We start from the raw sequence: 57,671 nt of genomic DNA on the forward strand, positions 1-57,671 counted from the left end.
CAAGCTTATCAAATGATAGTGCTTCGGTTAGTATTCCTCAGTTATGTGACGGAGGAACGGCTACGGTAACCTGGACCATTACAGATCTTTGTGAAACAATTAATACTATTACTGCGGACTTTAATTTAACAGCACCTGCTGCTGTTACTTATAACAATCCTGCAGATGAAGATGTAGAGTCTTGTGATTTTGTTGATCAGGATGCGGTTGATACAGCCTTTACTAACTGGGTTAATGCACAGTCAACTGCCATTGCTCAAGCTGGTGGATGTACTCCAAGCTTATCAAATGATAGTGCTTCGGTTAGTATTCCTCAGTTATGTGACGGAGGAACGGCTACAGTTACCTGGACCATTACAGATCTTTGTGAAACAATTAATACTATTACTGCGGACTTTAATTTAACAGCACCTGCTGCTGTTACTTATAACAATCCTGCAGATGAAGATGTAGAGTCTTGTGATTTTGTTGATCAGGATGCGGTTGATACAGCCTTTACTAACTGGGTTAATGCACAGTCAACTGCCATTGCTCAGGCTGGTGGATGTACTCCAAGCTTATCGAATGATAGTGCTTCGGTTAGTATTCCTCAGTTATGTGACGGAGGAACGGCTACGGTAACCTGGACCATTACAGATCTTTGTGAAACAATTAATACTATTACTGCGGACTTTAATTTAACAGCACCTGCTGCCGTTACTTATAACAATCCTGCAGATAGTTCGACTGTAGCTGCTGATTTTGACGATCCGGATGCTACTATAGCGCAAGCTAATCTTGATGCGGATATTGCTGCTTGGGTGACTGCTCAAACTGAAGCTATTAATAATAGCATCACCGGAGGGTGTGCTCCTCAAGTAACTCATGATTTTGTTGACCAATCTATTACTTTTTGTAATTCTGGTAGTATAACAATTACTTGGACTGTTCAAGATTTATGTGGTACTACAACACCTACAGCAACATATAGCTTTACACAACCTGATGGAATAAACTTTAATGCACCTTCAGGAAAAGTGTCTAACTCTTGTGATTTTAATGATAATGATATTTCTATAGCGCAAGCTAATCTTGATGCGGATATTGCTACATGGGTGACTGCTCAAACTAATATCATCAACAATAGCCTTACTGGTGGATCTCCTTCTGTAAGTCATGATTTTACGAATCAGTCTATCGATTTATGTGCTGGTGGTAGTTTAACTATTACATGGACTATTGATGATATTTGTGAAACGATAAATGAGTCTGCAACATATACTTTAACGGCTCCAGCCGCGATTACTTATAACAATCCTGCGGATGAAGATGTAGAGTCTTGTGATTTTGTTGATCAGGATGCGGTTGATACAGCCTTTACTAACTGGGTTAATGCACAGTCAACTGCCATTGCTCAAGCTGGTGGATGTACTCCAAGCTTATCAAATGATAGTGCTTCGGTTAGTATTCCTCAGTTATGTGACGGAGGAACGGCTACAGTTACCTGGACCATTACAGATCTTTGTGAAACAATTAATACTATTACTGCGGACTTTAATTTAACAGCACCTGCTGCTGTTACTTATAACAATCCTGCAGATGAAGATGTAGAGTCTTGTGATTTTGATAACACGGATGCAACATTGGCTCAAACAGAGTTAAATACTGATATTGCTACATGGGTTACAACCCAAACAACAGCCATTAATAATAGTATTGCTGGAGGATGTTCGCCTGTGGTTACAAACGATTTTGTTGCTCAGTCTATTGATTTTTGTACAGGTGGTTCAATTACAATTACCTGGTCCATACAGAACTTATGTGAAACAATTAATTTAACGGCAACATATACATTTACTCAGCCAACTCCTGCTGTATTTGATCAAACTACATTACCAACAAATATAGATGTTGAATGTGACTCTGTTCCTGATGCTGAAATACTTACAGCTTCAAATACCTGCGGAAATATAAATGTTGTTTTCACAGAAGACAGAACAGATGGAAACTGTATAAATAGTTATTCACTTTTGCGTACTTGGACAGCTATTAATATTTGTGGAGTATCTACTGTACACACACAAACCATTACTGTTAGCGATAATACACCTCCAGTGCTTACATTACCTGCTAATGTAACTGCTGAATGTAGTGATGATTTATCACCGATAGCTTTTGGATCAGCAACAGCAACAGATAATTGTGACCCGAATCCTGTTATAACATTTGTAGATGTTAGAACAGATGGTGCTTGTTCTGGTACATATACCATAACACGTACATGGACTGCTACCGATGTTTGTGGAAACTCAGCTTCTGCAAATCAAATTATATCAACATCAGATACAACAGCCCCGGAATTTGTACAAACAACACTTCCAGCTGATGTTATTGTTGAATGTGATGCCATTCCTGCTGCTGAAATTTTAACAGCAACAGACAACTGTGGCTCTGCTACAGTTACTGTGGCAGATGTAAGAACAGATGGGAATTGCCCTAGCAATTATGTGATTACACGTACCTATACGGCAACAGATGAATGTGGTTTAACCAACACTCATGTTCAAACAATTACGGTACAAGATACAATAGCTCCGGAATTTGTAGAAACACTTCCACCGGCTAACCTAGTTGTTGAATGTGATGCTGTTCCGGTTGCAGAAACATTAACAGCAACAGACATTTGTGGTACAGCAACAGTGTCGGTAAGCGATGCCAGAACTGATGGGAATTGCCCTAATACTTATACCTTAACACGTACTTGGGTAGCTACAGACGAATGCGGTTTGACAACAAGTCACATTCAAATTATTACAGTTCAGGATACTAAGGCTCCGGAGTTTGTGGAAACATTACCTAGAGATATTACAGTTGAATGTGATGCAGTTCCAGATCCTTTAACCATAACTGCAACAGATAACTGCGGTGATGCCGTTGTAACAGTTAATGATGTAAGGACTGATGGCGATTGTCCATCAAGTTATATCATTGTAAGAACATATACTGCTACTGATGCTTGTAACTTAACAACCACTCATACACAAATCATAACGGTTCAAGATACAACAGCTCCAGTGCCAACAACTACTTTTGAGGAAACCATTGATGTTAGTTGTATAGATATCCCTGATGCTCCGGTATTAGATTTTACAGACAACTGCACAGCACAATCTAATATAATTGTAGTATACAACGAAACTAGTACCTATGATGAAAGTACTTTTGCAGATTATCAAATTACAAGAACATGGACCGTAAGGGACGAATGTGATAACGAAGAGGTTTATACTCAAACACTGAACGTTGCATTAGATGAAATATTTACTGAGATCAATGCTGAAGACAGATGTTATGATGAAGGAGTTATAGATTTAAACAGCTTCTTATCTGATGATGTTTCCGGAGGTTTCTGGGAGATAATTGAAGGGAATACAGTGGCAACTATAAATGGAAATATTTTTGATCCAACCCACTTAGATGAAGTCTTTGACGAAGATTTCAACCCGAGAACAGAAGGTATACAATACCTATTGAGATATACAGGCTTTGAAAGTGGTTGTATGAATGTTACAGAAGTCACCATGATTATAGATGCTAAATGTGTTGTTTTACCTTGTGGAGAGAACGATTTAACAATTTCAAAAGCCGTTACACCAAATGGTGATGGTTTCAATGAAACTTTTGATATTGCTGGAATTGATCTATGTGGCTTTGTTGCCGAGGTAAAAATATTTAACCGTTGGGGAGCATTAGTCTATGAGTCTAATAATTATACTCTAGGTAGTATAGAAACCTCAGGAGCTAAAGGAGATTGGGATGGTTCTTCTCCAAAATCATCTATTGGTAATGCTGGAAAATTACCTAATGGTACATACTATTATATTATAAATTTAAAAAACAGTGGATTAAGTCCGTTGACTGGTCCTGTTTACATCGGAACCAAATAAAACCTTAACCTATGAAACTTATAAAATATAACATAATCGCTATTGCGTTGTTTAGCTGTACGATTGGAGTTGCGCAACAATTACCGCAATTTACACAGTACATGTACAACACAGTCTCAATTAACCCAGCTTATGCAGGGAGCAGAGAAGCATTAAGTATTGTTGGATTACATAGAAGTCAATGGGTTGGTTTCAAAGGAGGGCCTATTACCCAAACACTTTCAATTCATACACCATTAAGAAATGACAGAATTGGTCTGGGGCTTTCCTTTATTGAAGATGATTTAGGGCCTCAAAACTTCACATACCTGTATGCAGATTTCTCATATGCTATTCCTACAGGAAAAGATGGGAAATTAGCCTTTGGTTTAAAAGGCGGATTCACTCAGTTTAGTTTTGATACAGATTTCCGTTTTGACCCAGGTAATATAGATGACCCTACAATTTATGGAACCGAAGACAGATGGACTCCCAATATAGGAGCCGGTGTATATTGGAGTACAAATAGGTTTTATGCGGGATTATCAGCTCCAAGAATTCTAAATAATGACTTAAATAATGAGGAGGATTATGAAGCCTTAGAACGTATAAGTTATTATTTTACCTTAGGAGGGGTATTTGATATAAATAAAACCATCAAGTTCAAACCGGCCGGTTTAATAAAAGCTACAAACGGAGCTCCAGTTTCGATTGATTTAACTGCCAATTTTTTGTTTAACGAAAAGTTTTGGTTAGGTGGGTCATATAGAATTAATGAGGAAGCTGCTGCTATTGGAGGTATTGTTGATTTTCAGGTATCAAAACAATTACGTATAGGCTATGCTTATGAAAAACCCATCTCAGATATAGCCAGATATACTACCGGAACTCATGAAATTTTATTGATGTATGAATTCAAATTCATAAGTTCAAAATTAAAATCTCCTAGATATTTCTAATACAAATGTTCTATGAATACTAAGAATTACATATTAGTTTGTATCACGTTAATGCTAACCTTTTCTGTATTTTCTCAACAGGGAAAACAAAAAAGAGCAGATACTTTATTCAATAAATTCTCTTTTGTAAAAGCAGCTAAAGTTTACAGAGAGCTAATTGAAAATAACTACAATAAAGATTATGCCATTAGAAAACTAGCGGATTGCTATGCGTTTTTAAGAGACCCCAGGAATGCATCAAGGTATTATAAAACTGTTGTAAAACAGGAAAACGTCCCGGTTGATTATTATTATAAATATGCACAATCATTACGTGGTGTTAAAAAATACAAAGAATCTCAAGTTTGGTTACAACGCTATAAAGATTCTGGCGGTGTGGTAAACGCTAATGATTTTTCTAAAGATGTCAATTTTATCACCAGCGTATTTGGAGCAAAACAACAGTATTTTCTGGATAGAGTTCGTATCAATTCGAAATATAGCGATTTTGGTGCATTTGAACATAACGGTAAAGTTTATTTTGCTTCGTCACGCGATGAAGGCGTTTCGGTAAAACGCTTATATGGCTGGAATGAGCAACCTTTTTTAGATGTTTATGTTGCAGATGTAGATTCTAAAAGAAATGTTGATCATACAGCAAAACTCCCGGGAGATGTTAATTCTATTTATCATGACGGTCCTGTTACTATAACTAAAGATGGTAACACTATGTATTTTTCAAGAAATAACTTCACAGAAGATATTGAAATAAAAGATAGAAAAGGCATGACCAATATGAAAATATACAGAGCCTCGTTGGTTGATGGTGCTTGGACCAATATTGAAGACTTACCTATAAATGGGGATAGTTTTTCAACACAACATGCAGCTCTGAATATTGACGACTCTAAATTATACTTTACATCAGATAGACCGGGAGGATACGGAGGATCTGATATTTATGTTGTAGATATTTCTCCCGACGGCATACTAGGAACACCCAAAAACATAGGAGGTGTTGTAAATACCGAAAGTGCTGAAGGTTTTCCATTTATCAATAATGAAGGTGTTTTATTCTTTTCTTCTGATGGACATACCGGACTAGGATTACTGGATGTTTTTGCAACCATAAAAGGAGATGATAATGAAAGCATAGAAGACGTTATTAATTTGGGAATTCCAGTTAATTCAAGTAGTGATGATTTTGCTTTTACCATGAATGCTAATGGTATCACAGGGTACTTTGCATCAAACAGAAAAGGTGGACGTGGTAGTGATGACATATATGCTTTTCACAGAGAGCCTGTTCTCCATGTGGAGGGTATGGTTACTGATGCCATTAACACCAATCCTATTCAGAATGCCAAAATAACGTTATTTGATGAAAATGATAAGCAAATTGCTTATATGGAAACCGATGAAAACGGATATTATCAAATCAATATAGACAGAAATAAGGACTACAAAATTGTGGCCAGTCAAGATAAATATATTGATGACTATCGCAATTTTACATCTAAAAATATTCAAACGGAACTTATAACAATAAATGCAAACTTGTTGTTAAACCCTGTTCCTAATGTTGTGAAGCTAGCCGAGTTAAATACCATCTATTTTGATTTTGATAAACACAATATCAGACCTGATGCAGCTTTAGAATTGGATAAAATTGTGGATTTAATGCAAAACGATTACCCGGAAATGGTTATTAGAATTGAATCCCATACAGATTCCAGAGGTAAGCTAAGCTATAATGACAAACTATCCATTGACAGAGCTAATGCCACCTATGAACATCTGGTTTCCAAGGGAATAGATTCTGCCAGAATTACAGAACATCAAGGCTTTGGTGAGCGAAGACTAACTAACGGCTGTGAAGACGGAATCAATTGTGAAGAGGCAGATCATCAATTAAATAGGCGTACACAATTTATTGTTGTAAAAATGGAATAATTAAAGTAAATAAATCTACAGTTGATTTTAATTTTCTTATAAAGGACAGGATTTTTTAATTAAATAAAGACCCCATGAAATTAAAAAACTACATAATAGCATGCTTTTCATTACTTATAAGTATTACTATTTATTCGCAAAATGGCAGGCAAAAAAGAGCTGATAACCTATTTAATAAATTTGCTTTTGTTAATGCGGCAGAGGCTTATCAAGAGCTTATAGATAAAGATTATAATACTGATTATGCCATAAGACAATTAGCAGATAGTTATGCCTATATGAGAAATCCTGATAGTGCAGTAGTTTATTACAAACAAGCTGTTCAACAAGGTAATGTACCAGTTGAATACTATTATAATTATGCACAAGCTTTACGTGGTATAAAAGATTATGCTGCATCCCGTAAATGGATGAAACGTTTTAAAGATGCCGGGGGGAAAATTGAGAATTCAAAAATTCAAAAAGATTCGGATTTTATAACCTCTATATTTAACGCCAAGCAACAATATTTTTTAAAGGATATTAAGTTCAACTCTAAGTATAGTGACTTTGGCGCTTACGAATATAATGGCAGTATTTACTTTGCTTCTTCAAGGGATGAAGGCGTTTCAACTAGGCACAGATACGGATGGAATGGGGAACCTTTCTTAGATATTTACGTCACAGATAAAAATACCAATGATAGTATTGTAGACCACAAGTCTAAATTAAAAGGAGATGTTAATTCCATTTACCATGAAGGTCCTATCTCAATTTCAAAAGATGGTAAAACCATGTACTTTTCCAGAACCGGGTTTATAAAGAATACCTTAAGCAGAAATAATGATGGCATATCAACTCTTAAAATCTACAAAGCATTGTTAATTGGTGATAAATGGACCAATATTGAAGAGCTCCCTTTTAACAGTAATGAATTTTCCAATGGTCACCCAGCCTTAAATGAAGATGGTAGTAAACTATATTTTTCTTCAGATATGCCGGGAGGTTTGGGAGGTACTGATATTTATTATGTGGATATTAAATCAGATGGTGCATATGGCAAACCTAAAAACTTAGGGGCTATTGTTAATACCAATAAAAATGAACGGTTTCCTTTTATAAATAGTGAGGGTGTATTGTTCTTTTCATCTGACGGACACCCCGGATTAGGCTTGTTGGATATTTTTGGAACGGTTTCTGACAAGAACAATAACCTTATTAGTGTTTTGAATCTTGGTGTTCCTATAAATTCCAGTAAAGATGATTTTTCATTCTTTATGAATGCTGATGGCTTATCCGGCTATTTTGCCTCTAATAGAGATGGTGGTGTTGGTAGTGATGACATCTATGGTTTTGATAGAATTCCACAGTTGAAAATTGAAGGTACAGTATATGATGGCACAGCTAATACACCAATACCCCATGCGATAGTTAGTATTATGGATCCAGCCGGTAAAGAAATTGCTCGTTTAAAAACTGACAAAGACGGGGTATATGATATAAATATTGATAGAGATACAGATTATCATATTAGTGTTAAAAAAGATGATTATATAGACAATTATAAGACTGTTACTTCAAAAGGGATAGAAAGAAGTATTACTTCTATTACTACTGATTTCTCAATGAATCCGGTTCCTCCTGTGGTTGAAGAGATAACTGATCTTGGACCTATCCATTTTGAATTCGACAGTTCTAATATTAGAAATGAAGATACAACCGAACTGGATAGAATTGTAGATTTAATGCAAAATACTTATCCGGATATGACCATTAAAATTGAATCTCACTCAGATTCCAGAGGACCTGCAGCATATAACAAAATATTATCCAATCAGAGAGCTACGGCTACTTATAACTACCTAATATCTAAAGGAGTAAATGCTGATAGGATTATTGAATACAAAGGCTACGGTGAAGAACAATTGGTTAATGGTTGTAATGGCACTATGAATTGTACAGAGGAACAACATCAACTTAACAGGCGTACTAATTTTGTAGTAATAAAAGTAAAATAAAAGCTTCTAATTAAGAAAACAGATATACTGAACCACTGAAAACATTGTTTTTAGTGGTTTTTTTATCTAATATAACACACACCATTAAAAATTATTTTTCATAAGCATAGAGCTCTAAAAAACACTGATCTCGTTGAATTATTGTAACTCTGAAGAAAGCATTAAGTAGATGTTAATTAAAAATTCACCCATATATAATAAAATGGTACCACAAATACTACATATAACCGCATTGATTTTAGCAATAGAGCGGGAAATAAGGTTTAGTATTTAATTAAAAATCCTCTCAAAATGAGAGGATTTTATACCTAAAGCTAAATTTAATAACAAAATAGTTATTAATAAATAACCTGTTAAATTTTAAAGCTATTAATCAGTAAAATCAAATAGGTTATATGATTATTGCTACATTAATAAAAAAGCGCAATATTATTTTTTTATGAAGATATTGGTAAAATACCATCTCCCGTCTTCATTTTTTTCTGCGGAAATATCAAAATTTGTAAAGTCCCCTTCCAAGTTGGCCTTATGGCTTTCACTTTTAATCCAGGCTTTTACAACCCCTTGTGCTGTACTATAGCCATATGCCACATTTTCAGATACTTTTTTAGCCCCGGCATTAGTCTTTAAGTAATTGCTACGCGTATAAAAATTGTCATGTGAAATCTGATCATTATCAACCATGTAATCGGTATGACTAAAAGCAACAGACTTTACAATGTTCATTCCTTTCAAGGCATTCAATCCATTAGATAATCTATGATCATTAATCAGATCAAGTATTTCAATTTCTATAGCTTTAGTTTGTGTTGATATCAAGCTTAATTCCAGAGCTTCAGCTTTATCATCTAAGCTATCAGTAGAACAGGAAGAAAACGTCAACATGGTAAACAATGCCAATACAGGCAGTCTCATTAACAACTTCATAAGTAGGTAAATTTAGATTTGGTTCTGTAAAATTAACAGCCTATTTTGAAGCAATTGTTAATGAAATGTTAAAATCGATTAAAAACATGTATTTTATCGATTTTTTATGTTTTTAATCGATGAATTACAATTTCAATATCAACAATAATGTATTTCAGCGATGTTTTAAGGAGATAATCGATCTATTTGCCAACTATAGTCATCTTGAAGTTGATAACGGATTCTATCATGAAGTCTATTAGGTCTACCCTGCCAAAACTCCATTTCAACAGGCTTTACAATATACCCTCCCCAATGCAATGGCCTGGGTATGTCTTTACCTTGATACACTATTTCCAGTGCAGTCAATTTATTTTCTAAAGCCTGCCTATCTTCTACTACTTCGCTCTGGCTAGAAACCAAGGCTCCTAATTGGCTTCCTCGTGGTCGGGATTCAAAATACCCATCACTTAAATTATCTGCAATTTTTTCTGCCTTGCCTTTGATGATGATTTGCCTTTCAGCTCCATGCCAAAAAAAAGATAAGCATACGTTCGGGTTAGCTTTAATAGCTTTTCCTTTTTCACTATTATAGTTGGTATAAAAGATGAAACCTTCATAGGTGTACTTTTTAAGAAGCACTACCCTATTCTTAGGGTAACCGTCTAAACCAATTGTAGAAATGGTCATGGCATTGGTCTCATCTTCTGAGAAATGCTTATCAACCTCATAAAACCATTTTTGAAATAATTCTATTGGATTTTCAGGTACCTCTTTTAAAAGAAGCTCACTTTTTTCGTATGACTTTCTATAATTGCTTAAGTCTTTTTCCATATAATACAAAATAACAAAATTTTATGCTTTAATACCTATAAATATGTCACTAAACATTGTAATTTTGCACCGCTTTATTCATGACTGATATGACATTTGAAAATTCAACATATAGTAAAACCTATAACTTTTATAAACTTGAAATGCCTTTTGGCAATTTTTTTTTCTGTGATAAGTTTATAATTTCTGAAATTAATGCGGAAGTACATTTTGATTGGAATAAAATTGAATTGGTACTAAAAGAAGCCATCAAATTTTATGGGTTGAATGCAAAATTAGGATATATATCCAACAGAGTTAACTCCTACTCTGTTGATCCACAAGATTGGGCAAAAATTGCTATACAAAGTAATATGATGGCGGGGAGCTCAATAGTATACTATAACTATATGATGTATTTAAATGCTACTTTAGAAAAACGTTTTTCAGTAGTTAAAATGCATCCTTGCTTATCTTTAGATGAAGCCATTGAGTGGATTAGTAACTTAGATGAGTTAAATTAAAATTTAAAAGTTTTACCATCTTCTGATAGCTGTACCTCTTCAAAAACCTCCTGAGCTTCTTTTTTAAAGAGTTTTAAATCATCATATCTCGTTGAATAATGTCCCAATAACAATTTACCTGCATTTGCTTTTTTTGCAATTTTAGCAGCTTCTTTTGCTGTAGAGTGCTTTGTCTTTGCTGCTAAATGTGCGTGCTTTTCCAAAAAGGTAGACTCATGATATAGTACATCAACATCCTTTATGATTGGTATTATATCCTCCTTATACATAGTATCACTACAAAATGCATAACTTTTTGGAGTCGATCCAGTTGTGGTTACAGTCTCATTCTTTATGATTTTACCTTCCTCATTTTCAACATCAAAGCCTTGTGTTAGTTTTCTATAGTAGGCCTTATCTATATTTGCTGCTTCAGCAGCATCAACATCTAACTTTCTAAGTCCTGGCTTTTCTTTAAATAAAAAACCATTGGTATAAACTCTGTGATTTAAAGGGATAGTACGTACTTCAACCTTATCATCTTCAAATATCAATTCTGATTTTTTAGAAGTCAGCTCATGAAAATATAGTTTATAGTTGGTCCAGGAATCTGCCAGTTTCATTTGAAGTGTCACCACTTCCTTAATACCTTTAGGCCCATAAATATGTAAATCTGTCTCTCTTGTAAGCAATCTAAACGTAGAAATTAAACCTACCAGGCCAAAAAAATGATCACCGTGTAAATGTGATATAAAGACATGTTTTATTCTATTAAACTTAACTTTATGCTTTCGTAACTGCACTTGGGTTCCTTCGCCACAATCAATTAAAAACATATGATTATTTATCTCCAGTACCTGAGATGTCGTATTATTTAAAGCTCTGGGGGTTGCACTATAACAGCCTAATATGGTTAATTTCATTATTGGAGTAAGTCCTATGTGGTTGATATTATTTAACTACAAACAAAATCATTGGTTTAGAAGCCTAAATCACGCTCCATATCTTCCATTTCAATAATATCATAAGCCTCTTGAAGTGTAGGAACAACAACAATATCATCTGAAATACTATTCAGATCAACTTTATCTGATACCAAAACAAAAGAATTTTTTGCTCTTCTATGCATGTTCGACAATTCTAAAAACTCATCAATGTCATTTTTACCATAAGCTTCTAAAGCACTTAAGGATACAATAATATTGTTATTTTTAAATTTAGGATATAAAGCTTGCATTTTTTTAACCAGCTCTATAACTGTAACCTTTTCTTGAGTAATTATGGATGTGTTACCATTTTGATCTAAAATCATAATCTACTGTTTTATTTTTGATGCTAGTAAATAAATAACGGCCATTCTTATAGCTACACCATTTTGAACCTGGTCCAGTATAATGGATTGTTTTGAATCTGCTACATCACTGGTAATCTCAACACCCCTGTTTATTGGGCCGGGATGCATAATGGTAATCTCTTTATCTAAGGAATCCAGCAAATCTTTATTAACACCAAACTGTTGTGTATACTCTCTGGTGGAGGGAAAATAACTAATACTCATACGTTCATTTTGCACTCGAAGCATGTTTGCTACATCACACCAATTCAATGCTTTACGTAAATTTGTTTCAACTTTTACTCCAAGCTCATTGATATACTTTGGAATTAATGTTTTTGGACCGCAAACCATCACTTGAGCCCCCTGGAGCTGTAAAGCAAAAATATTTGAAAGTGCTACTCTGCTATGCAAAATGTCTCCAACAATAACCACTTTTTTTCCATTAACATCTCCCAACTTTTCCCGTATTGAATAAGAATCCAACAAAGCTTGTGTTGGGTGTTCATGGGCCCCGTCTCCGGCATTTACAATACTGGCATTTACATGTTTTGATAAAAACACGCCTGCACCGGGATTTGGATGACGCATTACTACCATATCTACTTTCATAGATAGAATATTGTTTACCGTATCAATTAAGGTCTCTCCTTTTTTTACAGACGATTGCGCAGATGAAAAGTTAATAACGTCAGCAGATAAGCGCTTTTCTGCCAGTTCAAATGATAATTTTGTTCGGGTTGAATTTTCAAAAAATAGATTGGCTATGGTAATATCTCTAAGGGAAGGCACTTTTTTTATAGGTCTGTTAATCACTTCTTTAAAATGATCAGCAGTTTCAAAAATAAGTTGGATATCCTTTTTGCTAAGATATTTTATTCCTAATAAGTGATTGACACTTAATTCGCTCATTTATTTCAGTATTCAGTCGCAGTTAGCGGTTAAACTTTATATTAAATTTTACTCAGGCTTCACAGCTTCAAACTCTCCCCTATTTTTCAATTAGATAGACAGAATCTTCATCATCAAACTCTTTCCAGTTTACCTTTACTTTTTCATTATTTATAACATCAACCTGTCTTCCTCTATAATCCGGCTGAATTGGTAAATGCCTGCTAAAACGTCTATCTATTAAGGTTAATAGCTCTATTTCATTTGGTCTTCCAAAAGACTGAATTGCTGTTAGAGCTGCTCTAATACTTCTTCCTGTATATAGTACATCATCAACAAACACAATGTTCTTATCTTCAACCAGAAAGTCTATTTTAGTAGTATTTGCTTCTAAGGGCTTTCCGCTTCTTCTAAAATCATCTCTAAAAAAAGTGATATCTAAGTGTCCTAATTGAATGTTCTTAACACCATAATCTTCTCTCAAAATTTTAGCTAACCTATTTGCTAAAAAAACACCTCGTGGCTGTAAACCAATAAGTACTGTATTAGAAAAATTGTTGTGTTTTTCAATGAGTTGACAAGCCAATCGATGAAGAATGATGTTTACCTCTTTTTCGTTAAGTAAAACTTTTTGACTCATATACTATCCAAACGTATTTGGATTACAAAGGTAATGCAAAAATTTAGAAGTAAAAACCATTACTACCAATCTTTATCTCAACACACCTTTATCTAACCTGGTCATGCATTATGCCTACTCAATATAGATTTCTTCTATTCAAAAATAGAATTGATATATGTCCTAATCTCAGGAGATCTCATCATCCCGGTAAAATCATGAGCTATACCTTCAACCGTAATGAGTTCGTGGTTATTATCAGGTACCTTAAACTGCATATATTGATAAGCTTTAGTAGACTTATCTAAACTTGTAGACCCCAAATAATCAGCCTCACAACTTGGATCTGTTATATTAAAATCCCGTGTTCCAACACAGTATGTAAGGTTTCTATATGGAAATGTTTCATTGATATACTCTGCAGTAATATCCGGTCTGTATTCGTTTAATTCAATATTATTCAACCCATAATTCCAAGTATTGTAATCCGGGCATGTGCTTAAATCCGGTGGAATAATAAACGAATTGATCTCTTCATTCCACCGTTCAGGTCCAATATATAACAGGGATGCCGGATTCATAGGAAGATAATTTACATCTCTTGATATCAATTCCGGTAAATCCGTTAAGACAGCATACCTAAATACGGCTTGAGCTCCTGCCGAATGCCCGGTTAAAATAATATTTTCTATGGATGGGTATTTTGAGATGATTTGACTTATTAAAGCATCAAATACAGCATAAGAACTCACTTTTGGCACACCATTGTATGATTCTCTACCATCTTTCCAGTTATATTTACCCCAGCGGTAATTCCTGCTAATATTTTCTGTCCGAAACTGGGGAGCAACTACAATGGTATTTCCCAATTTATTTGCTAGTCTCACGCCATCTAATGCTATTTTATAATGCCGTTCTCCGTCCAGTGCGCCTCCATGTGAAACAAACAGTAAATTCTTATAATGTGTTAAACCTTCCGGGTTATCAAGATTTGCATTACAGAAAACGTTAAATCCAAGTTCACTTTCGGGGTAAACAGTTATACGCTGATAAACCGATGGATCGTTTTCTAACGAGTCACTACAGCTTAAGGCACATAATACAAGTGATAGTGCAAATATAAATTGATATTGAACTGTGTTTTTCATTATTCCCGGCAATTAAGTTCTAGGGCAAAGTATAACTTCCTAAATTATCATAATAACTCTTTTCTCTTACAATCCATTCTGAATTTAAAGCATCTGTTCCTGCTGACATATCCCAATCTGTATTGGGATCTTTAGTAGCCCACTTCCTAAGTAAAACATGATCTCTTGAACCCTCCCTGACATCAGCAACATCCCAAGCGTCTCCGGGATCATTTGCAGCATCATATGGTTCTCCGTATTGATCAATAACAACAAAGCTTCCACTTACATTTTTAACCAAACCAATGGCATCATCCCCATTAGCTGTTAAAGCTTCCCATGTAAAATCAGATGCAACGATTATGCCTGGATCTGTGTTTTCTCTAACTATTATAATCACTTCTCCATGATTTAGGTTACCTGAAAAAGTTAACTGAGAGGATTCATCCCATACCCCTGAATTACCATTAGAGGCATATTGTAGGCCGTAATTTGAGAGATCTACGGCCACTCCTGTACCGTTATAAACTTCTACATAAGTATTCCTAAAACCGCCTTCTTCTGATACACTGGTTACACGGACTTCTGAAATAATCAAATCTGTGGTTTCTGGCGGACCGTCTCCACCGGGGTCTTCCGGTATAAAATCATCATCATCTGTTGTGAATATGCCTAAATTATCAAAATAGCTATTTTCTTTTACAATCCATTCTGAGTTTAGAACTGTTGTTCCTGCTCCAATAAGCCAATTGGTGTTAGGGTTTTCTACGCCTCTTTTTCTCAGTAGCACAAAATCTTTTGAAGCATCAGTAATTCCGGCAATATCCCAGGCTCCACCCGGATCATTGGTGTCATAGGGCTCACCATATTGGTCAATAACAACAAAATCTCCTGCGATATTCTTTACAAGCCCAATGGCATCATCTCCATTAGCTTTTAAATCAGACCAAATATAATCGGGAGAAACAATAATGTCCGGGTCTGTACCTTCTCTTGCAATAACAATCACCTCACCATGATCTAAAATACCATCAAATGTTAACTGCGAAGCTTCATCCCAAACACCTCCATTCCCGTTAGAAGCATATTGAACACCATAAGCAGAAAGGTCTACAGCTTCTCCTGTACCGTTATAAATCTCAACATATGTATTTCTAAAATCACCGTCTTCTGCTCTACTGGTAACTCTAACCTCAGAAATAATAAGATCATTGGTTATTGGTGGAATAGACTCTATATCCTCTGGTGCAAACGGTACTTCATCCCTGGTATAGGTTCCTAAATTTGAATAGTCATCAAAATCCTTAACAATCCATTCAGAATTTATATCTGTTGTTCCTGCACCCATAGGCCAGTTTGTATTTGGCGAATCAACCAATCGCTTTCTTAGCACCACATAATCTTTAGAAGCATTGGTGATTCCGGCTATATCCCAGGCCCCTCCAGCTGGTGGATTGATATAAGGTTCACCAAATTGATCAATAACCCTAAATGTACCACTTATGTTTTTAACAAGACCTATTGCATCATCCCCATTAGCTTTTAAATCTTCCCATACATAATCCGGATTAAAAATGATATCCGGATCAGTTCCTTCTCGGGCAATGATTATTACTGCTCCCGGTTCTAATTCACCTGAAAAAGTAATTTGAGTGGATTCCCGCCATTCCCCATTATTTCCATTGGAGGCGTACTGCAAACCATAATTAGACAAGTCAACGGTGTTTGGTGTGCCGTTGTAAACTTCCACATACGTGTTTCTATAATCACCATCTTCAGACCTACTTGTTATTCTTACTTCTGAAATGATTAGATCATTGGTCTCTGGTGGCACTCCAATGTCTTCGCCTGGACCTACTAACTTAGTTTCACAACTCCAGAACAGGGTTATAATTAACAACAAGACTATATGTAACACTTTCATCTTCTAGAAATTTAATTGGGTCATTAATATCAATTGATAACCATCAATGGTTTCATTTTCTACCAGATCTTTTCTATTAAAGTACGCTCCTTCAAATTGTATCTTAAACTGCTTGTTCTTACTAAATCTAGAAACAGCCAGAGAACTTTTATGCTGTTCTTGTAAAATTGAAGTAGCTTCTTTAAACTCTGGCTGAACGAATGTTGAACGTATATCAACGGATATATTATTCTTAAAAAAATACCCAAGTTGTAAGTTTATAGCTTCTCCCAAAGCATAATAATTGAAAATATTCTCAGGGCTAATGAGTTCCCTATCTTCATTAGTTAATTGAACATTAGCATGCGCTCGGGTTGATGCATATTCTGTCAGAAAAGATAGCCCTCTCCATTTAAACAATACGTCCAGATAAAGCTGATCCAGATTAGCATTTTTTAAACTCCTGTTTAAGTCATAAAAAGTAATATCTCCAATTTGTTCACCAACAGCATCAGAGGCTTGAAAATTTCTACTTACACTGGCTCCAATAGCTAACTTAGGTGTGCTTTCCCTATGTATATCATGAATGGTTCTATGCTCTTTTTCAGAGAACTTACCAAAGGGAAATACATTAATGCGGGCAGCGTATTTTAATCCGCCAAATAGCGTATCATTAGTCCGTTCAAAATTATTACGCCCGTTACCCGACGTAACGGATAGCACAGGTTGAATATACCATTGATTGATTGAGAATTCGGGTTCAATAAAGACTCCAAACTCACGTCCGGATCGGGAAAAAGCACTGCTCAATAAACTTCTGTTAAGATAAGTGATATTCCTTTCATCCAGATTCATTTCCAGGTTATTCACTTTATTATGCTTTTGTCCGGCATAAATATTGAATTTACCAAAATGAACTCCAAAATAAGCATCCAATAGAATGGAATCATTTACAAAATCAAGATTTACATGGATGCTTAATTTCTCTTTTAATGAACGTCCAGAGAAATTCAATCGTGCCCTTTTTAAAGACATTCTATTAAATGCCCGTTCTTCTATTTCTTTCGTTGTAGAAGCATAAGGTTGGATGAACCCATTAAACCTTAATTCGGTATCGTTTAAATCAATCTTTAAACCGTCTTGTGCAGAATACGACAGATTTGAATTGCTTGAAATAGAATCTGTTACAGATTGTGCTGTAATTACATTACACCCAAACAGCAATATCATAATTATACTGATTCGAGACATAAATACTATTTAATAAAGATTAGATCATATCAAAGATACAGGAATTTTGATATACCAATCAACCATCCAGAAATAAAAAGCCTCCCCAAAAAGGGAGGCTTCAATGTTATAAATTGTAGGGAAATATTATTTTTTTCCGTCCATTTTATCTTTAAGAGCTTGTAAAGCATCATTAGCGTCACCTAATGTAGGTTTGGCCTCAGCAGCTGCATTAGCCGCTTTTTTAACTGCTGCTTTTACATTTGCAGCTTCTTCTGCTTTAAACACAGCAGTATGAGATGCAACTACACGTTTAAACTCTTTGCTGAATTCAATAATTTTGAATTCAGCAGATTCTCCTTTTTTAAGTTTACTTCCATCTTCTTTTTCAAGATGACGAGATGGTACAAATGCAACGATATCTTCGTTGAATTCAATAGTAGCACCTTTATCAACTATTTCAGCAATCTCAGCAGTATGAGATGTTCCCAAAGCAAACTCAGTTTCATACTTGTCCCAAGGATTATCTGTTGTTTGTTTATGACCTAAGCTTAATTTGCGTCCTTCAACATCAAGTTCAAGTACTACAACATCTAACTTGTCACCAACTGCACAGAATTCACTTGGATGCTTAATTTTCTTAGTCCAAGATAAATCTGAAATATAGATTAATCCATCAATACCTTCTTCTAGCTCAACAAACACACCAAAATTAGTAAAGTTACGTACCTCTCCGCTATGTTTAGAACCTACAGGGTATTTACCTGTAATATCTGTCCATGGGTCTGGAGTCAATTGTTTAATACCAAGAGACATTTTTCTGTCTTCTCTATCTAAAGTTAAGATTACTGCCTCAACTTCATCTCCAACAGACACAAAATCTTGAGCAGAACGTAAATGTGTAGACCATGACATTTCAGATACGTGAATTAATCCTTCAACACCATCAGCTACTTCAATAAATGCACCATAATCTGCAATTACAACTACTTTTCCTTTAACTTTATCTCCAACCTTAACCTCTTCAGCAAGAGCTTCCCAAGGATGTTTAGATAATTGTTTAAGACCTAATTGAATTCTTGATTTATTTTCATCAAAATCAAGGATTACAACATTAAGTTTTTGATCTAGCTCAACAATCTCATTTGGATGATTAATTCTAGACCACGATAAATCTGTAATATGTACTAATCCGTCAACACCTCCAAGATCAATAAACACACCATAAGATGTAATGTTTTTAACAACACCTTCTAATACCTGACCTTTTTCTAATTGACCAATGATTTCTTTCTTTTGTTCTTCAATATCAGCTTCAATAAGCGCTTTATGAGAAACTACTACGTTTTTAAATTCGTGGTTGATCTTAACAACTTTGAATTCCATAGTTTTATTAACATACTGATCGTAATCTCTAATTGGCTTCACATCAATTTGAGAACCTGGTAAGAATGCTTCAATTCCAAAAACATCTACAATCATACCACCTTTAGTTCTGCACTTAACAAAACCATTAACAATCTCTCCTGATTCATGTGCCGCATTAACACGGTCCCATGCTTTGATTACACGTGCTTTTCTATGAGATAACACTAACTGCCCTGTAGCGTCTTCACGCACATCAATTAATACCTCTACTTTGTCTCCAACTGCTAAGTTAGGATTGTAACGAAATTCGTTTAAAGAAATTACACCTTCAGATTTTGCATTGATATCAATGATAGCATCGCGATCAGTAATATGAATTACTTTACCTTCAACAACCTCATCATCTAAAGTGTCAACAAAATTTTCTGCTACTAATTTTTCAAATTCTTTTAATTGTTTGTCATCAACCTCATCAATACCTTCCTGATAATTGTGCCAGTTGAACTCTTTTAAGAATTTTTCAGGGTTAGCTTGAGCTTCAGATACAACCGGAGCTTCAGCGGTTTTTGCTTCAGTTGCTTCAACCTCAGCTTGTTTTGCTTTTTCAGCCATTTAATATAATTAAACAATACTTTACTAGATTTTCGTTATTTCGAAAGCGTAATGCATTGTGTTTTGTATTCTGTATGCTTCGGAAGATTTAAGCGCTTAACACACAGAAGTGTTATTTAATATTTTAGTTCATTCCTTTTATCATTTCCGATGATTCGCTAAAAGGAGCGCAAAAATACATAATATTCTTATAAATACCTAAAAATGAGAAAATAAATAAGATTGTGACTTTCTGTAAACTCATGTGTCAAAAAAAGGAATAAAAACTTAACATCTATTAATATTTTGAAATAAGAATTTTATTATCTTGAAAACAGAAATTATAAACACTTAACACATATGACAATGAAAGCAAAATATCAACCGGTTTTAGACCTTGGAGAATCATTAAACATCCAAAACGGCGATGTAAAAGAGGAAGATGGCAAACTAAAAGTTTGGGGAACAGCCAATACGCAATATGAAAAAAACTTAATATGGGATAAAATAAAGGAAATAGGTGGAGAAAATCCTGATGATATTATGGCCGATATACAAGTTGCTGATGAAAGTGTATTCCACAGGCACGTTGTTAAAAGCGGTGAAACTTTAGGGAAAATAGCGAAACATTATTATGGAAATGCCTCAAAATATCAAGACATATTTAAAGCTAATTCTGATATATTAAAAAACCCAGATTTAATTTATCCTGATCAGGAATTAATCATTCCTAATTTATAAAGGAAACTAAAATTTATAGCGATTAAATAAAAAGGTCTAAATTCATTTTGTCATTCAGAGTAAAGCGAAGAATCTTATTGTTTTTAAAATTAGAATATTATAACTTTATGAGATTCTTCATTTTCATTCAGAATGACACTTTTTAGGCCTTTTTGTTGTTTAGTGCAAGCCAAATTTATTCACAATCTTCAATGGTCATTTTTACCAATTGCAAAACTTTATTGAACTGCTCATCTAAAGACAACTTAGAATTGTCAATTTCAATGGCATCTTCGGCCTTAATTAATGGGGAATCTTTTCTATGTGTATCCAAATAATCTCGTTCCAAAACATTTTTTAAAACATCGTTATAAACTACCTGATCTCCTCTTTCTATTAATTCGTTATAACGTCGCTCTGCTCTGGTTTCTGCTGATGCAGTCATAAATAATTTGAGTTCAGCTTTTGGAAAAACTACAGTTCCTATATCCCTGCCATCCATCACTACACCTCTGGCTTCCCCCATTTGTTGTTGTTGCTCAACCAGCTTTTGCCTCACTTCTGAAACAGCAGCGACCTGGCTTACAAAACCTGATACTTCAAGTGTTCTTATCTGCTTTTCAATATTCTCGTTATTAAGATAGACTTCAGCAAATCCCAAACCATCGTTAAACTCAAAGCTAATATTGATTTTATTTAACTGATAAATAAGAGCTTCTTTATTAAAATCAGTCTCACTTATCAACCCATTTTGCATAGCGTAATATGTTACTGCTCTATACATAGCACCAGTATCAACATACACATAACCAAGCTGTTTGGCTAATTGTTTGGCTACCGTACTTTTCCCGGTAGAAGAGTAGCCATCTATAGCAATAGTGATTTTTGACATGTTTAAATTTAAAGCGTCTAAAGTAGTTAAAATGCTTAACGTGTAAAACTATAATTAATTAAATTGATAAAGTATGAAATTAAGCTCCTGATACTATCCTATTTATTGCAAATCTATTTGAAGTCCAAAGAAATTGGAATTTGCAGCACTGGTATATTTTGCATGGGTATAACTAAACCGCATTTTATTCATTTTAATGGATATGCCAGCTGAAAGTCCCGAGAAATTGCGTTGATCTACTATTCTTAGATCTTCACCTCTTCTAAAATTATAGCCTAAACGAATATTAAAACCTCCTTCAGGAAACAATTCTGCTCCAACAATGGTATGCCTGATAACCTGACCCAAAAAACCTATTTTTTCTGAGGATTGATTTCCTGACAAATCACTTACTGAGCGTGCAGGATTTGGCCTGGCAATTGGCCATTGTTGTAAATTTTCAAGCGTGACATGCCATCTGATAGGTACATTTTCCAAACGTTGAGACATCCCAAAAGCGACTTCAAAAGGCAAGCGTTCATTTACATCAGCATAAGTGGTTATTTGTGTTCCTAAATTCCGGATCACCAAAGCCGCATTAAAATCTATGTCCTTATTTATATAAAGTAAACCTGCATCAACTGCTACCCCAAGTGAACTGTATTGTTCCAGCCTTGAAGAAATGAACTTTGCGTTTGTACCAAAATAAAAGTCTGAATAATCAATTTGAAACGCGTAACCAAAAGACAGCGCTACCTCATTTCCTGTAAAAGTACCGGTAGCATTACCGTCTTCATCATACCCATCAAAAGCCCCATAGTTTATATAGGTTACACCCCCATGAAACGTTTGGGTTCTTCGGTCTATCGTATAGGCATAGGCCGCTGTACCATAGCTTATCCCTCCCAAATAGCTTGTGTAATTAACAGCCAGTTGATTATCCATTTCAACATTTATAGTCGCAGGATTGAATAACGCCTGGGTTACATCATAATCTACATTGGTAAACACTTTACCTCCTAAGGCTGCCTGACGTGGGGAAGATATTAAGTTTAAAAACTGATAAGTAGTCTCCCCTCCAACTTGAGCAGTTGCAAAAGCGCTTATAAGCAGACAAAGCAATGAGACTATTTTTTTTTGCATATTTACCGATACAAAGTAAGTAAATCTATCTTAAAACGATAGCATATGTCTTTTATTTTAAATCATAAAAAAACCTCGATTAGGTCACGAGGTTTTCTTTACAATTTGCTTTATATCTTTTTTGCGTTTTTCACTTTTTGATCTGTAACCGCTATTTTTATAACATCACTCATGTCTGATACATAATGAAAAGTTAACCCCTTTAAGTATTCAGGTTTTATTTCTTCTATATCCCTTCTGTTGTCTTCACAAAGTAATATCTCCTTAATTCTTGCACGCTTAGCTGCTAAAATCTTTTCCTTTATCCCGCCTACCGGAAGTACTTTCCCTCTAAGTGTAATCTCACCGGTCATTGCTAAGCTTTTCTTCACTTTTCTTTGTGTAAACAGTGATACTAATGAGGTCAACATAGTTACTCCGGCACTAGGGCCATCTTTAGGTGTAGCTCCTTCCGGAACATGAATATGTACATTATAATTATCAAAAACGGCTGTATCAATTCCAAAAGTATCTGCATTTGATTTGATATACTCCATGGCTATTGTAGCCGACTCTTTCATGACTTTCCCCAAATTACCGGTAATAGTCATGGCGCCTTTTCCTTTTGATAAAATGGATTCAATAAACAGTATATCTCCTCCTACACGTGTCCACGCCAGACCTGTTACTACGCCTGCAACATTATTGTTTTCATATTTATCACGTTCTAATTTTGGACCTCCAAGAACTTCAACAATATCTTCATTAGTTACTTTAATATTATAAGTCTCTTCCATGGCTATATTCTTTGCCGCATAACGTACCATTTTAGCTACTTGCTTTTCCAGTCCTCTAACACCAGATTCACGTGTATAACCTTCCACAATCTTTTCTAGCTGTGGTTTTCCTATTTTTAAATCATTAGCAGATAGCCCATGCTCTTTTAATTGTTTAGGTAATAAATGGCGCTTGGCAATCTCCACTTTCTCTTCAATAGTATATCCGGTAACGTTTATAATCTCCATGCGGTCACGTAATGCCGGTTGAATTGTTGATAAGCTATTAGATGTAGCAATAAACATCACTTTAGAAAGGTCATATCCCATTTCTAAGAAATTATCATAAAATTCACTGTTCTGTTCAGGGTCTAAAACCTCCAACATTGCTGAAGACGGATCTCCCTGATGTGAATTTGACAATTTATCTATTTCGTCTAATACAAAAACCGGGTTTGATGTTCCGGCTTTTTTCAGGCTTTGAATAATACGTCCCGGCATAGCTCCAATATATGTTTTTCTATGTCCTCGTATCTCTGCTTCATCACGTAAACCTCCTAATGAGATTCTAACATACTCGCGCCCTAAGGCTTCTGCTATAGATTTCCCTAAAGAGGTTTTACCAACTCCCGGAGGGCCGTATAGACATAGTATTGGTGACTTCATATCATTGCGAAGTTTCAATACGGCCAGATATTCAATAATTCTGCGCTTTACATCTTCCAAACCAAAATGATCTCTGTCCAGAATTTTCATAGCGCGTTTTAAATCAAATTTATCCTTGCTAAACTCATTCCATGGTAAATCCAAAAACAGTTCTAAATAATTACGTTGAATGGAGTATTCTGCAACCTGAGGATTCATACGTTGCATTTTAGCAATCTCCTTTTCAAAATGTTTGGCCACTTTTTCATCCCATAGCTTCTCTTTCGCTCTGGCTTTCATTTCTTCCAGCTCTTCATCATGACTCACACCTCCCAATTCTTCCTGGATGGTTTTCATTTGCTGGTGAAGGAAATATTCACGTTGCTGTTGACTCATATCCATTTGAACTTTAGACTGAATATCATTCTTAAGTTCTAACTTTTGAAACTCAACATTCATGTATTTAAGTGTTGCTAATGCTCTTTGCTTCAAATTATCAATTTCCAAAAGCCCCTGCTTTTCAGCAACCGACAGATTCATATTTGATGATACAAAGTTTACCAAAAACGAACTACTTTCTATGTTTTTAATGGCAAATGAAGCTTCACTTGGAATATTTGGACTCTCCTTTATAATTTCAAGAGCCAGATCTTTGATAGAGTCTATAATTGCTGAAAACTCTTTGTTTTTTACTGCGGGCTTAGCTTCAGGAATATCTCTTATTGTAGCATTCATATATGGTGTTTCTGTAAGCACCTCCGCCACTTTAAAACGCTTCTTTCCCTGGATGATAACCGTTACATTGCCATCGGGCATTTTTAAAACACGTAGTATTCTTGCCACCGTACCGGTTTCATGAATATCTTTTGCTGAAGGTTTTTCAACCGATTCATCTTTTTGAGCAACCACCCCTATAACTTTACCACCTTTATTGGCATCGTTTATAAGTTTTATTGACGTATCCCTACCGGCGGTTATTGGTATAACCACACCAGGGAATAACACCGTATTTCTTAAAGATAATATGGGTAAAGTTTCCGGTAATTCTTCGTTATTTATTGCTTCTTCATCCTCAGGAGTCATTAAAGGAATTAACTCAGCATTTTCGTCAAAATCCTGAAGTGACAAACTGTCAAGGGTAGTAAATTTAGATTTCTTCATAAATATATTCTAGGTCAATCTGTCATTAAAAACAGCATTGATCATTTTTAAAGTTTTGCGTGAATCAACACAAACATCTTAAAATCAATAGTTTAAATTAATTCACAGTATCATTCATAACTAATTAAAGTCAATACCTATGCCATACAAATATTTGAAATAATAAAATAACAATAAAATGATATTCATCATAACAGTTATTGCTTATTAAGTGCTATTTTCGATACATTAATAAAAAATTTTATTTCAATGAAATTAAAACTAATCCTACTGAATGTATTAATGATTGTAACTGTTCTATCCTGTAACACTGAATCTGTCGATCTTCCAGAACAAAAAGAGACCGCAGATAATACCTTGGTTAAAAGAATTGTATATAACATTGGTACTGATGATGAATACACAGAAACTTTCAACTACGATGGTAATAAATTAACAAGTGTTCATTATAGTTATGGCGCCAAAAACGTTTACACTTATGATGATAACGACAATCTTGTTAAGGATGAGTATTTCGAGGGTGACGGATTAGTGGCCTCAGTTAGCTTGGAATACAATCTTGACAATAAAATAGCCTCTTATATTGAAACCTTTTTTGAGTTTCCAGGTTTTAGTTTAGGTGGTCGTAGATACAAACACATTTTTACTTACAATAATGATGGCACTATAGCCGATACTTTATATGTAAGCGACCATAATGCTGAATATGAACTAAGCGGAATCAAAACCTTTACTCTTAACGGCAGTAGTATTACGGAAATATTATATGATTGGGGTTATAACATATCTTACAGGTATGATAATAAAAATGGGGCTTTTAAAAATATTCACGCCATTGAGGCTCTACACATTTTGAGTCAAAATGAATTTGGTGCTGCAATTTATGGAAATACCAATAATATTGTTAGTCATAGAGAAAAATATACCAACAGTGTAGGTGATAATTATAATGATTCTTACGAGTACACTTATAATGAAAAAAATTACCCGAAAACTTGTGTATATAATTCAAAAGAAGAAGGTATAGAGGATACCGAGACCATTGAGTACTTCTATCAATAAACAAGCAATAGAGGTTAAAAAAACGCAGTTTATAAAATTTTATGAACTGCGTTTTTTATCTATAATTAAAGTGTTAAATTTTCCCCATTTTCTTCAACACAAACAACAAAATAATAGGAAGTGCTAACAGGCCAATCATAAGCAAACTGGTTTCAAACAGCCAGGGTGCTAAAAACAAGGTTATGATATACCCGCCTATGGCCCCGCCAAAATGGGCATCATGACCAATATTACCAATTTTATTTTTCATACCATAAATAGAATATAACAAATATCCTATACCAAATACGTAAGCCGGAATGGGAATGGGTATAAAGAAAAACATCAGACTCATACCCGGTTGCAGTAAAATAGCAGCATATAGTATTCCGGTTACTGCCCCACTGGCACCAACGGCACTATAATGATATTCATTTTTATGGAAATATAATGAGAGTAAATTACCTATTAGCAAGCTTCCAAAATAAATAAGGGAAAATTGTATTGGCCCCAATATATCTACAACCACATCTGCAAAAAAGTAGAGTGTCAACATATTAAATAATAAATGCTGGGTATCAGCATGTAAAAAGCCGGAACTGAGCATTCTGATTTGCTCTCCGCGCTGGATGGCCCCAACCTGAAATTTATATCTATCAAAAAAGCTATAGTCCCCAAACCCTTTATAGGATATGATGACGTTTGCTGCTATTATTATTACGGTTATTAAATCTAAATTGCCCATAAAGGATCTCAGGTTTAAAATGAAATTAATATATCTTTGCGCTTACAAATCTAAAATTAATTAATGCAATTTCTAGTTTATATTCTGGTTTATCCACTTTTATGGCTAACTTCTATTTTACCCTTTAGATTATTGTATCTAATCTCTGATGTTGTATTTATTATACTCTACTATATTATTGGATACAGGAAAGAAGTTGTTACTTCTAATTTGAACCTGGTTTTTCCGGATAAGCCCCAGGAAGAAATCATAGCATTAAGAAAGGCGTTTTACAGGCATTTATGCGATATGTTTTTAGAAATGGCAAAAACTATAAGCATTTCTGAAACTGATTTAAAGAAACGATTTAAGATTAAAAACCCTGAAGAGTTTAAACGACTGGAAAAACTTAATAAAAGTGTTATCCTGATTTTTGGACACTATGCCAGTTGGGAATGGTCAATTGTGCTTCAAAACTATATTAATTTTAAAGGCTATGCGGTCTATAAAAAGCTTGCCAATCCGCATTTTGATAAACTGGTTAGGGCTATTCGGTCAAAATTCAATACTACTTTAATAAGTACAAAAGAAACCATCAGTATTATTAACCAAAATGAAGCTTCAGGAATCAAAACCATAACCGGTTTTTTAAGTGATCAATCCCCAAGACAAAGCAAGGATGTATATTGGGGCAAGTTTATGGGCATTGATGTCCCCTGTTTTACAGGAGCTGAACGCTTAGCTAAAAATCTGGATTTCTCAACAGCATTCTTAAAGGTGACAAAGCTAAAAAGAGGGTTCTATGAAGCCGAAATCATTACCCTGGCTGAAGATTCAAAAGCATATAGTGATTATGAGCTAACCGATTTGTTTTTACGGGAACTGGAAAAGCAAATTCATGAAGCTCCCCAATATTATTTCTGGACCCATAAACGCTGGAAGCATAGAAAAACTTAGAGTTATTCTGTTACTTGTATAATTATTCCTTTTCCGGCTCTTTAAAATCCGGGTTCATTAATACCTCACCTGCTTCCTGAGCTTTTAAATACTCTGCCTTAAACGGTCTTGGACGTATCCTGTATTTTGTTGGCATACCGGTATTTCTATTAAAGTCATCATTCAATCTAATTGGTGGTAAATAATCATTAGTAGCCTCTCTTATACTATTTAACCTGGCTCTCATGTGATCCAACACATCAGCATATTCAACCTGCAGCGCTAAATTATTCAATTCATTAGGATCTTTTATAACATCATACAATTCCTCTTCTAGTCTCGGAATTTTAAAACAATGCTGCTGTGCTTCATTAAGTGTTCCTTTTTGCTTTTCTTCTATCATACTTTGCCACGACAAATCTCTAATAATATCAGCAGATGGTGTATTAGGTAAATCAGTATAATAATTCTTAATATATTTATATTGTTTTGTTCTTATGGCACGGGTATAATCTTCAAAATCATGAAAATGATCTTCGGCATAAATAACTTCTCTTATGGATTTTGTGGTATCGGTCAACATAGATATAAAATCTTTACCATCAAATGCTTCTAAGGGTGTTAAACCGGCCAAACTCATAAAGCTAGGTGCAATGTCAACAGAACTGATCAAATGGTTATTTACGCTTCCCGGTTTGATCTTTGCAGGCCATTTTACTATCCATGGGGTTTTTATACCTCCATCATAAAGTGTGGTCTTGTCTCTTGGAAAGGCTCTGCCATTATCTGAAACAAAAAGTATTAAGGTGTTATCTGCAACTCCCTGAGCTTCCAGTTCTGCGACCACTTTTCCAAGATAATCATCCATCCTGGCAATTTCATCATAATACAAGGCAAAATCCTTTTTAACCTTATCAGTTTCCGGAATATAAGGAGGAATAACAACGTCCTCAAAACTATGAGGGTTATCGCTCATACCTTCATAAAAAGGTCTGTGGGCATCAAAAGAAGCCAGCCATGTAAAAAATGGCTTACCTTTTGGTCGTTGCCTTAAAAGTTTAATCCAGTCGTCACAACCACTGCCATCCCCAACCAATCTTCTGTCAATTCCAATAGGGGCATCTTTCCATTGCATCTCTAATAAAATATCAAAATCATCTCTTACAGGATCCCCCATATGATATTTACCTGCTAAACCTGTCCAATATCCCGCATTCTTCAATTCTTGTACAAATGTCTTCTTTGTTTCCGGTAACGGCCATGATAATTGTTCGGCATCCGTATTATGAGGATATAACCCTGAAACTATACTTGTTCTACTGGGGCTACATGAACTGGTTGTTAAAAAGGCCTGATTGAATACCATTCCTGCTTTAGCTAATGCATCAAGATTTGGTGTTCTTACATTTTTATGGCCATAAGGTCCTATGTCATTCCAACTGACATCATCCGCAATAATGAAAACAATATTTGGTTTTTCAATCGGATTCGTCTCTTTTTTTGATTTACAAGACAGCAATGAAGCACTAAAAGACAATGAAAATATTACAACATGTAGAGGTTTTAAATAAAGCATGGTATGAATCCGAAATATTAATTATCAAGATAAATGTAATGCTTTCAAACTATTCATTTTTTAAAATGACCATAAGTTACATGAATTTGAACCAGACTTACCTAATTCAGGTTTCTGTGGTACGCAGCTCACGCATTTCTTAAAAGATAAAAATAAAAAAAGCGCAATACCTTGCGCTTTAATGTGTTCAATTGTATATTATTCTAATAACTTAAGAACTTGCAATTTCTCCTATTTCCTTAATAAACCTATCTCCCAATTCATTAGCTTCATCTTGTGATTTAGCTTCGGTGTAAATTCTAATTATAGGCTCTGTATTACTTTTACGTAAGTGTACCCAGCTCTCTGAAAAATCAATTTTCACACCATCTATGGTTGTTAATTGTTCATTTTGATAACGCTCCTCGATAGTTTTTAAAATACCATCTACATCCAAATCTGGAGTTAGTTCTATTTTCTTTTTACCCATAAAATAACTTGGGTATGTCTTTCTTAGCTCGCTCACCTTAACCTTTTTGTCTGCTAATAAACTTAAAAATAAAGCCACACCAACTAGGGCATCACGACCATAATGTGCATCCGGATAAATAATCCCCCCATTGCCTTCACCTCCAATAACGACCTTATTTTTCTTCATAAGCTTTACAACATTCACCTCCCCAACCGCACTGGCTTCATACGTACCTCCATGTTTTTCTGTAACATCCCGTAAAGCCCTTGTAGAACTCATATTACTTACTGTATTTCCCGGTGTTTTACTCAAAACATAATCAGCACAAGCTACTAACGTGTACTCTTCCCCAAACATGTCTCCATTCTCATCCATAAATGCTAAACGATCAACATCCGGGTCTACCACAATTCCAAAATCGGCATTATGTTTTTTAACTTCATCAGATAAGTCTGTTAAATGTTCTTTCAATGGCTCCGGGTTATGTGGAAAATGCCCGGTTGGATCACAATACAATTTAACAACATCAACACCTAAACGTTCTAAAAGTAAAGGTATAGCAATACCTCCTGTTGAGTTTACCCCATCCACCACTACTTTAAAACGTTCGCCTTCAATGGCTTTTACGTTAACAAGGTCTAAATCCAACACTTCAATTATGTGTAAATCTATATAGGCCTTGTTCTTTTTTATTTTTCCCAAGCTATCAACATCAGCAAAATTCATATCATCATTTTCAGCAATCTCCAATATCTTTGCGCCTTCAACAGCATCTAAGAATTCTCCTTTTTGGTTTAAAAGCTTTAAGGCATTCCATTGCTTTGGATTATGACTAGCCGTTAAAATTATACCACCATCAGCATGCTCCATAGGTACGGCAACTTCAACTGTAGGGGTAGTAGAAAGCCCTACATCAACAACATCAATACCTAAACCTATCAAAGTGTTCATCACTAAATTTTGAATCATCTTACCGGAAATACGAGCATCCCTACCCACAACAACTTTATAATGTTCTTTATTACGCTGTTGCTTTATCCAAACACCATAAGCTGAAGCAAATTTTACCGCATCTATTGGTGTTAGGTTTTCACCTACCTGTCCGCCAATAGTTCCTCTAATTCCCGAAATTGATTTTATTAGTGTCATAATCTCCTTATTATAATTTTCGAGCAAATATAATATTTCAAACTCGTATTTCTTTAAACGCTTTTCGTAAATTTCGCAAATGAACTATTTAGCACACATTTATTTATCCGGAGATAATGATTTGGTAACAATAGGTAATTTTATAGCCGATGGCATTAAGGGGAAGCGTTATAAAAAATATCCCAAAGCTATTCAAACCGGAATTTTATTGCACAGACATATTGACACTTTTACCGATGCTCATGAAACAGTAAGGCTTAGCACCAAGCGCCTTCATAAGAAATACGGTCACTATTCCGGAATCATTGTCGATATTTTATATGATCATTTTTTAGCCAAAAACTGGGATAAATACAGCAATATACCTTTAAAAGATTATGTTGAAGCATTCTATGACTCTTTGAAAGAACATTATGATATTTTACCATTAAGAATTCAAAAAATGATGCCCTATATGGTATCAGATAACTGGTTGCTTAGCTATAAATCTATTGAAGGTATCTCCAGAGTTCTTGATGGCATGAACCGAAGAACCAAAAACCGATCCAGTATGAATGAAGCGGTAGTTGAGCTTCAGGAATTTTATGAAGCGTTTGAAAATGAATTTTCTTCTTTTTTTGAAGAGCTCATCGTTTCTTCCAATAAAAAACTATTAGAGTTAAATCAGGATTAAATGAGAAAAAAAATCATTTATTCAATAGCGTTGATATATTGTGCCATCTCATGTAAAACAACTGAACTCAAGGTTAACAAAAGCGGTTTAATTACACAGCATGCTATGGTAGTTTCGGCCAGAGTTGAAGCTTCAAAAATTGGAAATGACATTCTTAAAAAAGGCGGAAATGCCTTTGATGCTATGGTCGCTACAGAATTAGCGCTTGCAGTAGCTTATCCTTATGCCGGTAATTTAGGTGGCGGCGGATTTATGGTCTATAGAAAAGCCAATGGAGATATTGGAGCTATTGATTACAGGGAAAAAGCTCCTTTAGCCGCCACCAAAGACATGTACTTAGATGAATCCGGTCTGGTTATTCCTAACAAAAGTACTCTTGGAGCTATGGCTGTAGGAGTTCCAGGGACTATAGCTGGTGTTTTTGAGGTTCATGAAAAATTAGGCTCTTTGCCTATTGAGGTAATTTTAAGGCCGGTAATTGAGCTGGCTTATAAAGGCGTGGTTGTAACAGAAAAACAAGAAAAGCGTATAAAAAAATACCAGCCACTCTTTCCAAAAGCAAATAAAACCCCTATTGTTTTTGATAAAGTATGGAAAACTCATGACACTATTAAATATCCGGCTTTAGCAAAAACTCTGGAACGCATTTTAAAATATGGCAGAGACGAATTTTATAAAGGCAAAACAGCACATACACTGGCCCGCTTTATCCAACAAAATGGAGGCATAATAACTACAGAAGATTTAGCTAAATATGAAGCCAAATGGCGCACTCCAATAACATTCACTTATGATGATTTAAAAATTATCTCTATGTCGCCTCCTGCAAGTGGTGGCATATGTTTAGCCCAGATCATGGGAATGATAGAACACTATCCACTTCATAGATATGGCCATAATTCACAAAAGGCAATTCAACTTATAACAGAAGCGGAACGACGAGCTTATGCAGACAGAAGTTTTTATCTGGGTGACCCTGATTTTGTTGATATCCCTATAAACAAGCTTATTGACAACAATTATTTAAAATCCAGAATGGCTGATTTTACATTTAAAGAAGCCACGTTATCAACCCAGGTTTCTCATGGTGACGTTCAAATCATTGAAAGTGATGAAACCACGCATTATTCTATAGTTGATCCATTTGGAAATGCTATTGCAGCTACAACAACTTTAAACGGCGCATATGGTTCAAAATTATATTGCTCTGAACTCGGATTCTTTTTAAATAATGAAATGGATGATTTCAGCAGCAAGACCGGAGCACCAAATATGTTTGGGCTTATTGGTGCTGAAGCCAATAGCATTGTTCCTGAAAAACGGATGCTTAGTTCCATGACCCCTACTATTGTTGAAAAAGATAACAAATTATATATGACCTTAGGTACTCCTGGCGGCTCCACAATTATCACATCTGTTTTGCAAACTATACTTAATGTGCATGAGTTTAATATGACTATGCAGGAGGCTGTAAATGCACCAAGGTTTCACCATCAGTGGTTACCGGATGAAATCAAAGTAGAACCTAAAGCTTTTAATAAATCAACAATTAATAAGCTTGAAAGCTTAGGGTATTCAATTCGTGAGGAAGAATCTGTTATAATAGGCAAGGTCGATGGAATACTGGTTTTGGACGATAACAGGTATGAGGGTGGTGCAGATTATCGAGGAGATGATACTGCCGTCGGTTTTTAATCAATTTCTTTTTCTAAAAATATCATATTTAATAATTTAGACAAGAGTTACACCTAACCATTAAAACACTTGAAACCCAAAAAGCCAAGAAACATCTTAAAAATAATTGCCGGAGTGATCATATTCCTGACACTACCCAGTATATTGTTTTTTGGGTTCCTGTACTTCAAATACAACGAAGAGCTTCCTGTAGGAATTCAGGGGTACGAAGCTGATGCCTTAGCAAAAAAAATGTTAGTTGCTTTAGATTATGAAGCTTACAAAAATACCAATCACATAGAATGGACATTTAAAAAACGACGACATTATAACTGGAATAAAGCTAAAAATATATGTGAAGTCTATTGGAAAGACTATAAAGTAATTCTTGACTTAAATGATTACAGTCAAAGCCGTGTTTACATACACGGTTTTAAAAATGAAAGTGACATGACTGATGATCTCATTGAAAAAGCTATCAAATATTATAATAAAGACTCGTTTTGGCTGGTAGCGCCCTATAAAATTTTTGATGAGGGTACACTACGCCAAATTGTAAAAACCGAGCATAATAAAAATGCCCTTTTGGTTACCTATACGCCCGACGATTCTTATTTATGGTTGCTTGACGATAACAACAAACCCATTGCGTTTAAAATGTGGACTTCTCTTCTCCCTATTGACGGTTTAGAAGCCTCATGGAATAATTGGACTGTTACCGAAAGTGGAGCTCAGCTTCCAACATTTCACAAGTTTATGTTCTTTGGCCTGGAGATTAGTGATATTAAGGGAATAGAATAATTCAACTAGTAGTTCAGCTCAATATTGCTTTACTTACTCCTCTGCCCCACAAAATTATGACTCTTTGATTTAAACAAAATATTAAAGCTGGTTAAACTACCATAAATTCTGGTAATATATTGCTGCAAATCAATTTTGCCTTGTTCATCCAAATCACTGGAGTTAATACGTTGTTCCATTACCCGTAATCGGTCTCTAACCATAATGATTTTATGAAAGAACTTATCAATTGGTAATTCATAAGGTTTTAAATCATCGTCAGCCGGCTGTAATATAAGTTTGCCCCCTTTATACTTATCTGCTATAGGTACTATTTCACTGGCGTCACTCCATTTTTTCAATATGTTTACCAAACTACGCTCTACTTCAAAAAAACTAATGGTGTCTACATCACCGTCAGCGGCTTCAATCACTTCAAAATCACTATCTATATCAATAGTTTCTAATCCATTTTCAATAAAAGTAACCCAGTAATGCTGTGATGTTACGTTAGTTACAACACCTTTTCCATATTCAACATGATTAATTCTTGATCCTATTCCTAATAATTTCATATTTACTTTTTTAATGTACGATACAATTTGGTTTTAAAATTCACTAAAATAAATCAATATACAAGTAACAGAACCGCCTTATAAACGTTAAAATTTTGTTAATACTTCATTAATTGTATATTTTAAATATCCCCCAAAGAAATACCCCCTAAAAGCATAAAAAAACTATTGTCGGTTTTTTTAGTATTATAAAAACATAGGTAGATTTCATAAATCTTAATGTTTTCTCTCCTTATACCATCAAAATAATAATGTATTATAAAAAAACTCAATCACTTATTGACAGTAAGACTATTAAGAAAAGCTATTTTACTTTTTTATTTTAGTAGTATTAATATTAAAATATACATTTATGAAAAGATTGCTTTATGTATTGTTTTTAGTTTATGGAATGACATTTGCTTCTGCCGATACACCTATAACTCCAAACAACACAGATCCAAAAATTGGAGATGTTTTAAAAATCAAAACCCCAAAAAGAGTCTCGTTTAAGCACATTGATTTCCCCAGGTTAAACTTTATTGTAAAACGAGGTAGTATAGCCAGTTACAAAAGTGTGCACGAGGAATTAGTAGTTGTAAAAGAAGTCAATGATGATAATGGGGATATCCATGTTATCCTTGAAAGAAAAGATGGAAAAAAATTTTTTGGGTATCTAAAACAGGTTAAAGCTAATTATACCGAATCTATAGAAGCCGGTGAAATTATAAAAGTAGAATCTTAATTTTATACTAAACCAAAATACGTTAAAAAGCGAAAGAATTATAATTAACAATAGTCTTTCGCTTTACTTTTTACAATACTAATTGCTTTTAACATTTCTGAAAATTTAGTATCAAAATTGTACCTTTGCACTTTTGTAATTATATGAGCCGATACAACGATTTTATTGAAGTAAAAGGAGCACGAGTACACAACCTTAAAAACATTGATGTATCCATTCCCAGAGAAAAACTTGTAGTCATTACGGGTTTGTCAGGTAGCGGAAAATCGTCATTAGCCTTTGATACTATTTATGCAGAAGGGCAACGCAGGTATATAGAAACATTTTCTGCTTATGCCAGGCAGTTTTTAGGTGGCTTAGAACGCCCTGATGTGGATAAAATTGATGGACTCTCCCCCGTTATTGCTATTGAGCAAAAAACAACCAGTAAATCTCCCAGGTCTACAGTTGGTACCATTACAGAAATTTATGATTTCATGCGATTACTTTTTGCCCGAGCCAGTGATGCTTATAGTTATAATACGGGCGACAAAATGATCAGTTACAGTGATGAGCAAATAAAAGAACTTATCATTAGTGATTTTAAGGGAAAACGCATTAATGTTTTAGCTCCAGTTATTCGCTCCAGAAAAGGGCATTATCGCGAATTATTTGAACAGATTGCAAAACAAGGCTTTGTCAAGGTAAGAACTGACGGAGAGATTCGTGATATTATAAAAGGCATGAAACTGGACCGGTATAAGACCCATGATATAGAAATTGTAATCGACAGATTAGTTGTAGATGATACCGTTGACAATGACAAACGCTTAACAGAAACCATAAATACAGCCATGTACCATGGTGAAGATGTGCTTTTGGTTATTGACCAGGATACTAATGAAGCCCGATATTTTAGTAGAAGTTTAATGTGTCCAAGTTCTGGAATTTCATACCCTAATCCGGAACCTAATAACTTTTCTTTTAATTCTCCAAAAGGGGCCTGTAGCCACTGTAACGGTATTGGTACTTTATATCAAATTAATGAAAGTAAAATTATTCCGGATGATACACTCTCAATAAGTAATGGTGCATTAGCACCACATGGTCAGGAAAAAAACAGCTGGATTTTCAAACAGTTTGAAACCATTGCCCAGCGTTTCAATTTTAAACTATCCGATGCCTATAAAGACATACCTGCAGAAGCAAAACAGATGATTTTATATGGTGGAAACGATAAATTTTCAATTGAAAGTAAAACTTTAGGCGTTACCAGAGATTATAAAATAGATTTTGAAGGCGTTGCTAACTTTATTGAAAATCAATACAAAACAGCCGAATCTTCATCATTAAAACGCTGGGCAAAAGAATTCATGGATCAAGTTACTTGCCCGGTTTGTGAAGGTTCACGTTTAAAAAAGGAATCGCTATATTTTAAAATAAATGAAAAAAATATTGCAGACCTTGCAAATACAGATATTGTAGAATTAGCGGATTGGTTTTACAACTTACATGAACAACTTTCAGAAAAACAACTGAAAATAGCTGAAGAAATATTAAAAGAGATAAAATCCAGACTTCAGTTTTTATTGGATGTAGGTTTAGATTATTTAACCCTAAACAGAAGTTCCAAATCACTTTCCGGAGGAGAGGCGCAACGTATCAGGTTAGCCACCCAAATAGGTTCTCAATTGGTTGGTGTGCTTTATATATTGGATGAGCCCAGCATAGGTTTGCATCAACGTGATAATGAAAAACTGATAAACTCATTAGTGTCGCTGCGAGATATTGGTAACTCTGTTATTGTTGTGGAACATGATAAGGACATGATTGAACGTGCTGACTATATCATTGATATTGGTCCTAAAGCTGGCAAACATGGTGGTGATATTATTAGTATAGGAGGCCCTGACGAATTAAAATCTCACGATACCCTTACAGCTGATTATTTAAATGGCAATAAAGAAATTGCAGTACCCAAAGAACGACGTAGCGGAAATGGTAATTACATAGAATTAAAGGGATGTACCGGAAATAACTTAAAAAACGTATCAGTTAAAATTCCATTAGGAAAAATGATTGGTGTTACCGGTGTTTCAGGTAGTGGTAAGTCTACTTTAATTAATGAAACCTTGTACCCTATTTTAAACGCATATTACTTTAATGGGGTAAAAAAACCAATGCCCTATAAAAGCATAAAAGGCCTGGAGCACATTGATAAAGTTATAGATATCAATCAATCTCCTATTGGCAGAACACCAAGAAGCAATCCGGCAACTTACACCGGCACATTTAGTGAAATTAGGGCTTTGTTTGCAAAAATCCCTGAAGCTATGATTCGTGGTTACAAAGCAGGAAGATTTAGTTTCAATGTAAAAGGAGGGCGTTGTGAAACTTGTCAAGGTGGCGGATTACGAGTTATAGAAATGAATTTTTTGCCAGATGTGTATGTGGAATGTGAAACCTGCCAGGGCAAACGGTTCAATCGTGAAACATTAGAAATTCGTTATAAGGGAAAAAGCATCAGTGATGTATTAAATATGACCATTAACGAGGCCGTTACATTTTTTGAACATATTCCTAAAATCTATAATAAACTAAAAACCATAAAAGATGTTGGCCTGGGTTATATTACCCTTGGACAGCAAAGTACAACACTTTCTGGAGGTGAAGCACAACGTATTAAACTGGCTACAGAACTTTCAAAACGAGATACGGGAAATACATTTTATATACTGGATGAGCCTACTACAGGATTACACTTTGAAGATATACGTGTTTTGATGATCGTGTTAAATAAATTAGCAAACAAAGGAAATACGGTATTAATTATAGAACACAACCTGGATGTTATTAAAATGGTAGATCATATTATTGATATTGGTTATGAAGGCGGAAAAGGTGGCGGACAAATAATTGTAGAAGGTAGCCCTGAAGATATTATAAAACATAAAAAAAGTTATACTGCTAAATTTCTTAAAAAAGAATTACATTTAGATTAGCTAATTTGTATACTGTAACTTAGACTAAAAATTTAAAGCATGAGAAAGGAACAACATCATAAAGGATGGAATGAAATAAAGACCAATGATTCATGGGCCATATTCAAGATCATGGGCGAATTTGTTAATGGTTTTGAAAAAATGAGCAAAATAGGACCCTGTGTTTCTATTTTTGGTTCGGCCAGAACAAAGCCGGAAGATCAATACTACAAACTTGCAGAGCGTGTTGCCAAGGCTATTGTTGAAGCCGGATATGGTGTTATAACCGGTGGAGGCCCGGGAATCATGGAAGCTGGTAACAAAGGCGCACATTTAGGAGGCGGTACCTCTGTAGGCTTAAATATTGAACTTCCTTTTGAACAACATGACAATCCTTATATAGATGCTGATAAAAATTTAGATTTTGATTACTTTTTTGTTCGTAAGGTTATGTTTGTAAAGTATTCTCAGGGATTTGTTGTCATGCCCGGTGGTTTTGGGACACTTGATGAGTTATTTGAAGCAATGACACTTATACAGACCCATAAAATTGGAAAATTCCCAATTATTTTAGTCGGTACTGAGTTCTGGAAAGGCCTTATAGACTGGGTTAAAAAAACACTTTTAGATACATTTGGTAATATCAGTGCTAAAGACCTGGATCTTATTCATTTGGTTGATACTGAAGAAGAAGTTATTACCATTCTAGACAATTTTTATAAAAAATCTAACTTAAGTCCAAACTTCTAGTAGGTACTTAGCGCTTATATATAAAACTTAAACGACTTAGATACCCTAGCATAAATAAATTTTAAGCCACTATAATTTTATTATATTGCAACGCCTTACTTTGAGTTTAACCCTAATGCTATTCTATATTGAAGTTGCGTGTTTTTAATTGTATTGTTTTTCTTTCACTATGCTGCTTGAGCTTTAGTCAAAATAGAATTGACCTCAAGGCTGTGTTTGATATAGAAAACAAACAAGTTAAGATTTCGCAAACCATTCAATACCAAAATACAACATCAGACAAGCTTGATACTATTTATCTAAGTGATTGGAGTAATAGTTATTCTACTAAAAAAACACCATTGGCCATTAGAATGGCAGATGAATTTAAAAATGATTTTCATCTGGCTAAAAATGAAGACAGAGGTTTTACAGTAATAACAGCTTTAAAACAAAATGATCAGGATTTGACTTTTGAAAGACTTAAGAACCAAAGTGATATAGTAAAAGTTATACTTGCTGAACCTCTAGCCCCAAATGGAACCTACACGCTTAAACTGGAATACTTAGTCCAGTTACCAAGCGCTAAATTTACAAGCTATGGTATTACAGATACAGGCGATTTAAATCTAAGGTATTGGTATATCACACCGGCTGTTTATAACGGAGAATGGCAATATTATAGTAATAAGGATTTAGACGATTTATTCATTCCAAAGTCTGATGTTAGTTTAGAAATTGAATATCCAATAGCCTACAAATCAACTTCAGATTTGGATGTAGATAAAGAATCGCAAACACCTGATAAAAAGATAATTACACTAAAAGGAAAAGCTAGAAACTCCAATAAATTATTCTTAAATAAACAGTCTAAATTCAATACGATACAATCCGATAAAATAGCTATTGTTTCTGATATAAATGATGGTGGCCTGGAAGTTTTAGATAAGGTTCTAATCACAGAAAAAATAACAGATTTTGTATTAAATCATTTTGGGGAATACCCATACAAAAAACTTCTTTTATCCCAAATTGATTATGAAAAGGACCCTATTTATGGTTTAAACTTTTTGCCCAAATTCATAAAACCCTACCCTAGCAATTTTGAATATGAATTAAGGCTTTTAAAAATCACGATACATAACTATCTGGAAAACACACTCCTATTAAATCCAAGGAAGGAACAATGGTTATTTGATGGCATACAGATTTATTATGCCATGAAATACATAGATAAGCATTACCCGGATATGAAGTTTTTAGGTTCTATAGCTGATGTTTGGGGTGTAAGGTCATTTCATGCGGCAGATATGAAGTTTAATGATAAGTACGTATTGGCTTTTATGCTTATAGCCAGAACCAACAGGGATCAGGCATTAACCAAACAAAAAGACTCCCTTTTAAAATTTAATAAGAACATTGCCAGCAAATATAAAGCTGGTGTTGGTCTTAAATATTTGGATGATTTTGTAAATCATGATGTGGTTGAAAATGGAATAGAAAGCTTTATTCGTCAAAATAAATTAAAACAGACTTCAACCAAAGATTTTGAAAATCATTTAAAATCGTTAACAGATAAAAACATTGATTGGTTTTTTGAAGATTATCTAAGAACCCGAAAGAAAATAGATTTCAAAATTAAAAAAGTTATAAAAACAGAAGATTCAATTACCCTTACAATAAAGAATAAGCGAGATAATAATATGCCTGTTTCATTATATACACTAAATAATGATAGCATATTATCTAAGTATTGGGTAGAAAATATTTCAAAAAGCAAAACACTAACTATCCCCAGAAATGATGCCAATAAACTTGTTTTAAATTATAACAATACCATTCCTGAAATTAACCTAAGAGACAACTGGAAATCCTTAAAAGGTTTCTTCTTCAACAATAAACCTTTACAGTTCAGGCTTTTTAAAGATATTGAAGACCCCTATTATAATCAGGTTTTTTTAATGCCTCTTGCTGAATTTAACAATATTTACGACGGGGTTACATTAGGTGTAAAAGCATATAACAAAACTATTTTAAGAAAACTTTTTAATTATAAGATCTCAACGCGTTATGCTTTTGGGTCTAAATCCATAACAGGCTCACTTGCAGTTTCTAAAACACATTATTTAGAGAACAGTAATTTGTATTATATTAATTATGGCCTTGTAGGCAGTTACAATTCTTATGCAGAAGATTTATTTGTCAGAAGATTAACCCCTATTCTAACCTTTAAGTTTAGAGAGAATAATGATTTACGCTCAAATAAAAATAAAACACTAATCTTTAGGTATGTTGATATCCATAGAGACCGTGACATCAGTAATCTTTTAACCTCAAATGAACCTAATTACTCTATCTTTAATACACGTTACATACATTCAAACAACAACCTTATTAATTTTAACAGATGGGAAGCTGATTTTCAAATAAGTAAAAAGTTCAGTAAGCTATCATTTAATTACGAATACAGGCAACTATTTGAGAATAACAGGCAATTGAATCTAAGAGCATTTGCCGGAACGTTCTTAAGTAATAGTACAGAACCTGATTCTGATTACTTTAGCTTCGCCCTGGATAGACCTACAGATTATTTATTTGATTATAACTACCTGGGTAGATCGGAAACATCTGGTATCTTTAGTCAGCAATATATTCCTGCAGAGGGTGGATTCAAGTCAAAACTAGACCCGCCTTTTGCTAATCAATGGATTACAACCATTAATGCCAGTACAACATTATGGAAGTATATTTTACTATACGGCGATGTGGGGTATGTAAAAAATAAGTTTGAATCTCCAAAGTTTGTTTATGATTCTGGTATAAGAATCAATCTGGTAACTGATTATTTTGAAATATACTTTCCTATATATTCTAACCTTGGATGGGAAATTGGACAGCCACATTATAGCCAAAGCATTAGATTTATATTTACAGCAGACCCACAATCACTTTTAGGGCTTTTTAGAAGACGCTGGTTTTAATCTATTTTTAACTAATTATCATTGAAATATCATTTTTAATGATAATTATGTAATTTATCACTTAATTTTAACAAAATTTTGAATTTTTCGTAATCATTTAACACTTGCTTTAATTGCAAAAAAGGCAAACTTTAACTACTTTTGCAAGAGCTATTAAAGCGCTATTCTATGCAAACCATTCCCAATTTGAAAAACAACATTTCATTCGACGATTTTAAAGCAGAAGTACTAAACGACTACAAAATTGCTTTAATAAGCCGTGAATGTAGTTTACTAGGCAGACGAGAAGTACTTACTGGAAAAGCTAAGTTTGGTATTTTTGGTGATGGGAAGGAAGTTCCCCAGTTAGCTATGGCAAAAGCATTTATGAAAGGGGACTGGAGATCAGGATACTATCGTGACCAGACATTTATGATGGCTATAGGAGAACTATCTCCCGAACAATTCTTTTCCGGATTATATGCTAATACCAATTTAGAACTGGAACCTATGTCTGCAGGCCGGCAAATGGGAGGGCATTTTGTAACGCATAGTCTAAATGACAATGGCAGCTGGAAAAACCTTGCTCAACAATATAATTCAAGTGCAGACATCTCTCCTACTGCTTCCCAAATGCCTCGATTATTAGGTTTAGCACAAGCTTCAAAAATATTTAGAGATGTTAAAGGCATAAATACTACCAACTTCTCAAATAATGGTAATGAGGTAGCCTGGGGTACTATTGGAAATGCCAGTACAAGTGAAGGTTTATTTTTTGAAACCATTAATGCGGCTGGTGTATTACAAGTCCCAATGGTTGTTAGTGTTTGGGATGATGAATACGGGATATCTGTACATGCAAAACATCAAACAACAAAAGAAAACATATCGGAAATCTTAAAAGGGTTTCAACGTGATAAAGACCATAACGGTTTTGAGATTTTGAGAGTTAAAGGTTGGGATTATGCTAACTTAGTGGCTACATATCAGGAAGCGTCAGCTATTGCCAGAGAAGAGCATGTACCCGTTTTAATCCATGTACTGGAACTAACACAACCACAAGGGCATTCAACTTCAGGGTCACATGAACGTTATAAAAGCGGTGAACGCTTAGAATGGGAAGCAAACCATGACTGTAACGCAAAAATGCGCGAGTGGATTATTGAAAGCGGAATAGCGACAAATGAAGCTTTAATTGAAATTGAACGCACTACAAAACGTGATGTCAGACAAGCTAAAAACAATGCCTGGAATACTTTTTTAAAACCTATAAAAAAAGAACAACAGGAACTTATATCTATTTTAAAACAAATAATCCCTGTAAGCTCAAACGGTATCTTTATTTCAAAAATTCAAGAAAGTATTGCTAGTATCAGTGAACCTACCAGAAAGGACATTTTATCTCACGCCAGAAAGGCATTAAGATATATGATTGGGGAGTCTTTTGAAGAAAAGCAAAAACTAGAACATTGGATTAATACTATTTTTGAGCACGTTCAGCCCATGTTTAGTTCGCACCTGTATTCACAAACTCAAAACTCAAATACACGTATAAAGGAAGTAAAGCCAACTTACGATGATGATGTTGTACAAGTTGACGGGCGTATCATACTGAGAGATAATTTCGATGCCATTTTTAGTCATTATCCTGAAGCTTTGGTATTTGGAGAAGATACAGGAAATATTGGCGATGTTAACCAGGGATTAGAAGGCCTACAGGAAAAATATGGAGAGTTAAGAGTAGCAGATACCGGCATTAGAGAAGCTACCATAATAGGACAAGGTATTGGTATGGCTTTGCGTGGATTAAGACCAATTGCAGAGATTCAATATTTAGATTATATCCTTTATGCTATACAAATCATTAGTGATGATCTGGCTACAGTGCATTACAGAACCAAAGGCAAGCAAAAAGCGCCTTTAATTATTAGAACCCGTGGCCATAGACTTGAAGGCATTTGGCACTCGGGATCTCAAATGGGTGGTATTTTAAACTTAGTAAAAGGGGTTAACCTTCTGGTGCCTAGAAATATGGCTAAAGCAGCTGGTTTTTATAACACATTATTATTGGGAGATGATCCGGCTATTGTTGTAGAGTGTTTAAATGGTTACAGGTTAAAAGAAAGAATGCCTAACAACTTAGGAGATCTTAAAACACCTATTGGCTTAGTTGAAACTGTTAAAGAAGGAACAGATATAACCTTGGTGTCCTATGGTTCTACATTACGACTTGTTGAACAAACAGCTAAAGACCTTTTAGCAGTTGGAATTGATGTAGAAATCATTGATATTCAATCCTTAATACCATTTGATTTAAATCATGATATTGTAAAAAGCGTAGCCAAAACCAATAGATTGATGATTATTGATGAAGATGTACCTGGAGGAGCTTCTGCTTATATTTTAGATGAAATTATAAATAACCAAGATGCTTTTCAATATTTAGACAGTGCTCCAAAAACATTGACAGCTAAACCGCACAGGCCTGCTTATGGCAATGATGGTGACTATTTCTCAAAACCTTCAGCCGAAGATATCTTTGAAGCAATATACAATGTTATGCATGAAGTAAGTCCCGGTGACTATCCTAAACTAAGATAAAGTTCTTTTAAATAAATGATAAAAACCATGACTTGACGTCATGGTTTTTTTATATTTATTCCATAAATATATCTATTCCCATGAAAGCTGTTACTGTAAGAGAAATAAAAAAGGAACTAAACATGCTTTCTAACCAGGAACTACAAAACTTGTGCTTACGCTTATCAAGGTTCAAAGCAGAAAACAAGGAGTTGCTCACGTATTTACTTTTCGAATCTGAAAACGAAAACAGTTATATAGAAAGTGTAAAAAACTTTATGGATAACGAGTTTGAAATTATAAATGCAGATAGCTATTATTACATTAGGAAGAGTGTTAGAAAAATCCTGAGGCACGTCAAAAAGTTTATTCGTTATTCACAAAAAAAGGATACCGAAGTAGCACTTCTACTCTATTTCTGCGAAAAATTAAAAGACTTCAGTCCAAGCATTTCAAAAAGCACACAATTACAAAATACCTACAACAGACAAATCCTTTTAGCCAAAAAAGCAATTAGTACATTACATGAGGATTTACAATATGATTATAATCTTATATTGGAAGACCTGCAATAAACATATACATAAATCTAATTATTATTTATACTAAATCATATAGGTTTTAGTATATATAATGTACCTTGTTATTTATCTAAAAAAAGTATGGCAATATGGCTAACCGAATATTAATAGCTTTAGGTGCTCCAAATTCGCCATCAGGCATATTAAGTGAGATCTCTATAAGCAGGTTAGATTATGTTTTAAAACAATATAGCAAAGGTACCAAGGTACTTTGCACCGGTGGCTGGGGGCAACATTTTAATATTGCAGCTAATTCACATGCTTTTTATGCAAAACAATATTTAATTAAAAAAGGGGTTCGGGAAGAAGACTTTCTGGAGCCTGCACTCTCTCAAAATACTGTTGATGATGCTGTTAAAATAAAACCCATAATTTCAGGTGCCTTGAATCCCAAGCTTACAATAATCACTTCAGACTACCACCTGGAACGTGTGACGTTAATTTTTAAGGACATCCTAAAAGGTCACACAATAGGCTTTGTTGGAGTTTCAAGTCATTTAGACAAAAAAACAAGGGACTCACTTGTTAAACATGAGCAGAAAGCCATAAGAGCCATTCTTAAAAATGGATTATATTATTGAAAAACACTCTATTTTAATAATACTTTTAACTGTTTCAAAACAAAGAATATATTCACAACTATTAAATTAAACATATAATTTGCCTAATCAATAAATTATTTATGCCTTCACACCATAATTCACAATGCTTTGTTTGAATGGTTGGCGCAATATTTTATCTTTGTGCGATCAAATAGGATATTGATTTATGAAGATTTCATATAACTGGTTAAAGCAATTTTTAAAAACAGATTGGACACCAGAACAAACCAGCGAATTACTTACAGATTTAGGACTTGAAGTTGAAGGTTTAGAACCTTATCAATCTGTTAAAGGCGGATTAGAAGGTGTAGTAGTAGGAGAAGTGCTTACATGTGTGAAGCACCCCAATGCAGATAAGTTAAAAGTAACCACTGTAGATATTGGAGCAGATGCTCCTTTACAAATTGTTTGTGGCGCACCAAACGTGGCTGCCGGCCAAAAAGTTCCTGTTGCTACCATTGGAACCACTTTATATACAGAAGAAGGCGAATCTTGGACCATTAAAAAAGGGAAAATAAGAGGAGAAGAAAGCTTTGGTATGATCTGTGCCGAAGATGAGCTGGGCTTAGGAAAATCACATGATGGTATTCTTGTTTTAGATGATAGCATTAAGGCTGGTACTCTTGCAGCTGCTATTTTTGATATTGAAAATGATCATGTATTTGAAATTGGTTTAACACCAAACAGAGCAGATGCCATGAGCCATTTGGGAACGGCCCGCGACCTTAAAGCCGGATTGCTTCAAAAGGATATTATTTTAGAATTAATAACACCATCGGTTAGTGCTTTTCGTGTTGATAACCGTATGGTAAAAATTGATGTTGAAGTAAAAAACAAAGATTTAGCCCCCCGATATTGTGGTGTTACTATCACAGGACTTAAGGTTAAAGAATCCCCAGCCTGGTTACAACACAGATTAAAGGCTATTGGTTTAGCGCCAATTAATAATATTGTTGATGCCACTAATTATGTATTACATGATTTAGGTCAACCACTTCATGCTTTTGATGCTGTTAAAGTTTCGGGAAATAAAATTGAAGTTAAAACCCTGGAGGCTGGAACCAAATTTGTGACTTTAGATGGTGTTGAGCGTGAACTTCATGAAGATGATCTTATGATATGTGATGCTGAAAAACCAATGTGTATTGCCGGGGTATTTGGAGGAGAATATTCTGGAGTAACCGAAAACACAACCAGTATCTTCCTGGAAAGTGCTTATTTTAATCCGGTTAGTGTCCGTAAAACTGCCAAACGCCATGGACTGAACACCGATGCATCTTTTAGATTTGAACGTGGTATTGATCCTAATATTACAGAATACGCATTGAAACGTGCTGCTTTATTAATTCAAGAAATTGCAGGAGGAGAAATTACCAGTGATATCATTGATATTTACCCCAATAAAATTAAGGATTTTGAAGTTCGTTTAAGCTTTGAAAATGCTAAGAAGTTAATTGGCGAAGACATCCCAAGGGAAGTTATAAAAGGCATTTTGTCTTCTTTAGAGATCAAAGTAAATAATGTTACTGAAACTGGTCTTGGTTTAACCGTGCCGGCATATAGAAACGATGTACAGCGTGAAGCTGATATTATTGAAGAAATTCTAAGGGTTTATGGTTATAATAATATAAAAACAACGGAGAAGCTTAATGCTTCAATTTCTACAACATCGCGTTTTGAAGATTATAAAATTCAAAATATAATAGGAAACCAACTGGCCTCTCAGGGATTTTATGAAATTCTTTCAAACTCGCTTACAACTCCAAATTATACAACACTGAGTGCCCAATTAAAAGAAGAGCATAATATTAGTATACTTAACCCTTTAAGTAATGACCTGTCTGTTTTAAGGCAATCGTTATTATTTTCAGGTTTAGAATCCATTTCATTTAATATCAATAGAAAACGTGCTAATTTAAAATTCTTTGAATTTGGTAACACCTATCATAACTATGGTGAAAACCGTGAAGAATTGAAACACCTCTCTCTTTTTATTACAGGAAATCAAGCAGCTGAAAACTGGAATGAAAAAAGTAAAAAGAGTGACTTCTTTTTAATGAAAGGGTTTATCACTGCAATACTCGATCGATTAGGAATTTCAAGATTTACAGAATCTCCTATAAAAAATGATCTGTTTTCAGAAGGCATAACCATAGCTTTAGGCAAGAACAAGTTAGTCGATTTTGGCTTGATCAAAAAGCCTGTTTTAAAACATTTTGATATTGCCCAGGAGGTCATATTTGCAGATTTTAACTGGAACGCCATCTTAGAACTTATCAAACATAACAGCATTAAATTTAAAACCATTCCGAAATACCCGGAGGTTAGACGTGATTTTGCTTTGTTATTAGATGATCATGTAACTTTTGAATCTATTCATAAAATAGCAAAACAAACCGAAAAGCAATTGCTTAAAGCTATTAACCTGTTTGATGTTTATCAGGGCAAAAACCTTCCTAAAGGGAAAAAGAGTTATGCCGTTAGTTTTACATTACAAGATGAAAACAAAACACTTAACGACAAGCAAATAGATAAGATCATGAAAAAGCTTCAGGCCAACTTTGAAAAACAACTTGGAGCAGAATTACGATAAATTATTTGATGAGGGCTATAATTCTTAATGGCCCTCCACTACCCCCTTTAATTTTCATTGGCAAAGCTACTATCGTGAAATCGTTAGCGGGTAGTTTATCTAAGTTTGTTAAGTTTTCAAAAGCAGGTATGTTTTCTCCTAACAGTATAACATGACTTTCAAAATCTGAAGATTGCCCATAATCTATACTGGGAGTGTCAATACCTATAGAACTAATAGTCCTGTTTTTAACCAACCAACTGGCAGCTTTAGGATCTAAACCCGGGAAATGCAACTCTTTAACCGCTTCCTCTCCTCGCATGTCTGTCCCCAAATATTTTACCTTATCAGGATAGTACCTGGAAAAACCTGTTTCCAGTAAGACTATGCTTCTATCAGGAATTTGAGTATTGTTTTCCTTTTCCCAATTGAGGAGATCTTCAATACTCACCAAATACTCCGGATTATTCATAGCCCGCTCAGAAACATCAACCTTAATAGCTTTACCTATAAGATTTTCAACAGGTATTTGGTCTAAGGTTTGTCCGTGTCTGGCAAAGTGAATTGGAGCGTCAACGTGTGTACCTCCATGTTCTGCAGTTGAAAAATTATTAGCGGCATAAAAAAAGCCCTTCTCAGTTTCTCCATGAGCAACAACATCCATTTCAAATTCTTTTGCCGTTACCCAATAAATAGTTTCTTTGGAAAACTCATGAGTCAGATCTATTATTTGATTATACTCAAATATGGTATTGACACTATCTGATACGTTATTTTTTTCAGTGTTGTTTTGACACGCTATAAAAGCAAATACACTTAATAAAATTCCATTTTTTATAAGTCTCATAATACCGGGTTTAAATTGTAATACATACTAATTAAAGCAAATAAATTTAACATAAGGTAAATAATTTAAAATTAAACAAACTTAATAGGTTGGATTTACACATTTTATAAAATGAGTTAGTACATTTATTTTATTAAAAATAAATACACACTTAATGAGATTGTTAAGCCTCAAAAAAGAACTGCTTTTTTTAATGCTTTTTTCTTATGTTGTTAATGTGTTCTCTCAGGTACCCGAATCTGATGAACTTATGGTTATCCATAAGGTAACAACATCCGATATGAACGCTATAATCACCCCTTTTCAAGGCAGTATTGTTTATAATACTGATCATGACAGTATGTTTATATATGATGGTGGTCAATGGCTCAGGTTGGTCACAAAGAAAGAATTAATAACCTCATTAACCGGAGATTATACTTTGGAACTAAAGGATAACGGAACTGTACTTGCTTTTGATAGCCCAAACCCGGCTACTTTAACAGTTCCATTAAACTTACCTATAGGATTTAATGTTAGCCTGTATCAAATTGGAGATGGTGAAATAACTATTGAAGGTGATACCGGAGTCACAATAAAAAACAGGCTCTCACGGTTTAAAACAGCCGGTAAGGATGCCGGTGTAGGCATTATATCTACAGCGTTAAACACTTTTCATATAACAGGGGATTTATCAAAATGAATAAGATATTTGTTTTATGGGTGTTTATTCTTTTGGGACTACAAACAAACAGTCAAATTAGTCATTATAACCAATACCCAACTTTTAGCTTGCATCATATTTTAGATGACAAACTTGAAAACATCAGCTTTGCTCTTTCATTAAGAGTACTTGTCTCAGATTACAATGGTCCCATTATCCGCTTAAGAAGAGCAAATGACAATCTTGAAGAAGATTTTTTCGCCGACTCCTCAAATGACATTGTTGACCTGAATGCTATTGATGCCTGGCGTAATGGCAATGCTGTTTTTGTTGTTAGATGGTATGATCAAAGCGGACTTAATAGAGATGCCATTCAAACTGACCTAAGCAGGCAACCTCCATTTACTTCAGACCCAATCATGCCCTATATTCAAGGTGATGGTAGATCTGACAGATTAGATGTTCTTACCAGTATTCAATTATTAACAAATGCAGGAGCAAACGGTACGGTTTTGTCTGTAATGTCTGTAACCAGAAGACAGCAGAACTCTTTTGGAGTTTTGAATCAAAGAAATCGTTGGTCTGTCCATGCTAACTGGGGTAATGGTAGTCTTTATTTTGATCCGGGAATGTGTTGTAATAATCCAAGACAATTCAATAACAATGATTTTACAAACAAATTTGCTCATTATACATTTATAAGAGCCACTAACTCAGTTACTGTAAGGCTAAACAACGTTCAAAAACTCTCTGGTAATTACACGAGATCAAGATGCACCCTGAATAATAATTTTGGAATATTTTATGCAAACGGTTTGAATTCAAGGCTTCATTCAAATATGAAACTATCGGAGTTTATCATGTATAGTACAGATATTCCCAATACGGTATATGAAGATATAGAAAAAGATAGCATACTATGCTGGGAATTATAACGGTGTCATGTTTTGTAACAAATCATAAAGGCTTCAAAACTGTCAAACAGAACGTATTTAAAAAACCAGAATAACACTTTAAAAAAGACGAGGGGTTACTTTTAAAAATATCAAAAATCATTTTCGGAATTAAAAATAAAATTTTGTATCTTTAAGAGAGAACCTTAAAACCCATTTTGCTATGTCAAACTATGTAAAAGTCTTTACGGGAAATTTTATTGAAGTACAACGTATTTTTAACGAGCTTGAAAAACTAGGGGTTTGCGCTGTAATAAAAGATGAATCAGAATCCGGTCGGTTAGCCGGTTTCGGCTCTTCAATTCAGGGCTTTCAGGAAATACATGTTCATAAAGATGAACTTAATAAAACCCAATCCCTTCTAAAAAAGATTACAACAGAATTACAGGAATAATTTGATTATGCAGTTACTGCATACATTTTATTACGCAATTCTTTAATCTTAGCATCTTGCATATACTCATCAAACGTAGTGTAACGGTCTATAACACCATTAGGAGTTAATTCCACCACTCTATTGGCAACAGTTTGAGCAAATTGATGATCATGTGTTGTAAACAGTATAGTGCCTTTAAAGTTTTTAAGAGAATTATTGAAGGCTGTAATGCTTTCTAAATCCAAGTGGTTTGTAGGCTCATCAAGCATTAAAACATTAGCTCTGGTCATCATCATTCTACTTAGCATACAACGTACTTTTTCACCACCCGAAAGTACATTTGATTTTTTAAGTGCCTCTTCTCCACTAAAAATCATTTTCCCTAAAAATCCACGAATATAAACTTCTTCACGCTCTTCTTCGGTAGTAGCCCATTGACGTAACCAGTCTACTAAAGTCAGATTATTATCAAAGAAAGCACTATTGTCCAACGGTAAATAAGATTGTGTGGTAGTTACACCCCAGGCAAATTTGCCTGCATCTGCCTTTTCATTATTATTTATAATTTGATAAAAGGCAGTTGTAGCTCTTGAATCTCTTGAAAACACAACTACTTTATCGCCTTTAGCCAAATTCAGGTCAATATTTTTAAAAAGCACCTCACCATCAATAGAAGCCGCCAAGCCTTCAACATTTAATATCTGGTCTCCAGCCTCTCTATCTCGTTCAAAGATAATAGCCGGATACCTCCTGCTTGTTCTTCTTATATCTGCAATATTTAACTTATCAATCATTTTCTTTCTACTTGTAGCCTGTTTACTTTTTGCTACGTTAGCAGAAAAACGACGAATAAATTCCTCTAACTCCTTTTTCTTTTCTTCAGCCTTTTTGTTTTGTTGCGCATGTTGTTTTGCTGCTAATTGAGAAGATTCATACCAAAACGAATAATTACCCGAGTAATGGTTGATCTTGCCAAAATCAATATCAGAGATATGTGTACAAACAGCATCTAAAAAATGCCTGTCATGAGACACTACAATGACACAATTATCATAGTTTGCAAGAAAGTTTTCTAGCCATGAAATGGTTTCATAATCCAAATCATTGGTAGGCTCATCCATAATCAGTACATCTGGGTTTCCAAATAAAGCCTGTGCTAATAATACACGTACTTTTTGTTTTCCATCCAGATCAGCCATTAAAGTATAATGAAATTCTTCTTTAATACCCAGGTTAGACAGCATGGCGGCAGCGTCACTATCAGCATTCCAGCCATTCATTTCTTCAAATTCTACCTGAAGCTCTCCTATTTTTTCAGCATTCTCATCAGAATAATCAGCATAAAGCGCATCAATCTCTGTCTTTATCTTAAATAGGGGTTTATTACCCATTAAAACCGTTTCTAAAACCGTATGCTCATCATATAAATTATGATTTTGCTCAAGTACAGACATACGCTTACCGGCCTCTAAGGATACATGACCGGATGTTGGCTCTTGCTTACCGGAAATAATCTTTAAAAATGTAGATTTTCCTGAACCGTTTGCGCCAATGATCCCATAACAATTACCATTATTAAAAGTAGTATTTACTTCATCAAAAAGCACACGTTTTCCAAATTGTACAGAAAGGTTTGATACTGATAACATAAACTTAATTTAAAATTTTATTCAGATTTTTACTTTATTAAATCTGCTTATATGAACTTACAAACTAATCTGATTTGCACCTCAGCATACCTCAAAATTGTAAGTTTTTGCAAAAGTAGAAAATTCAATTGGTTAGACGAAACTAAACCCTTCAATTTTAGGTTGAATCTTGACAAAATGCCAAAGCACACGGTTTAACAGTCAATAACTTTAACAACGCCTTAACAGCACTTTATGTCTACAACTTATACATTTGTTTTAGCAAATATACTCTCTGACACTTTATGAAGTTCTATTTTTCATATCTAGTAATACTAATTGCATTTTTAGGCTGCAAAGACGATAAGCATAAAACAATTATTGATTATGCCTACATTGGCGGTGAAATAATTAATCCCAGTGCTAATTATGTTGTACTTTCAAAAGAAGAAAAAGTTATTGATACTATAAAACTTGATGGTAGAAACCGCTTTTTACATAAAGTAAAGCACTTAAAAGAAGGCATTTATACATTTAAGCACGGCGTTGAATATCAAATGATTTTACTTGAACCCAGGGATAGTGTTCTTTTTAGATTAAATACTTTAGATTTTGATGAGTCCTTAGTCTTTTCTGGTAGAGGTGATAAAAAAAATAATTATTTAATCAACGAATTTTTAGAAAATGAACGGGAGGAAAAGTATGTTATTAAATTGTGTCAATTAAATCCGAATGCCTATCAAACACATATTGACTCATTAAAAGATAGGAAAGTGAAACTATATGAACGCTTTATTGATAAACACGAGCCTTCAGAACTTTTTAAAAAAATAGCCCAGGCTAATATAGATTACAGCCATTATTCAAATAAAGAAGTTTATCCATTTATACATTACGGAAGAGATAAAGCCTCCATATTAAAATCGCTTCCGGACGATTTTTATGATTATAGAAAACATATAAACTATAATGATGAGTTTTTAAGCAGTTATCATAATTATAACACCTTTTTAAGACATAGCCTCAGTAATTTATCTCTCAAAGTTCACGATGCTCATAATACAGGAAAACCCTTTAATAGAAACTCTCTATGCTATAATTTAGATAAGTTAAAGCTTGTTGATAGTCTGGTTACTAACACTGCTATAAAAGATGATTTGTTATATCATTTTACAATGAATTATTTATCCAGAAGCAAAAACGAAAAAAACAACAATATCATATTGAAGTCTTACCTCAGTAAAACCAATAGTACAAAAGGTAAGGAAAAAATGACTGGATATACCTACGCCATTAACAGCTTGAAAGAAGGCTCTGAAATCCCTGATATTGAATTAATTGACCTTAATAATGAAGTCGTTAAATTAAGCTCGTTAACACCTTCTACCACGGTTGTTACCTTTTGGTCTAATGTATACTACAAACATTTTAAGGAAAGCCATTTTAAATTAAAAAAGTTAAGGCTAAAATATCCCGAAGTAACATTTATTAGCATAAACATAGATGGTTTGGGGGTTAATAAATCTAAAAAAATACTTGAAAAGTATAATTTTGAAAGCTCTAATGCATACTTATTTAAAAACCCTAAAGAAGCTACAGATGTTTTGGCTGTTTATCCTTTAACCAAGACAATTATTTTGGATAAGAATAATAAGATTGAAAACTGTCACACCAATATTTTTTCAGTTTACTTTGAAAAACAGCTTCTTGGATTGCTCAATAAATAATTGTTTATAGCTTATAATGGTTCATTAAAAGCTTTTCATAAACTTTATCAGGTAAAATTCGTTTTAAAACAATTGAAAACTTCTGCATAAACTCCCCTACTTTATAATGTACCTTAGGGTTTGGAGTAACCATCACTTTATAAACCGCTTTAGCCATTAAAAGCGGATCACTACCATCATCTACATGGGTATTCATTAAATTTAAGGTATCTCCATATGGTTTTTTGTATGGAGAATGGTCTAATAATGGAGCATGGTATCTCCCTGCTGCTATATTTGTTGCAAAATCACCGGGAGCTATATTTGTCATTTTAATATTAAAACCTTTCAGTTCCATTCTAAAAGCTTCTGTAATTAATTCCAAAGCACCTTTACTTGCACTATAAACACCTCTATAAGGTAAGCCCATATAGCCAGCTATAGATGTTATATTAATTATTAAACCTGATTGTTGTTTTCTCATTTGCGGTAATACCGCTTTTATCACGCTTATGGGTCCAAAAAAATTAGTTTCAAAATTGTTTTTGATTTCTTCTTCCGGAATTTCTTCAATTGGACCGGTTATACCAGCCCCAGCATTATTAATAACAACATCTAACCTGCCCTCTTTTTCTAAAATAGTAGCTATGGTTTGTTTTATAGTCCCTTTATCTTTAACATCTAAAGCTAAAATTGGAAACTTACTATCCTTATACTTTTCCGGATTTCTACTTGTTCCATAAACCACAAACTTCTTTTCTCTTAAAAACTCTCCGATTGATTTACCTATACCTGAAGAGCCTCCCGTTATTAAAACAACTTTAGACATACTGTATTGAAATTACAAAAACCAAGCACCAAATTACAACATTGTAAAACGATAAGAAAACTTAATTTTAAGGCATAAAAAAAGGCAAGCTACCTACATCACACCGCTACGACCATATACCTTTGCTTCGTTCCCGACCTGGAGGATTCAACAGGAGCTGGTTGTGTAGGACTTGCCGGGTGCAAAGATACAACCTTTTAAAATTTTCACAATGATTTTTTAAACCGATTTTAAATAAATATATTGCTCTAAATTATAATTTTAAAATGAATATATTCAAATACCTAATAATCATATTTTTAAGTACGGTCTTAGTATCATGCGGATCTAATACAGGGCGAAAAAAAAAGGATTTTAAAATAAAAACCAATGCTGTAAAAGGTAATATTCCTAATAATGAGACCCTGAAACTAACTTTAGTAAACAAAAAAAATCACGATATTGAATCTGTTCAGTATACTATAGATGGTAAGGAGGTTGAAGCCGAACATGATTTAAAACATAATAAGCTGGGTAAACACACCATTGAGGCCACAGTCAATTTTAATGGAGAAACTCAAATTATTACGTCAAGTTTAACTATCCTGAACCATGAACTGCCAGAGGTATATACTTATAAAATAATTAATGAATACCCACATGATATAACGTCGTATACCCAAGGCTTAGAATTTTTTAATGATACTTTATATGAAAGCACCGGACAATATAAAGAATCTAAACTTAGAAAGATTGATTATAAAACAGGGCAGGTTTTAAAAAATGTAGATTTAGCCAACGAATATTTTGGAGAGGGGTTAACCATATTTAACAACAAAATATATCAGCTTACCTGGCAAAAAGGAACCGGTTTTGTTTATGATATTAATACGCTTGAGAAATTAAGTAGTTTCAGATATGGCAAGAGCAAAGAAGGCTGGGGCTTATGCCATAACGGTAATGTAATCTATAAAAGTGATGGTACTGAAAAAATATGGTTGTTAAATCCGGAAACTTTAGTTGAAGAAGAATTTATACAAGTTTATACCAATAAAGGAAAGATAGTTGGTATTAATGAAATGGAGTGGATTGATGGAAAAATATACGCAAACCGTTATCAAAAAGATGGTGTGGCTATTATTAACCCTCAAAATGGAGCAGTTATAGGTGTTGTAGATTTTTCACCATTAAAAAAACTTGTCACACAACATGAAGGCTTAGATGTCTTAAATGGCATTGCTTACAATCCAAAGTCCAAGACTATTTTTGTAACCGGTAAGCGTTGGGATAAATTATTTGAGGTAGAAATTGTTGAAAACTAGTAATACCTCTAATTAGATTTGAATGATTATCCTGAATGTAATTCTTTGAGTTTGATTTCCTTAGTTTTACTATGAAACCTTTATACAGTTAAATACCTCACTCAACCAAAAGAGCCATTTGCTCATTCTTCCTTTTAATTGACAACTTTCTTATGGTTCTTTGAACTATGAGAAAAGTAATCAACATTAACATACCTGAGCCATGTCATGAAAATTGGAATGACATGACACCTGAAGAAAAGGGACGGCATTGTGCAGTTTGTCAAAAAACAGTTTTTGACTTTACAACAAAAACGGACGAGTATATTGTAAAGACTTTTACTGAAAATGATAATGTCTGCGGCCGATTTAAATCCACGCAACTTAAAAGAGATTTAGTATTAAACAGGAAAGAGAAAAACAGCTACCTTTCCCTAATAGTTTCAGGGGTTTTGGCTCTAATAGGTATAAGCAACCATACTGTTTTTTCGCAAGAAAAACCAAGTACATTTCAAGTTGATAGCATAAAACAGAATAACATAAAGGGTAAAATTACGCCGCAAAGTCAACTCGACTCCAGACTTATTAAAGGCATTGTACTTGACGAAAGTAAAACGCCCCTACCTGGAGCAAGTATAAGCATTGAAAGCTCTTCTGAGGGCACGGTATCAGATTTTGATGGAAACTTTTCAATAGAGGTCAAAAAAGGTGCTATTCTATATATTAGTTATGTGGGCTATGAATCCCAAA

Annotated in this window: 45 protein-coding genes and 1 other RNA gene (1 of these 46 running past the window's edge); 25 read left to right on the forward strand and 21 right to left on the reverse strand. The window is 34.3% G+C overall.

Features of this window, described 5'->3' with window-relative positions; translation table 11 throughout:
- The 4 genes from VOI54_RS16705 to VOI54_RS16720 all read left to right on the forward strand — a co-directional run.
- Positions 1-3,926 (forward strand): T9SS type B sorting domain-containing protein (locus tag VOI54_RS16705; RefSeq protein ID WP_326284308.1); only part of this gene is annotated, 3,926 nt, incomplete at its 5' end.
- Positions 3,927-3,937: 11 nt separating this feature from the next.
- A complete protein-coding gene (locus VOI54_RS16710; RefSeq protein ID WP_326284310.1) occupies positions 3,938-4,864 on the forward strand; it encodes a PorP/SprF family type IX secretion system membrane protein in 927 nt (308 codons plus the stop codon).
- Between the two features lie 12 nt (positions 4,865-4,876).
- Positions 4,877-6,796: an OmpA family protein gene (locus tag VOI54_RS16715; protein WP_326284312.1), complete on the forward strand. Its 1,920-nt coding sequence runs from the start codon at positions 4,877-4,879 to the stop codon at positions 6,794-6,796.
- 74 nt (positions 6,797-6,870) lie between these two features.
- Positions 6,871-8,793 carry an OmpA family protein gene (locus VOI54_RS16720; RefSeq protein WP_326284313.1) on the forward strand — a complete coding sequence of 641 codons (1,923 nt, stop codon included), beginning with the start codon at positions 6,871-6,873 and terminating at the stop codon, positions 8,791-8,793.
- A gap of 429 nt (positions 8,794-9,222) precedes the next feature.
- On the opposite strand, the gene VOI54_RS16725 is transcribed toward VOI54_RS16720, so the two are convergent.
- Positions 9,223-9,720 (reverse strand): CAP domain-containing protein, encoded by a 498-nt coding sequence (locus VOI54_RS16725; RefSeq protein WP_326284315.1) that lies wholly within the window; start codon positions 9,718-9,720, stop codon positions 9,223-9,225.
- A gap of 165 nt (positions 9,721-9,885) precedes the next feature.
- On the reverse strand, positions 9,886-10,533 hold the full coding sequence (gene pdxH / locus VOI54_RS16730; protein WP_326284316.1) for a pyridoxamine 5'-phosphate oxidase: 648 nt from the start codon (positions 10,531-10,533) through the stop codon (positions 9,886-9,888).
- 80 nt (positions 10,534-10,613) lie between these two features.
- Between pdxH and VOI54_RS16735 the strand changes: the two genes are divergently transcribed.
- Positions 10,614-11,036 carry a hypothetical protein gene (locus tag VOI54_RS16735; protein ID WP_326284318.1) on the forward strand — a complete coding sequence of 141 codons (423 nt, stop codon included), beginning with the start codon at positions 10,614-10,616 and terminating at the stop codon, positions 11,034-11,036.
- Here VOI54_RS16735 and VOI54_RS16740 read toward each other — a convergent pair.
- The 8 genes from VOI54_RS16740 to rpsA form a co-directional block, all read right to left on the reverse strand.
- Positions 11,033-11,938: a ribonuclease Z gene (locus VOI54_RS16740; protein WP_326284320.1), complete on the reverse strand. Its 906-nt coding sequence runs from the start codon at positions 11,936-11,938 to the stop codon at positions 11,033-11,035. The two genes, VOI54_RS16735 and VOI54_RS16740, sit on opposite strands and share 4 nt — an antisense overlap.
- A gap of 56 nt (positions 11,939-11,994) precedes the next feature.
- Positions 11,995-12,327 carry a ribonuclease Z gene (locus VOI54_RS16745; RefSeq protein ID WP_326284322.1) on the reverse strand — a complete coding sequence of 111 codons (333 nt, stop codon included), beginning with the start codon at positions 12,325-12,327 and terminating at the stop codon, positions 11,995-11,997.
- A 3-nt stretch (positions 12,328-12,330) separates the two neighbouring features.
- Positions 12,331-13,260 carry an aspartate carbamoyltransferase catalytic subunit gene (locus tag VOI54_RS16750; protein WP_326284323.1) on the reverse strand — a complete coding sequence of 310 codons (930 nt, stop codon included), beginning with the start codon at positions 13,258-13,260 and terminating at the stop codon, positions 12,331-12,333.
- A 79-nt stretch (positions 13,261-13,339) separates the two neighbouring features.
- On the reverse strand, positions 13,340-13,879 hold the full coding sequence (pyrR, locus tag VOI54_RS16755) for a bifunctional pyr operon transcriptional regulator/uracil phosphoribosyltransferase PyrR (RefSeq protein WP_326284324.1): 540 nt from the start codon (positions 13,877-13,879) through the stop codon (positions 13,340-13,342).
- A gap of 134 nt (positions 13,880-14,013) precedes the next feature.
- Complete coding sequence (locus VOI54_RS16760; protein ID WP_326284326.1) at positions 14,014-15,006, reverse strand: alpha/beta hydrolase family protein; 993 nt, start codon at positions 15,004-15,006, stop codon at positions 14,014-14,016.
- 19 nt (positions 15,007-15,025) lie between these two features.
- A complete protein-coding gene (locus tag VOI54_RS16765; RefSeq protein ID WP_326284327.1) occupies positions 15,026-16,909 on the reverse strand; it encodes a lamin tail domain-containing protein in 1,884 nt (627 codons plus the stop codon).
- A gap of 3 nt (positions 16,910-16,912) precedes the next feature.
- Complete coding sequence (locus tag VOI54_RS16770) at positions 16,913-18,139, reverse strand: hypothetical protein (protein ID WP_326284329.1); 1,227 nt, start codon at positions 18,137-18,139, stop codon at positions 16,913-16,915.
- A gap of 126 nt (positions 18,140-18,265) precedes the next feature.
- Entirely contained in the window at positions 18,266-20,098 is a 1,833-nt protein-coding gene (rpsA, locus tag VOI54_RS16775; protein WP_326284331.1) for a 30S ribosomal protein S1, read from the reverse strand.
- A 339-nt stretch (positions 20,099-20,437) separates the two neighbouring features.
- On the opposite strand from rpsA, the gene VOI54_RS16780 reads away from it, so the two are divergent.
- Positions 20,438-20,818, forward strand: a complete 381-nt coding sequence (locus VOI54_RS16780; RefSeq protein WP_326284332.1) for a LysM peptidoglycan-binding domain-containing protein — start codon at positions 20,438-20,440, stop codon at positions 20,816-20,818.
- 175 nt (positions 20,819-20,993) lie between these two features.
- Here the strand turns inward: VOI54_RS16780 and cmk are convergent, their stop codons facing one another.
- From cmk to lon, 3 genes are all read right to left on the reverse strand, one after another.
- The gene (cmk, locus tag VOI54_RS16785; protein WP_326284334.1) at positions 20,994-21,689 is read right to left on the reverse strand and encodes a (d)CMP kinase; all 696 of its coding nucleotides are present in this window, start codon (positions 21,687-21,689) and stop codon (positions 20,994-20,996) included.
- A gap of 102 nt (positions 21,690-21,791) precedes the next feature.
- Positions 21,792-22,811, reverse strand: coding sequence for a type IX secretion system protein PorQ (gene porQ / locus VOI54_RS16790; RefSeq protein ID WP_326284335.1), 1,020 nt, complete (start codon positions 22,809-22,811; stop codon positions 21,792-21,794).
- Positions 22,812-22,921: 110 nt separating this feature from the next.
- Positions 22,922-25,372, reverse strand: coding sequence for an endopeptidase La (gene lon / locus VOI54_RS16795; RefSeq protein WP_326284337.1), 2,451 nt, complete (start codon positions 25,370-25,372; stop codon positions 22,922-22,924).
- A 249-nt stretch (positions 25,373-25,621) separates the two neighbouring features.
- Here lon and VOI54_RS16800 point away from each other — a divergent pair, with 249 nt between their 5' ends.
- A complete protein-coding gene (locus VOI54_RS16800) occupies positions 25,622-26,434 on the forward strand; it encodes a hypothetical protein (RefSeq protein WP_326284338.1) in 813 nt (270 codons plus the stop codon).
- A gap of 73 nt (positions 26,435-26,507) precedes the next feature.
- Here the strand turns inward: VOI54_RS16800 and VOI54_RS16805 are convergent, their stop codons facing one another.
- Positions 26,508-27,158 (reverse strand): rhomboid family intramembrane serine protease, encoded by a 651-nt coding sequence (locus VOI54_RS16805; protein WP_326284340.1) that lies wholly within the window; start codon positions 27,156-27,158, stop codon positions 26,508-26,510.
- A gap of 63 nt (positions 27,159-27,221) precedes the next feature.
- Here VOI54_RS16805 and VOI54_RS16810 point away from each other — a divergent pair, with 63 nt between their 5' ends.
- On the forward strand, positions 27,222-28,094 hold the full coding sequence (locus VOI54_RS16810; RefSeq protein WP_326284342.1) for a lysophospholipid acyltransferase family protein: 873 nt from the start codon (positions 27,222-27,224) through the stop codon (positions 28,092-28,094).
- A 22-nt stretch (positions 28,095-28,116) separates the two neighbouring features.
- On the opposite strand, the gene VOI54_RS16815 is transcribed toward VOI54_RS16810, so the two are convergent.
- Both VOI54_RS16815 and glmM read right to left on the reverse strand, forming a co-directional pair.
- Positions 28,117-29,649, reverse strand: a complete 1,533-nt coding sequence (locus VOI54_RS16815) for a sulfatase family protein (RefSeq protein WP_326284343.1) — start codon at positions 29,647-29,649, stop codon at positions 28,117-28,119.
- A gap of 211 nt (positions 29,650-29,860) precedes the next feature.
- Positions 29,861-31,249, reverse strand: a complete 1,389-nt coding sequence (gene glmM, locus VOI54_RS16820; RefSeq protein WP_326284345.1) for a phosphoglucosamine mutase — start codon at positions 31,247-31,249, stop codon at positions 29,861-29,863.
- Positions 31,250-31,328: 79 nt separating this feature from the next.
- Here glmM and VOI54_RS16825 point away from each other — a divergent pair, with 79 nt between their 5' ends.
- From VOI54_RS16825 to VOI54_RS16835, 3 genes are all read left to right on the forward strand, one after another.
- Complete coding sequence (locus tag VOI54_RS16825) at positions 31,329-31,922, forward strand: acyl carrier protein phosphodiesterase (RefSeq protein ID WP_326284347.1); 594 nt, start codon at positions 31,329-31,331, stop codon at positions 31,920-31,922.
- Complete coding sequence (gene ggt / locus VOI54_RS16830; protein WP_326284349.1) at positions 31,923-33,617, forward strand: gamma-glutamyltransferase; 1,695 nt, start codon at positions 31,923-31,925, stop codon at positions 33,615-33,617. It abuts the gene before it with no gap.
- Between the two features lie 69 nt (positions 33,618-33,686).
- On the forward strand, positions 33,687-34,397 hold the full coding sequence (locus tag VOI54_RS16835) for a hypothetical protein (protein ID WP_326284351.1): 711 nt from the start codon (positions 33,687-33,689) through the stop codon (positions 34,395-34,397).
- A gap of 29 nt (positions 34,398-34,426) precedes the next feature.
- On the opposite strand, the gene VOI54_RS16840 is transcribed toward VOI54_RS16835, so the two are convergent.
- Positions 34,427-34,951 (reverse strand): DUF8685 domain-containing protein, encoded by a 525-nt coding sequence (locus tag VOI54_RS16840; protein WP_326284352.1) that lies wholly within the window; start codon positions 34,949-34,951, stop codon positions 34,427-34,429.
- 352 nt (positions 34,952-35,303) lie between these two features.
- On the opposite strand from VOI54_RS16840, the gene VOI54_RS16845 reads away from it, so the two are divergent.
- From VOI54_RS16845 to pheT, 8 genes are all read left to right on the forward strand, one after another.
- Positions 35,304-35,675, forward strand: coding sequence for a hypothetical protein (locus VOI54_RS16845; protein WP_326284353.1), 372 nt, complete (start codon positions 35,304-35,306; stop codon positions 35,673-35,675).
- 143 nt (positions 35,676-35,818) lie between these two features.
- Positions 35,819-38,656 carry an excinuclease ABC subunit UvrA gene (gene uvrA / locus VOI54_RS16850; protein ID WP_326284355.1) on the forward strand — a complete coding sequence of 946 codons (2,838 nt, stop codon included), beginning with the start codon at positions 35,819-35,821 and terminating at the stop codon, positions 38,654-38,656.
- A gap of 39 nt (positions 38,657-38,695) precedes the next feature.
- Positions 38,696-39,385, forward strand: a complete 690-nt coding sequence (locus tag VOI54_RS16855) for an LOG family protein (protein WP_326284357.1) — start codon at positions 38,696-38,698, stop codon at positions 39,383-39,385.
- A 176-nt stretch (positions 39,386-39,561) separates the two neighbouring features.
- The gene (locus tag VOI54_RS16860; protein ID WP_326284358.1) at positions 39,562-42,345 is read left to right on the forward strand and encodes a gluzincin family metallopeptidase; all 2,784 of its coding nucleotides are present in this window, start codon (positions 39,562-39,564) and stop codon (positions 42,343-42,345) included.
- Positions 42,346-42,513: 168 nt separating this feature from the next.
- Positions 42,514-44,925 carry an alpha-ketoacid dehydrogenase subunit alpha/beta gene (locus VOI54_RS16865; protein WP_326284554.1) on the forward strand — a complete coding sequence of 804 codons (2,412 nt, stop codon included), beginning with the start codon at positions 42,514-42,516 and terminating at the stop codon, positions 44,923-44,925.
- Between the two features lie 80 nt (positions 44,926-45,005).
- A complete protein-coding gene (locus VOI54_RS16870; RefSeq protein ID WP_326284360.1) occupies positions 45,006-45,479 on the forward strand; it encodes a hypothetical protein in 474 nt (157 codons plus the stop codon).
- A gap of 95 nt (positions 45,480-45,574) precedes the next feature.
- Positions 45,575-46,066 carry a YdcF family protein gene (locus VOI54_RS16875; protein ID WP_326284361.1) on the forward strand — a complete coding sequence of 164 codons (492 nt, stop codon included), beginning with the start codon at positions 45,575-45,577 and terminating at the stop codon, positions 46,064-46,066.
- 187 nt (positions 46,067-46,253) lie between these two features.
- Entirely contained in the window at positions 46,254-48,680 is a 2,427-nt protein-coding gene (pheT, locus tag VOI54_RS16880) for a phenylalanine--tRNA ligase subunit beta (RefSeq protein WP_326284363.1), read from the forward strand.
- A 1-nt stretch (position 48,681) separates the two neighbouring features.
- Here pheT and VOI54_RS16885 read toward each other — a convergent pair whose 3' ends face one another.
- Positions 48,682-49,506 (reverse strand): cyclase family protein, encoded by an 825-nt coding sequence (locus VOI54_RS16885; protein WP_326284364.1) that lies wholly within the window; start codon positions 49,504-49,506, stop codon positions 48,682-48,684.
- Between the two features lie 154 nt (positions 49,507-49,660).
- Here VOI54_RS16885 and VOI54_RS16890 point away from each other — a divergent pair, with 154 nt between their 5' ends.
- From VOI54_RS16890 to VOI54_RS16900, 3 genes are all read left to right on the forward strand, one after another.
- Entirely contained in the window at positions 49,661-50,188 is a 528-nt protein-coding gene (locus VOI54_RS16890) for a phage tail-like protein (RefSeq protein WP_326284366.1), read from the forward strand.
- A complete protein-coding gene (locus tag VOI54_RS16895; protein ID WP_326284368.1) occupies positions 50,185-51,084 on the forward strand; it encodes an arabinofuranosidase catalytic domain-containing protein in 900 nt (299 codons plus the stop codon). Before VOI54_RS16890 ends, VOI54_RS16895 begins: the two co-directional genes overlap by 4 nt.
- A gap of 181 nt (positions 51,085-51,265) precedes the next feature.
- Positions 51,266-51,496 carry a putative signal transducing protein gene (locus VOI54_RS16900; protein WP_326284370.1) on the forward strand — a complete coding sequence of 77 codons (231 nt, stop codon included), beginning with the start codon at positions 51,266-51,268 and terminating at the stop codon, positions 51,494-51,496.
- Positions 51,497-51,501: 5 nt separating this feature from the next.
- On the opposite strand, the gene VOI54_RS16905 is transcribed toward VOI54_RS16900, so the two are convergent.
- Positions 51,502-53,127, reverse strand: a complete 1,626-nt coding sequence (locus VOI54_RS16905) for an ABC-F family ATP-binding cassette domain-containing protein (RefSeq protein ID WP_326284371.1) — start codon at positions 53,125-53,127, stop codon at positions 51,502-51,504.
- Between the two features lie 284 nt (positions 53,128-53,411).
- Between VOI54_RS16905 and VOI54_RS16910 the strand changes: the two genes are divergently transcribed.
- Positions 53,412-54,833: a TlpA family protein disulfide reductase gene (locus tag VOI54_RS16910; RefSeq protein ID WP_326284372.1), complete on the forward strand. Its 1,422-nt coding sequence runs from the start codon at positions 53,412-53,414 to the stop codon at positions 54,831-54,833.
- A gap of 4 nt (positions 54,834-54,837) precedes the next feature.
- On the opposite strand, the gene VOI54_RS16915 is transcribed toward VOI54_RS16910, so the two are convergent.
- Positions 54,838-55,641 (reverse strand): SDR family oxidoreductase, encoded by an 804-nt coding sequence (locus VOI54_RS16915; protein WP_326284374.1) that lies wholly within the window; start codon positions 55,639-55,641, stop codon positions 54,838-54,840.
- 79 nt (positions 55,642-55,720) lie between these two features.
- An RNA gene (gene ffs / locus VOI54_RS16920) (signal recognition particle sRNA small type) lies at positions 55,721-55,819 on the reverse strand.
- 88 nt (positions 55,820-55,907) lie between these two features.
- Here ffs and VOI54_RS16925 point away from each other — a divergent pair.
- Together VOI54_RS16925 and VOI54_RS16930 are read left to right on the forward strand one after the other, a co-directional pair.
- On the forward strand, positions 55,908-56,942 hold the full coding sequence (locus VOI54_RS16925; protein WP_326284376.1) for a glutaminyl-peptide cyclotransferase: 1,035 nt from the start codon (positions 55,908-55,910) through the stop codon (positions 56,940-56,942).
- Between the two features lie 167 nt (positions 56,943-57,109).
- A protein-coding gene (locus tag VOI54_RS16930) for a carboxypeptidase-like regulatory domain-containing protein (protein ID WP_326284378.1) crosses the window boundary here: on the forward strand, positions 57,110-57,671 show its 5' portion. Its footprint extends 296 nt past the window's final position; 562 of the gene's 858 nt are visible here — the first part of the coding sequence; the start codon lies at positions 57,110-57,112; its stop codon lies beyond the right edge, outside the window.

Origin of the sequence: Alterotamlana spongicola (assembly GCF_035818475.1) — a bacterium.
In the GTDB taxonomy this organism is placed as follows: Bacteria; Bacteroidota; Bacteroidia; order Flavobacteriales; family Flavobacteriaceae; genus Cognatitamlana.

What these genes read in the sequence shown, in the direction of transcription:
- VOI54_RS16710 (WP_326284310.1), top strand. Translation starts at nt 3,938, where the DNA reads ATGAAACTTATAAAATATAACATAATCGCTATTGCGTTGTTTAGCTGT.
- VOI54_RS16715 (WP_326284312.1), top strand. Translation starts at nt 4,877, where the DNA reads ATGAATACTAAGAATTACATATTAGTTTGTATCACGTTAATGCTAACC.
- VOI54_RS16720 (WP_326284313.1), top strand. Translation starts at nt 6,871, where the DNA reads ATGAAATTAAAAAACTACATAATAGCATGCTTTTCATTACTTATAAGT.
- VOI54_RS16725 (WP_326284315.1), bottom strand. Translation starts at nt 9,720, where the DNA reads ATGAAGTTGTTAATGAGACTGCCTGTATTGGCATTGTTTACCATGTTG.
- pdxH (WP_326284316.1), bottom strand. Translation starts at nt 10,533, where the DNA reads ATGGAAAAAGACTTAAGCAATTATAGAAAGTCATACGAAAAAAGTGAG.
- VOI54_RS16735 (WP_326284318.1), top strand. Translation starts at nt 10,614, where the DNA reads ATGACTGATATGACATTTGAAAATTCAACATATAGTAAAACCTATAAC.
- VOI54_RS16740 (WP_326284320.1), bottom strand. Translation starts at nt 11,938, where the DNA reads ATGAAATTAACCATATTAGGCTGTTATAGTGCAACCCCCAGAGCTTTA.
- VOI54_RS16745 (WP_326284322.1), bottom strand. Translation starts at nt 12,327, where the DNA reads ATGATTTTAGATCAAAATGGTAACACATCCATAATTACTCAAGAAAAG.
- VOI54_RS16750 (WP_326284323.1), bottom strand. Translation starts at nt 13,260, where the DNA reads ATGAGCGAATTAAGTGTCAATCACTTATTAGGAATAAAATATCTTAGC.
- pyrR (WP_326284324.1), bottom strand. Translation starts at nt 13,879, where the DNA reads ATGAGTCAAAAAGTTTTACTTAACGAAAAAGAGGTAAACATCATTCTT.
- VOI54_RS16760 (WP_326284326.1), bottom strand. Translation starts at nt 15,006, where the DNA reads ATGAAAAACACAGTTCAATATCAATTTATATTTGCACTATCACTTGTA.
- VOI54_RS16765 (WP_326284327.1), bottom strand. Translation starts at nt 16,909, where the DNA reads ATGAAAGTGTTACATATAGTCTTGTTGTTAATTATAACCCTGTTCTGG.
- VOI54_RS16770 (WP_326284329.1), bottom strand. Translation starts at nt 18,139, where the DNA reads ATGTCTCGAATCAGTATAATTATGATATTGCTGTTTGGGTGTAATGTA.
- rpsA (WP_326284331.1), bottom strand. Translation starts at nt 20,098, where the DNA reads ATGGCTGAAAAAGCAAAACAAGCTGAGGTTGAAGCAACTGAAGCAAAA.
- VOI54_RS16780 (WP_326284332.1), top strand. Translation starts at nt 20,438, where the DNA reads ATGACAATGAAAGCAAAATATCAACCGGTTTTAGACCTTGGAGAATCA.
- cmk (WP_326284334.1), bottom strand. Translation starts at nt 21,689, where the DNA reads ATGTCAAAAATCACTATTGCTATAGATGGCTACTCTTCTACCGGGAAA.
- porQ (WP_326284335.1), bottom strand. Translation starts at nt 22,811, where the DNA reads ATGCAAAAAAAAATAGTCTCATTGCTTTGTCTGCTTATAAGCGCTTTT.
- lon (WP_326284337.1), bottom strand. Translation starts at nt 25,372, where the DNA reads ATGAAGAAATCTAAATTTACTACCCTTGACAGTTTGTCACTTCAGGAT.
- VOI54_RS16800 (WP_326284338.1), top strand. Translation starts at nt 25,622, where the DNA reads ATGAAATTAAAACTAATCCTACTGAATGTATTAATGATTGTAACTGTT.
- VOI54_RS16805 (WP_326284340.1), bottom strand. Translation starts at nt 27,158, where the DNA reads ATGGGCAATTTAGATTTAATAACCGTAATAATAATAGCAGCAAACGTC.
- VOI54_RS16810 (WP_326284342.1), top strand. Translation starts at nt 27,222, where the DNA reads ATGCAATTTCTAGTTTATATTCTGGTTTATCCACTTTTATGGCTAACT.
- VOI54_RS16815 (WP_326284343.1), bottom strand. Translation starts at nt 29,649, where the DNA reads ATGCTTTATTTAAAACCTCTACATGTTGTAATATTTTCATTGTCTTTT.
- glmM (WP_326284345.1), bottom strand. Translation starts at nt 31,249, where the DNA reads ATGACACTAATAAAATCAATTTCGGGAATTAGAGGAACTATTGGCGGA.
- VOI54_RS16825 (WP_326284347.1), top strand. Translation starts at nt 31,329, where the DNA reads ATGAACTATTTAGCACACATTTATTTATCCGGAGATAATGATTTGGTA.
- ggt (WP_326284349.1), top strand. Translation starts at nt 31,923, where the DNA reads ATGAGAAAAAAAATCATTTATTCAATAGCGTTGATATATTGTGCCATC.
- VOI54_RS16840 (WP_326284352.1), bottom strand. Translation starts at nt 34,951, where the DNA reads ATGAAATTATTAGGAATAGGATCAAGAATTAATCATGTTGAATATGGA.
- VOI54_RS16845 (WP_326284353.1), top strand. Translation starts at nt 35,304, where the DNA reads ATGAAAAGATTGCTTTATGTATTGTTTTTAGTTTATGGAATGACATTT.
- uvrA (WP_326284355.1), top strand. Translation starts at nt 35,819, where the DNA reads ATGAGCCGATACAACGATTTTATTGAAGTAAAAGGAGCACGAGTACAC.
- VOI54_RS16855 (WP_326284357.1), top strand. Translation starts at nt 38,696, where the DNA reads ATGAGAAAGGAACAACATCATAAAGGATGGAATGAAATAAAGACCAAT.
- VOI54_RS16865 (WP_326284554.1), top strand. Translation starts at nt 42,514, where the DNA reads ATGCAAACCATTCCCAATTTGAAAAACAACATTTCATTCGACGATTTT.
- VOI54_RS16870 (WP_326284360.1), top strand. Translation starts at nt 45,006, where the DNA reads ATGAAAGCTGTTACTGTAAGAGAAATAAAAAAGGAACTAAACATGCTT.
- VOI54_RS16875 (WP_326284361.1), top strand. Translation starts at nt 45,575, where the DNA reads ATGGCTAACCGAATATTAATAGCTTTAGGTGCTCCAAATTCGCCATCA.
- pheT (WP_326284363.1), top strand. Translation starts at nt 46,254, where the DNA reads ATGAAGATTTCATATAACTGGTTAAAGCAATTTTTAAAAACAGATTGG.
- VOI54_RS16885 (WP_326284364.1), bottom strand. Translation starts at nt 49,506, where the DNA reads ATGAGACTTATAAAAAATGGAATTTTATTAAGTGTATTTGCTTTTATA.
- VOI54_RS16890 (WP_326284366.1), top strand. Translation starts at nt 49,661, where the DNA reads ATGAGATTGTTAAGCCTCAAAAAAGAACTGCTTTTTTTAATGCTTTTT.
- VOI54_RS16895 (WP_326284368.1), top strand. Translation starts at nt 50,185, where the DNA reads ATGAATAAGATATTTGTTTTATGGGTGTTTATTCTTTTGGGACTACAA.
- VOI54_RS16900 (WP_326284370.1), top strand. Translation starts at nt 51,266, where the DNA reads ATGTCAAACTATGTAAAAGTCTTTACGGGAAATTTTATTGAAGTACAA.
- VOI54_RS16905 (WP_326284371.1), bottom strand. Translation starts at nt 53,127, where the DNA reads ATGTTATCAGTATCAAACCTTTCTGTACAATTTGGAAAACGTGTGCTT.
- VOI54_RS16910 (WP_326284372.1), top strand. Translation starts at nt 53,412, where the DNA reads ATGAAGTTCTATTTTTCATATCTAGTAATACTAATTGCATTTTTAGGC.
- VOI54_RS16915 (WP_326284374.1), bottom strand. Translation starts at nt 55,641, where the DNA reads ATGTCTAAAGTTGTTTTAATAACGGGAGGCTCTTCAGGTATAGGTAAA.
- VOI54_RS16925 (WP_326284376.1), top strand. Translation starts at nt 55,908, where the DNA reads ATGAATATATTCAAATACCTAATAATCATATTTTTAAGTACGGTCTTA.